This window comes from Streptomyces sp. Y309, from assembly GCF_056712025.1.
Map to the genome: position 1 here is coordinate 1,322,378 of NZ_CM160048.1, position 57,671 is coordinate 1,380,048.

Below are 57,671 nucleotides of genomic sequence, written 5' to 3' on the forward strand. Positions count from 1 at the left end.
TCCGCCTCCTCGACATCGCCATGGAACTGCTCACCACCTTGCTGGCCCATGAACTCCACACCCAGCACGCACTGCCGCCCGAGAGCCAGCAACAGGCCCTGCTCGCCCGGGTCCAGTCCTTCATCCACCAGCACCTCGGCGACCCGGGCCTCTCCCCGCAGACCGTCGCCGACGCCCACCACATCTCCCTGCGCCGTCTCCAACAGCTCCTGGCCACCGCGGACATGACCCCCGCCGCCCTGATCCGGCGCAAGCGCCTCCAACAGTGCCGGCGCGCCCTGACGGACCCCGCACAGCGCGACCGCACCATCCAAACCATCGCCGCCCGCTGGGGCTTCACCAGCCAGGCCCACTTCACCCGCCTCTTCCGCGCCTCGTACGGAATGTCGCCCGGCGAATACCGGGCTTCACACAGAAGGCTCGTGTGCGAACCGACAAGGGCATTACGCGAATAGGCAACGACAGCACGGGCGTCATCACGGAATCTTGAACCTGTACCGCAAACCCGCGGAAACAGAAATCCGTATCGAAAACCCAGTAAGGAGCTGACGGAACATGGACACGACGAGCCGCTACGAGGTGCCCGCGCTGTTCGAGCTCGGCGGATTCGCAGATAGGACACGCTGGTCGATCGGATGGATTCCGGACTTCCTCGGCCGTTTCGGCGGCTGATGCCCTGAACGTGGTTCGGTCGTCGGTGCCCCGCACGTCCGCCGACGACCGGGCCTCGGTGCGCAACGGCCACGCGGCATTGCCGCAGACCACCGAGACAGTTGGGACCACCCATGGAGTTCGTCGTTCTGCCCGATCACCCCACCACGGACGAGGTGAGCGCCCGGCTCCCCGAGAAGTACCGGAAGCACGTGCTCTGTCATCGCTCCGGCCGTCCATGGGTGGTCGGGAACTGGGCGGCGAATGCCGCGGTCTGCGTTGAGGCCGGGCCGGCAAAGGTCGCGCTGTTCGGTGCGGCGCACACCTCGGAACCAGAGCTCCTCGTCCAGCTCGAAAAGGTCCGCACGGTGCGCGATCTCGACAGGATCGTGAAACGGACAACGGGCTCTTTCCATCTGGTGGCTTCCCTCGACGGCCGCGTCCGGGCCCAGGGCGACCTCTCCGGCGCTCACGCGCTCTTCTCCACGTCGGTCGAGGGCATCACAGTGGCGGCGAACCGGATATCCATGCTGGGCGAGCTGCGGCGGCTGACCCTGGCCGAGGACCAGCTCACCATGCATTTGCTCAACTTCACACCGCCGTGGCCGCTGAGCGAACGCAGTGTGTGGCGGGAGGCCGACTGCCTTCCCTTTGCGCACTACCTGTCGCTTCATCCCGACGGAACCGCCGAATCCATCCGGTGGTGGACTCCTCCGAGGCCGGAGATCCCGGTCCGTGTGGCGGCTCCTGAGTTCCGAGACGCACTGGTGGCGGCGGTCGCGGCACGTGCGAGCACCGCACCGGCGATCGGTTCGGATCTTTCCGGCGGGATGGACTCGACGAGTCTGAGTTTTCTCGCAGCCGAGCACAGCGGAACGCTGGTGACGATACGACGCCGACTCCTGGACCCGCTGAATTGCGACGACTCCGTCGCAGACCGAGCCGCGGCGGACCTGCCTGGCGCCGAGCACATCGTTCTCGGCCAGGACACGGCATCGCCGTACTACGACGCACCGGACCGTGACGATCTCGTGATGGACGAACCGCCGCCGTTCATCTCCGGGGCCAGCCACATGGAAGACGTCGCCCGGATCATGGCTTCGCACGGAGTGACCCGGCATCTCCAAGGCCACGGAAGCGACGAGTTGGCGGCCACAGGAACGACGCACGCGCACTCCATGGCCCGGCGTAATCTGCTTGGCTCATGGGGCATGGTGCGTGCGATGCGCGCGCGTCGGCGCTGGTCGGTTGCTACAACCCTGCGCATTGTCCGGCCGTTCCCGCCCTTTGCCACGTGGCTGCACCGATCGGCCGACGAGCTGCTCTCGCCACCGGACGTGGCATCGGAAGTGGGCTGGGAGCCCACCCCGCACCTGCCTCCGTGGACCTCACGGGACGCGGCCGCACTGGTCCGGGACACAATCCGCCGCACGGCGGCGACAGGCCCTCGGCCGATGTCATCGATCGCCACGCAACACGAAATACTGCGCTGCATCCGTTTGAACGGTTGGATCGTCCGCTTCGCGAACACGCTCGGCGAACGTTTCGGAGTGAGCTTCGAAGCCCCGTTCCTCGATGACCGGGTGGTGGAGGCGGCTCTTTCGGTCAGGCTCGAGGACCGTTACGTACCCGGCCGCCACAAACCCACGCTGGCAGCGGCTCTGCGCGGAAGGGTGCCGGATTACGTCCTGGACCGCACCACCAAGAGTCACTTCAGCGCGGACGCCTATGACGGCCGGAAGCGGAATCTCGCGAAGATGCGGGAGATGTGCGAGGAATCGCGGCTTGTCGACATGGGACTGGTAAGTCGTGAAGGCTTCCGCCGCGCGCTTTCGAGCATCATGCCGGACCCCATGCACGTCGGCCCGCTCGAAATGACGATGGCCTGTGAGGCATGGCTCCGCTCTGTGCTGGAGAAGGCCGACCCGCCGTCACACCGACGCAACGAACCAGGAGGCCACACATGACAGGCATATCCCTCTCCCCCTTCGTCACCATGGTGGAGTCCGAGGACGGAATGGTGTTCCTCAACAAACGCACCGGGCGCTACTGGCAGTTGAACGGCACGGGATCGGAAGTCGTCCGGCTGCTGCTCAACGGCGAGACGGTGGATTCGGCGGCGAGCCGCCTGCGGGAGAAGTACCCCGAGGCGTCCGAACGGACGGAGTCGGACGTCCACGCGCTGGTGAGCCGGCTCCAGACCGCGAAGTTGCTCACCCGATGAGCATGTCGATGGTCAACGAGCGGGCGATCTCACCGCCACCGCTGTGGATGCGTCCGCTCGCGAGAATCACGGTCCTGCTGGCCCGGGGCATCGCGAAGCTCTCGCCCGAGCGGCAGTTCGCGCTCCTCGAAGCCTGCAGTCGCGGCGCGCGGCCGAGCCGCGCGGAGGAGGCACACCGCGCCCGCAACGCCGTCCTCTTCGTCAGCGTGATGTGCACGGGACCATGGTGTCTGCAGCGGTCGATCGCGACCGCTCTGCTGTGCCGCGCCTGCGGCACCTGGCCCGAATGGTGCGTGGGAGTGCGTACGGAGCCGTTCACCGCCCATGCCTGGGTTCAGGTGGACGGCGTACCGATCGACGAGGACGCGAAGCAACTCGACTACTTCCACAGGATGGTCGTCATTCGGCCACGCACGTGAGAGGAGATGGTCTCTCAAGCCCAGCACATGATCGCCGTACAGATCGCGAACTCGAAGCAGTGGCAGGTGGAGAAGAACGCCCGGTCGCACTGGTGGGCCACGGGGGTGACGGGCCCCCGGGCCCGCGACGGACCCCGGGGACGGCCCCCCGGCTCACCGGAAGCACCCGCACCACAACGAAGATCGCAGGTGGGGGCACGTGTGGAGGGCTGCGGCGAGTAGGGCAGGATGGGCGGCCGTGTCACCGGGCGCGGGCGTGTGCGCGCCCCCGGCACGGAAGCGAATCGGCCGACCACGGGAGCCTGTTGATGGACCGAGCCCTCACTCTGCACGACTGGACGATCGCCGGCATCGCGGTGCTCTCCGGACTCGCCGCGGCCCTGCTGCTGCGGGCCACGCTGCGCTGGCTCGGGGAGCGCGCGAGCCGCACCCGGTGGGGCGGGGACGACGTGATCGTCGACGCCGCCCGCGCCTTCGTGCCGTGCGCGGCGATCGCGGCCGGCCTCGCCGCGGCGGCCGCCGCGCTGCCACTGACCCCGCACACCGGACGCACCGTCACCCTCGTCCTGTCGGCCCTGCTCATCCTCGCGGCCACGGTCACCGCGGCCCGGATCGTCGCGGGGCTCGTGAAGTCCCTGGCACAGTCGCGCTCCGGCGTGGCGGGCTCGGCGACCATATTCGTCAACATCAGCCGCGTCGTGGTGCTCGCCATCGGCTTCCTCGTCGTGCTGCAGACCCTCGGCGTCTCCATCGCCCCGCTGCTCACCGCGCTCGGCGTGGGCGGCCTCGCGGTCGCGCTCGCCCTCCAGGACACCCTCGCGAACCTCTTCGCGGGCGTGCACATCCTCGCCGCGAAGACCGTGCAGCCCGGCGACTACATCGAGCTGACCAGCGGCGAGGAGGGCTATGTCGTCGACATCAACTGGCGCAACACGGTGGTGCGCAACCTCTCCAACAACCTCGTCATCATCCCGAACGCCAAGCTCGCGGGCACCAACATGACCAACTACACCCGTCCCGAGCAGGAGTTGTCGATCATGGTGCAGGCGGGCGTCGGCTACGACGCCGACCTCGACCACGTCGAGAAGGTCACCGTCGAGGTCGTCGACGAGGTGATGACGGAGATCACCGGCGCCGTCCCCGACCACGAGGCGGCCATCCGCTTCCACACCTTCGGCGACTCCCGGATCGGCTTCACCGTGATCCTGGGCGTCGGCGAGTTCAGCGACCAGTACCGGATCAAGCACGAGTTCATCAAGCGGCTGCACCGCCGCTACCGCGCCGAGGGCATCCCCGTCCCCGCGCCCACGCGAACGGTGACCGTACGCCAGGGGGAGCTGCCGGTGGTGATCCCGCACCAGCGGGACGCGTCGGCGAGCTGAACGGCAGGTTATGGAAAGCCCTTTACATAAGGGGGCGTTGGAGGGCCGCGAACCTCCCGTAGGGGAGCAAAACCGGTCGCATATGACGAGTGCGCATGACCGTCGCCGCGGGCGGAGGGCCGCACACCCCGCCGTACACGGGCCGGCCTCCGCTCCGTTTCTTGCAGAGTTCGGTCATTTCCGGCCGACTGCCAAAAGTAGTTGAAACGTTACACCTTGTGGTCACGGAACCGCATGAAGACGATCGGCCCTTGTCCGTCTTCTAGGAGGTTCCCGTGAACGATCGTCTGTCGCTCTCTCCGGATGCAGCACGGCAACTCGCCACCGCCACCAAGACCGCGCCGCAGATGCGCGGAATCACGCCCCGCTATCTGCTGCGCGCCCTGCCCTGGGTCGACCTCAAGTCCGGTGTGTACCGCGTGAACCGGCGCCGCACCTTCGTGCTCGGCGACGACCGCATAGCCACCCACAACGACGGCGGCTCGCCCCGCGTCGTCCCCGGCGACCTGCGCGAACTGCCCTACCTGCGGGACGCCGATGAGTCCCTCCTCAGCGAGCTCGCGAACGCGTTCACCGAGGTGCGCTTCGAGTCCGGGCAGGTCCTCTCCCAGGAGGGCGACCCCGCCGAGCGGCTGTGGATCATCGTGCAGGGCCGCGCCGAGAAGCGGGTGACCGGGCGCTACGGCGAGGAACAGCTCATCGAGGTCATAGGCGACGGCCAGTTCTTCGACCTGGGCGCCTGGTCGCGCGAGGAGCCGACGCCGTACCGCGTACGGGCCCTCACCCCCGGCACCGCCCTGTGTGCCGAGCGGAGCGCGCTGGCGGCGCTCGCCGAGCGCGACGAGGGGGTCCGGACCTCCCTGACCGCGTACGCCGCCGGCAACGGCGAGAGGCCGGGCGGCGAGGTGCCCGTGGACCTCACGGCCGGCCACATCGGCGAGCCCGACCTGCCCGCCACGTACGTCGACTACGAGGACGCCCCCCGCGAGTACCACATGACGCTCGCGCAGACCGTTCTGCGCGTGCACTCCCGCGTGCACGACGTCTACAGCGGCGACGTCGACCAGACCCGCCAGCAGGCGCTGCTCACCATCGAGGCGCTGCGCGAGCGGCAGGAGTCGGCGCTGCTCAACCACCCCGAGTTCGGCCTGTTCCACAACGTCGCGCCGGGCCAGCGGGTGCAGACGCGCACCGGCTCGCCGACCCCGGACGACCTGGACGAGCTCCTGTCGAGGGTGTGGAAGCAGCCCGGCTACTTCCTCGCCCACCCGAAGGCCATCGCCGCGTTCGGCCGCGAATGTACGCGGCGGGGCGTGCCCCCGGTGACCGACAGCAGGTTCGGCAGCCCGCTGCTGACCTGGCGCGGTGTGCCGCTGCTTCCGTCCGACAAGGTGCCGTTCAGCAACGGCGTCAGCTCCAACGGCTCGGGGGCCGCCGTCGGCACCACGGAGATCCTGCTCATGCGGATGGGCGAGGCCGACCGCGGTGTGGTCGGGCTCCGGCCCTCCGAGGTCGCCGACGAGGCCGAACCCGGCCTGTCCATGCGGAACATGGGCACGGACCAGAAGGGCATCACCTCGTACCTGATGACGGCGTACTTCAACACGGCGGTGCTCGTCGAGGACGCCATCGCGGTGCTCCGCAACGTCGAGGTGAACAACTACCATGACTACTCCTGATCTCAGGGCGCTGCTGCGGGCTCCTGAGCAGGTGCCGACCACGGCGGCCGTGCCGACCGGGGCCGCCGTGCCTCCCGCGGCCGCCGTGCCGACCGCGTCGGCGGCACCGCCGACGGCCTCGACGCCGACGGCAGCCGAGACGCCCGCAACGCCTGCGATGCCCGCGACCGGCGTACCCACGACCCCCGCCGAGGTCCCGACGACACCCCCGGCGGAGGTCCCCGGCCTCCCCGCCACCGCCCAACCCGGCGCCTTCTCCCCGGAGTCCGCCCGCAAGGACGTCCCGATCCTGCACCGCACCGTCAACGGCCAGCCGCTCGTGTGGCTCGACAACGGCGCGACCACGCAGAAGCCGCGACAGGTGATCGAGGCCCTGACCGCGTACTACAGCGCCGCCAACTCCAACATCCACCGCGGCGCGCACACCATGGCCCGCGAGGCCACGGAGCTGTACGAGGCGGGGCGCACCGCGGTCGCCCAGTTCCTGGGGGCGCCCTCGCCCGACACGGTCATGTTCGTGCGGGGCACCACCGAGGCCGTCAACCTCGTGGCGCAGAGCTGGGGCCGCGGCCATCTCGGCCCGGGCGACGACATCCTCGTCCCCGTCCTGGAGCACCACTCGAACATCGTCCCCTGGCAGTTGATCGCGGAGGAGACCCGCGCGCGGGTGGTCCCCGTACCGCTGACGCCGGACGGCGAGATCGACCAGGACGCGTACGCCGACCTGCTCTCCGCGCGCACCCAGATGGTCGTGGTCAGCCAGGCGTCGAACGTGCTCGGCACCGTGCCCCCGGTGCGCGAGATGACGGCGCTGGCGCACCGCTACGGCGCGAAGGTCCTGGTGGACGGCGCGCAGGCGGTGGCCCACATGCCCGTGGACGTAGAGGAGTTGGGCGCGGACTTCTATGCCTTCTCCGGGCACAAGCTGTTCGCGCCGACGGGCATCGGCGCCCTGTACGCGACGCCGCAGGCCATGGCGGAGATGCGGCCGTGGCAGGGCGGCGGCAACATGATCGACTCGGTGAGCTTCGAGCGGACGACGTTCGCGGCGATGCCCCACATGATGGAGGCCGGCACCGGCCACATCTCGGGCGTGGTCGGCCTGCTGGCCGCGATCGACTGGCTGCGCGGCTTCGACCAGCGGGCCGTGGCGGCGTACGAAGAGGCGCTCATGTCGTACGCGATGCAGGCGATGGCGACCGTGCCGGGCCTGGAAGTGATCGGCTCGGCGGCCCAGCGGATCGCGGTCATGACGTTCACGCTGGCGGGCCACGATCCGGCGTCGGTCGCCGACTGGCTCGACCGGGACGGCATAGCCGTCCGCGCGGGCCACCACTGCGCGCAGCCCGCGCTCGCGCACTACGGCCTGGAGTCCGCGGCCCGCGCCTCGTTCGCGCTGTACAACACGTCCGGGGAGGTGGACCAGTTGGTGGCGTCCCTGCGGCGGCTGCAGCAGGCCGGGGAGGGCGCCGAGACGTCGTAGCGGTCCGTTCCCGTTCGGGGCCCGGTGGCCGTCAGCCGGTGGGGCGGCGGCTCCGGGTCCTGAAGTGGAACACGATCAGGCCGACGACGGCGAAGGACGCCGCCCAGGCGAGGCCCATGCCCAGATAGCGCCACAGGACGGTGTCGCCGAGCGAGCCGCCCACGGAGAACTGCATCGGCCCGAACGACGGGAAGTACTGCAGGACCGGCTTGTTGGCGGCCGGGTTGCCGAGCGGGTTCTGCAGGAACGTGTCGGTGAGTCCGCCCATGATGATGAGGAAGAAGCCCTCCAGGTCGTTCTTGACCAGGACGCCGAGAAGAAGCCCGAGCGAGCCGTAGGTGAGGGTCATGGTGACGAACCCGGCGAGGATGGTCGCCCAGCCGGTGAGTCCGGGGCGCCAGTAGATCAGCAGGGCCAGGGCGGTGTAGAGCGCGATCGTGCCCGCGACGATGCCGATGGCGAGCATCTTGGCGCCGATGAGGGTGGACTGCCGGAACCCGGCGAAGGCGAGCCGCTTGTCGAAGGCCAGGGCCTTGCGGACGGCGTCGAAGACCACGAAGCCGGAGATCATCGTGAGCGAGTTGAGCCCGGCCGTGATCAGCGTGACGTGCTTGCCGTCGACGCTCAGCATCTGGCCGGTCGAATAGAGCTTGAACTCCAGGTCCTTGTCGCCCGCGATGGACGTCATCAGCAGATACCAGAGCGGCACGAACAGGACGAGGAGCAGTGCGGCGAGGCGGTTGCGGCTCTGCTCGCGCACGGAGAGTTTCAGCGCGGTCGGGAACTGGCCGAACAGCGGGGTCCCCTTCAGGGCGTCAGGCGCCGACATGGCTGTGCTCCTTCACGGTCTTGCGCGGCGTCAGGCGGCCCTCGACCAGGTCGGCGAGGACGTCGAACCGCTCCTGCTCGAAGACGAGGTGGGTGATGACGACGACGGCCTTGTGCCGCTCGTGCAGCTGGTCGACCAGGTCCCAGAAGCGCAGGTACGTCTCCCAGTCGAAGCCCTGGTACGGCTCATCGAGGAGCAGCACGTCCGGGTCGTGCAGCAGGGCGAGCGTCAGGTTGAGCTTCTGCCGGGTGCCGCCGGACAGCTCGCCGGCGGCCGTCTCGCGGTACTTCCCGTAGCCGAGGAGCTCCACCAGTTCGTCCGCGCGCTCCAGGCTGCTCAGCTTGTGGGCGGCGGCGAAGTACTGGAGGTGCTGGTCCACGGTGAGGTTGAAGTTGAGGACCGGGTCCTGCGGGCAGTACCCGAGCGCGCCGCTCAGGTGGACCTCGCCCCGGTCGACGGCGAGTGTGCCCGCGATGGCCTTGAGGAGTGTCGACTTGCCCGAGCCGTTCTCGCCGACCACGGCGACCAGCTGGCCCGGTTCGACCGTGAGGTCCGCGCCGCGCAGGACCTTGTGTTTGCCGAATGCCTTGTGGATGTCCCTGGCGGTGAGTGCGGGCTCCTGCTCTGTGGTCATGCCTGGCCTCCTTCTGCTTCTGGTGCGGTGGGATCCGCTGCCGGTCCCGGGGGAACCGCTGCTGGTCCTGCGGGGTCTTCCGCTGCTGCGGGATCCGCTTCTGGTCCTGTGGGATCCGCGTTCAGGCCGGCGGCGTAGATGGTCAGCAGCTCGGGGCCGAGGCGGGCGAGGCCGGCCGCGGACAGCGGATCCACGCCGAGGACCGCGGTGAGCTGGTCGCGCAGCAGGAACACCGAGAGGTCGTTGACCAGCAGCAGCGCGGCGCGGACCTGCGGGTCCTTGCCGCGCGACGCGACCCCGGCCTCGGCGAGGGCGTCCAGGGTCTCCCTGCTCACCGCGTAGAGCCGGCGGAACAGGCCCCGGCCCGCGTCCGTGTTGGACAGCAGCAGCATGCGCAGATAGCCGGGCAGCGGCGAGCCGACCGGCAGGTGCCGCAGGAAGATCTCGCCGAGCGTGGCCGTCGCCGCTCCCGACTCCTCGAACGCCGCCGAGCCGTCGCCGGTCAGCTCGCTCAGCAGGCCCTCGAAGACCGTGAGGACGTACTGATCGACCTCCTGTCGCAGGTTGTCCTTGGACCGGAAGTGGTGCACCACGAGCCCCGGCGAGACCCCCGCCGCGGTCGCGATCTGCCGGATGGTGACGACGTCGGGGCCGTGCTCGGCGAACAGCCGCAGGGCCTCGTCCCGGATGACGGCCCGCGTGGTGCGGTCGTCAGGCATTGAACGCATGTACAGCAGACTAAACAATCGTTCAGTGATCTGTCCAGCGACGCGGAACGCGGGGCTCCGGGGACGGCGCGGACCGGCCGCCCACGCTCCGGCGACGGTGCCGGTCGGCCATGCGTTGAGACGCGCGGCGCCCGTCTCAACGGATGATGGATGCCGTACTACGGAAATTGATCGGGACGTATGTGCGGGAAACCCGTCAGGCGGTCGATGACATCCGGACGCCGCCCCTGCGAAACTCGTGCCCAGCCGAAAAGAGGGGGCCCAAGGGGGGCCCGGCGCCCTCTTCTCTCCGAGCGACAAGTGCTGCCCTTTGCTGTCCAGTGTTGCCATTTGCTGCCACCGGGGGGAACTTCATGCACATCAATATCCTGGGACCCGTCTCAGTGGCCACGGACGGAAAGCGCAACGGAATTCAGGCGAACAAGGTACGGGCCATGCTCGCCACGCTCGCCCTCGACGCGGGCCGGGCCGTCGCGCACGCGGACCTCGCCGACGAGTTATGGGCGGGCCGGCCGCTCGGCAACACCCGCAACGCGCTGCAGGCGCACGCCACGCGGCTGCGCAAGGCGCTGGACGGCGACTTTGCGCCGCGGCGCGGCACGACGGTGCTCCGCGCGGTGCGCGGCGGCTATCTGCTGGACGTGCCGCCCGGCTGCGTGGACGGCAACCGCTTCCTGGACCTGGCCACGCGCGGCGCCGCGGCGCTGCCGGTGGCCCCGGAGCGGGCGATCGAGCTGCTCCAGGCCGCGCTGGAGCTGTGGCACGGGCCTGCGCTGCTCGACGCGGGTGACGGGCTGCGCTGCCGGGGCGCGGCCGCGCTCTTCGACGAGCGGCGGCTCACCGTCTGGGAGGACCTGGTCCGCGCCCGGCTCGCCGCCGGCGAGGCCTCGCGCGCGGTGGCCGAGCTGCGCCGCCTGGTCGCGCAGCATCCGCTGCGCGAGCGCTTCTGCGAGCTGCTGATGCTCGCCCTCTACCGGACAGGGCGGCAGGCGGAGGCCCTCGAGCTGTTCCATGTGACGCGCCGACGGCTCGACGAGGAGCTGGGGGTGCAGCCGGGAATCGTCCTGCAGCGCCGGCACACGGAAATCCTCTCGCAGGATCCGGCGCTTTCTCTCTCAACTGTCACTGCCGCCACGTGAACCGTCGCGACTGCCACGGTGACCGTGCGGCACCACGTGCCTCACTTCTCGCTGCGGGCACCTTGAGGCTTCTCGCTGTGGGCACCAGCTGGGTGGGGCGCACGATTTCCTTGCCGCATAAACAGAAATTCCTTGCCCCTTGAAACATCTGCCGCCACGGAAGTAATTGCGCACACCCCTTCCCGCCGTTCCGGCGGGCCGCCGCCGACCGCAGGAGCAGCCGCGTGATGATGTCCGAACCGCCAGCGCGCAGGGCCGGGCCCGGGTGGTCCGGGGAGTCTTCTGAGGAGCACGGGGAGTCCGGGGAGCATGGCGAGCCCCGGGAGCACGGGGAGCCCGTCGCGATCGTCGGGATCGCGGAGCTGGACCCGGACACGCTCGACGACGTCGTGGTCGACGTCGCCCGGTTCGGCATACCGCCGATGCAGGCACGGTCCATGAACCGGATGCAGCTCCTGATGCTGGAGGCGGCGCGCCGGTGTCTGGCCGACGCGGGCCATCCGGCGCGGCCGCTCCCCGCCGAGCGCACCGACGTCGTCGCCGGCCTCTGCTTCGCCCTCGACCGGCAGCACGCCAACGCGCTGCGGGTCGAACTGCCGCGGTACGCGCGCGAGGTGGAGCGCGCGGCGGCCGCCGCGGGCGCCGACCCGGAGAGCGCGGCGCGCGCCGGGGAGGAACTGCGCGGGGCGCTGGCGCGGCGGCTCGGCGGGTCGCCGCACGACCGGGTTGGCGAGATGGCGAGCACGATCCCCGCGCGGATCGCGGCCGCCTTCAAACTCCGGGGCCGCACCCTCGCCGTGGAATCGGCGGAGGCCACGTCGTTCGCCGCCCTGGCCCAGGCGGTGGGCCAACTCCGCGCGGAGGCGTCGGACGCGGTGCTGGTGCTTGCGGGGCAGCGGGGCGAGAGCGCGTATGTTGCGGCGGCGCTGGCTGCGAAGGGGCGGGGGGCGGGGGTTCGGCTGCCTGCCGGGGAGCGGAGGGCGGGGGTTCGGCTGCGCGCCGAGGAGCGGGGCGCGGGGGTCCGGCTGCCCGCCGAGGAGCGAGGGGCGACCGTCCCGCCGCCCGCCGAGGAGCGAAGGGTGTCCGACCGGCCGACCACCGAGGAGCGGGGCGCGACGGACCGGCCGCACGCCGTGGGACGAGCGGCCGCTGTCCGGTCGCCCGTCGAGGAGACGAGGGCGGCCGTCCACGCGCCCGTCGAAGAGCCGGGCACCGCCGTCGCGCCGCTCACCGCAGGAGTCGGTGCCGTACTGCTCAAACGGCTCTCGGACGCCGTACGTGACCAGGATCGTGTCTACGCCACGATCCTGGACTGCACCCTGCGCCACGACCCGCGCCCAGGGTGCTTCCGGCCCTCCCCCTCCGCCGAGTTGCGCCGCAGCACGGCGGCGGAGTCGCTGCGCGCGGCGGGAGTTGCGGCGGACACCGTGCAGTACGTGGAGGGGGTGGGATCCGCTTGCGCGGGCGGGAGCCTTGTCGGCCACGGGGGTGCCACCGGGCCCGAGGCTGCCACCAGGCGAGAGGTGATAGCCGGGTACGACATGGCCGTCGGCCCAGAGGGTGTCGGGCCCGCGGACAGCGTCAGGTACGGGGTCGCCGCGAGGCCCGAGGCTGCCGTGGGACGCGGTGCTTCGGCCCAGCCGCAGGCGGGTCGTCCGCAGGGCGCCGGGGACCCGCCGCGCACCGAGTCCGAGCCCGGTGACGTCGTTCTCGGGAGCGGTGACGGTCGTGCCTTCGCTCACGCGGGGCTCGCCTCCGTTATCAGGGTCGGCCTGGCCTTGCATGGTCGCCGCTATCCGGGACAACGCCCTTTGGGCGACGGGGCGTTGAGTGGCTCCGCCTGGCGGGCGGGGGTGCGGGACGGTGTGCCGCGGCGGGCCGTCGTGTGCGGTGAGTCCCTCACCGGGACGGTCTGCCATCTCGTGATGGAGGAGCAGCACTCCGGGACCGGCGCTGAAGCCGAGAGGCGGTCCGGTCCCGGCGTCCGGGGGCGCTCGCGTCGTACCTGGGCCGCCGCCGCACGGGCCGTGCCGATCGCCGTCGTCGGTCTCGGCGGGCGGTTCGCCGGGGCCCCGGACGCCCGCGGGTTCTGGCGCGTCGTACGCTCGGGCCGTACCCGCATCGGGCCGGTACCGGACTCGGTGCTCGACCGGGAGCTGTACCACTCCCCCGGCTCCCTCAGCCTCACCCACACGTACACCGACCAGGGCGGCCACGTGCCGGTGCCGGAGGAGCCGCCGGAGGACCTCGCGGTGCTGCCGCAGCGCTACGCCGCCCTCGACGGCGCCCAGCGCCTCGCGCTCACCGTCGCGGCGGAGTTGTTCGCGGCGCGCCGCCCGTTCGCGGAGCCGGAGCACAGGAAGGGGCGAGGGCCGGCCGGGCGGCGCGGCGTCGTCGCGATCGGCGGCACGCTGGGGCTGACGCGGGAGCGCCGCGCCCACACGAACCTCGTCCTCGGCGGCCTGGACGACACGATCACCGGACTCGCGGCGCTGGACGGGCTCTCGACCCTGCAGAAGAAGCGGCTCCTGGAACGGCTGCGGGAGCGCACCGGCCAGGGCGACGGCGGCCTGCCGCCAGCGCTCCTCGACGGCTGTCTGGCCAGCGGCGTCGCCGCCCTGCTCGCCAACGAGTACGGACTCCACGCGGTGCCCCTCGCGGTGGAGGCGGCCTGCGCGTCCTCGCTCGCCGCACTGGACATCGCCGTCGGCGCGCTGCGCTCGGGCGCCGCGGACTACGCCGTGGCGGGCGGCGTCGAACTGGCCTGCAACGTACGGGACATGGTGCTGTGCTCGGCGCTCGGCCTCCTCTCGCACAGCAGAAACGCCCCGTTCGACGCGGGCGCCGACGGATTCACGCCCGGCGACGGCTGCGGGCTCTTCCTCCTGAAGCGGTACGACGACGCGCGGCGCGACGGCGACACCATCCACGGCCTGATCCGTGGCATCGGCGCCTCCAACGACGCCAAGTCACTCATCGCCCCCGACGTCGCGGGCCAGGTGCGCGCCATGCAACGAGCCTTCGCACAGGTCGACTTCGAGCCCTGCACCGTCGACTACCTGGAGGCGCACGGCACCGGCACCAAGGTCGGCGACCGCGTCGAGATCGCCGCGGCGGCGCGCCTGTACGCGGGCGGCCCGCGGGCCGTACCGCTGCGCATCGGCTCGGCGAAGTCGTTCTTCGGGCACACCTTCGCGGCGGCGGGCAGCGCCGGGCTGCTGCGCACACTGCTCGCCCTGCGGGCCGGCACGCTCCCGCCCAACACCCTGCTGCGGGAGCTCAATCCGGCGCTGGGCCTCGCCGCCATCCCGGCCGAGATCCTCACCAGGACCGAGCCGTGGACCCGGCCGCCGGGCAGGCCGCGCCGGGCGGCCGTCAGCTCCTTCGGCACGGGCGGCATCAACTACCACGTCCTCGTGGAGGAGCACAGAGAAGAGCACTGAGACGAGGCGAGCACCGCGCAGAGCGTCGACAACAGCGCCGAGACGACCAAATAGACCGACACGAAGGGCCCTGGCCGCGATGACCTTCACTTTCGGCACCGATGACCACACCGCTGCCGACACGGGCACGGACGCCGAGACCGCCGAGACCGCCGAGATGTGCCGCACGGTCGAACGCTTCGCCCGGCGCGAACTGGGCCACGTACCCCCGTCGTTGGACCGCGCCGAGTTCCGGCGGCGCTGGCTGCTCGCGGCCCGGCAGGGCCTGGTCGGCAGCGTGGTGCCGGAGGCCTACGGCGGCAGCGGCCTGGACGCGGTCACGGCGGCGGCCGTCCTGGAGGCGCTCGGGTACGGCAGCCCGGACACCGGTTTCGCGTTCTCCGTCGCCGCGCATCTGTTCGCCGCGGTGATGCCGGTGGTGGAGTTCGGCACGGAGGAGCAGAAGCGGCGCTGGCTGCCCGGGCTCTGCTCGGGCGAGCGGATCGCCGCGCACGGCATCACGGAGCCGGAGGCCGGTTCGGACACCCTCGCCCTGCGGACCCGGGCGGTGCGCGAGGGCGATCACTACGTCCTCGACGGGGCCAAGGCGTTCACGACGAACGCGCCCGTGGCGGACGTCTTCGTGGTGCAGGCGGCGACCGCGCCCGGCGGCGGCTTCTTCGGCCTGACGGCGTTCGTCGTCGAGGCCGGCACGCCGGGGCTAACCGTCGGCCCTCCGTACGACAAGGTGGGGCTGCGCGGCTCGCCGACGGCCGATGTGCGCCTCGACGGCTGCGTGGTCCCGGCGAGCCACGTCCTCGGTGCCGAGGGCGCGGGGGCCAGTGTGTTCGCGGGGTCGATGAAGTGGGAGCGCACCTGCCTGTTCGCGGCCTATCTCGGGGCGATGCGGCGGGTCCTGGAGTCGACGGTCGCGTACGTGAAGGAGCGCGAGCAGTTCGGCGTGCCGATCGGCGGCTTCCAGGCGGTGAGCCACCGGGTCGTCGACATGACGCTGGCGCTGGAGTCGGCGCGGCTGCTGCTGTACAGGGCGGCGCGGGGTCTGGCGCGGGGCAGCGAGGACGAGGTCGCACCCGCCCTCGCGAAGCTCGCCGTGAGCGAGGCGGCCGTACGGATCGGGCTCGACGCGGTCCAACTGCGGGGCGCGCTCGGCGTCCTGGCGGGCGGCGACGCCGAGACGCTGCTGCGGGACGCGCTGCCGGCACGCATCTTCTCCGGGACGAACGAGATCCAGAAGAACAACATCGCCCGCGCACTCGGCCTGGGCGGCACCCGCCGCGCGGGCCGCCGGCGCTGACGTGCCGAACGCCCAACCACCAGTTGACGCCCTCCCAGCAGTTGACGCCCACCCACCAGTCGACGGGATGTCCTTCGCCATGTCCTTCACCGCACCCCGTGCCACCACCGTCATCGTGCACCGCATCCGCCTCCACGAGGGCGTGGACCCCGAGCGCTTCGAGTCCTGGGTCCGGGACGTCGACTACGCGACCTGCCCGCGGCTGCCCAGCGTCGTGTCGTTCGCCGTGCAGCGCGTCACGGACGCCGAAGCCGCCGCGCCCGGCGAGTACTTCGAGGTCATCGAAGTGACCAGCCGCGCGGACTTCGAACGCGATATGGAGTCCGGGCCCTTTCGGCGGCTGGTCGCCGATTTCGACGGGATGGCCACGGTGGTGGCCGAGTCGACGGGAGACCGGGTGGGCTCCGGATACCGCGCCCGGTGAGTGCCGGATACCGCGCCCGGTGATTTTGCGAACCGGAAAGAACGGGCGGCGGCCCGCGCCGCGCCGTGAAAACCGGGCGGCCCGATGAATAACTTTCAACCTTCCCGGTCCGGGTCGGTTTCCTTCACCCTGCTTCCTTCATCCTTCTTGGCCACGCAATTCGGCGGTCCGCCCAATTGCCGCCATCAAACCGGTTTCATAGGCGATGGCGACCGCCTGGGCGCGGGTGCTCACGCCCATCTTTCGCAGCACGTGGTGAACATGGGATCTGACGGTCGCGAGGGACACCGAGAGTTTCTCGGCGACTTCCGCATTGGATTTGCCCTGGGCGAGCAGCACGATCACCTCGGACTCGCGCGGGGTGAGTTCGGCGGCCATGCGCTCGGTGCGGCGCGAGCCGCCCTGCTGCGGCAGGTGCTCCAGGGTGCGCCGGGCGGCGGCCGGCATCACCATCGTGGCGCCCGCGCTGACCGTGCGCAGCACGTGGATCAGGTCGTCCGCAGACGAGTCCGGGGCGAGGACCGCTCTGACGCCGATGCACAGGGCCTCGACGGAGCGGTGCGCGGACTCGGCCTTGGCGATGAGGATGATCTTCGTCAGGGCGGCGAGCTCCGCGAGCTCGCGTTTGTCGTCCAGGCCGAGCGCGGGGGCCACCACGATCATGACGTGGGGCGCCATCTCGGCGACGGCCGCGGCGGATTCACGGCCGGTGGTGAAGCCCGTGACGTCGATGTCCGGCTGCTGATCGAGCAGCGCGCGCATCGCCGCGGACATGATCGACTCGTCGCAGCACACCAGGACGCGGATCTTCATGAGTCGCCGCCTCACCGCGTCTCGCGCGGCAGCGGGACGCCGCCGCGCCGGTCGCACCGGACCGCACCTCCGGTCACGGCATCGCGCCCGGCCGGACCGGCCTCCCGAGCCCGACGGTGATGTCCTGCACGTGCTCCTTGCAGCAGTTCCCCATCTCGCCGCCCCCCTGTAAATGACACGACCATGTGCCTTCGGATACCCCTCGTAGCCGCTGCCCTTAATCGCATCCGTCAACGGATCTGCCCATGCTTCCGTCAACGTATCCATCTGCTGTTCGAATCCGTGCTTTCCTTGCCCGCCGCCTCCTCTCCCGGTGTATCGGGGCAGGTCCGCGGGTGCGGCATATTCCGTCCGCACTGCAACAGTATGTGGGCGCAACTGGCCTGTGGGCGAGCCTTATAGGAAGAAGGATGAAAATGGCTCGAAACGGCGCGGAGGGAATCTCAGATCGTCCGCAGGGATGCGTCCGCGGGGCGCCGCGGCGAGACGGGGAACTCCGTGGCGGGCCACCCGAGACGGCTCATGAAGAAGGCACGCCCCGGGATACCGAGCCTCGACTGGAGGGCGGTGCGCAGATCGTCGTGCTGAAGCACGACACTCACGGGGTGCAGGACGAGTCCGGCACCGGTCGCGCACAGCCAGTAATCGGCCAGTCGCGCACCGCCCTTGACGGCGTCCGCGAGTGTCGGTGCCGTCCGTGCGAAGCTCATGGCGACCACGACGGGGGTGGGCCGCAGAAGGTGGGCGAGCCGGTGGGCGAGCAGGCGGTGGTAGCCGACGTGGCTCAGGATCCGCATCGTCGTGGGCGCGAGGGCAGCACGCATGGCCTGCCGGCGCGGCCACGGCAGCGGTCCGAAGAGCCGGTCGAGGGAGAACCCGTCACCGCGCGCGGCGGCCTCGGCCTCGGTGGGCCGCAGATACGCGTGGGTCTCGCGCCAGGCCGCGCGGTGCCGGAAGTCCCGGCCGCCGTGCCGGGCGACGAAGTCCGCGAACGCCGCGCGGTCGGCGCCGGAGGTCAGATGCCGTACGGTCACGTCCGCATCGCGGGCCGCCGCGGCGCCCGACGGGGTCAACAGGCCGTCCAGGAGAGCCGGTTGGACGGGCTGCGGGCGGTAGGGGGCACGGTTGGTGCGGCGGGCCCGGGCGGTGGCGCTCAGGGTGCGCAGCTCCTCGGCGTGCCCGGCTCCCACGGGCGTGCCGCGCAGCCGCGCGACGGACAGCGCCGCCCAGGACCGCGGCCAGGCGGCGCCGGGCAGTTCGGCGCCACGCACCGGCTCCTCGTCCGCCGGGCTGTCCGCGAAGTGCAGGGCGTCGACGGCCCAGCCCTGGGCGTCCAGGGCGCGCAGCAGCAGCTGCCAGTAGAGGCCGCAGCTCAGCAGCATCTCCACGGCGTGGGCGGCGGGCAGCGACCGCAGGCTCCGGTCACGGTCGAGCCCCAGGACGAGATGGCGGTACGTTTCGTCGCCGCTCCGGACGGGTTCCGTACCCACCAGCCGCTCGGCCGCCGCGCGGGACTGCGGGCTGCCGGCCCACGCCACGGCCCAGGGCTGGCAGTTGTGGGAGGAGGGGCTCAGGGCGGCGATCCGGGCGGCGGCGCGCAGGGCGGCACCGAAGTCGGCGGGGGCGGTGGGCGTTGCGGGTGCCGAGGGCTCGCCACCCAGCGGCTCAGCCCGGTCTGTGGTCATCGTCGTGTCCTCCTCAACTCCACACGAGGGCAAGGCAGTAGCCGTCGATCTCTCTGGCCCAACTGTCCAGGCGGGCCGCGTCGGCCGTGGGGGCGTGCCGGCGCAGGCCGGGACCGGGGCGCCAGCAGAAGCGGCCGTCGGGGTGCCAGGCCGTCAGCTCGACCTCCCGGGTGTCGACGCGCAGGCCGAAGCCGAAGTGTTTGAGCACGGCCTCCTTGCAGGCCCAGCGCAGCGACAGCGGCATGGTGTCGAGCACCGGGCAGCCGGGGGACGCGGGCGTCAGCAACTCGGCGAGCGGCCGGGGCACTTGGCGGGTGCGTTCGATGTCGATGCCGAGGGTGCGGGGGCCGCAGGCGGCCACCGCCAGGTCGCCCGAGTGCGCGAGGCCGACCTCCACGGGGGCGTTCACGGTGGGCTTGCCGGCGCGGATGCCCCGGGCCACCGCGTCGACGCGGACATCGCGCGTGCGCACGCACACCCCGCCGTGCCGCCGCAGATAGGCGCTCACCCCGTGCTTCACGGCGAGGCGCCCGGCCATCCACTCCACGCGGCGTTTGGGCACGGGGAGCCGGTCGGCGCGGGCGCGCTCCTCGGCGCTCAGATGGCGCAGCTGGATCGCTGCGCGGTCCGCCTCGCCGCGGGCTCGTATCCAGGCGATGGACACCACGGCGAGGGTCAGGGGCCCGCGTGCGTGGAGCACGCGCAGGGGACAGGCGGGGTCGAGGGTGACGCTGTCGTCGAGCCGGGGTGCGGCGGCGCGGGCGAGGAGGGTCATAGGGGGTTCAGCGGGCCACGGGCGGCGGCAGCAGGAAGGGGTAGGGGCGGCGCCGGACCTTGCGGTGCCAGAGGCGGTCGGCGGCGCGCAGCCGCTGGATCAGCTCCCACATCCGCGCGTCGCCGCGGTAGTACGCGGCGACCTCCTCGGCCGTGAGGGGCCGCGCGAGGCGGGCGTTGGCCTGTTCCAGGAACGCGGGGACAAGACGGTCGAGGCGTTCCTTGTGGAGGTTGCCGAGGAAGTCGAGCAGCACGCCGCGGGTGTCGTAGAACTTGTCGAAGATCGACGTGGCCATGGACAGGCGCACGGCGTCGCGCAGGACCCACGGCAGGGACGTGAAGAACAGCCGCACGTCGAGACGTTCCTTGCCGCGGGGGTCGCGCATCAGCGGGGTGGTGACGTCCAGGTACGTCAACTCGCCGTCCAGATCGATCCAGTTGGAGGCCTGCGCGTCCAGGCCGAGCCCGGGGTGCACGGTGGTCTCGACGCGGTCGAGGAAGCGCCCGAAGAAGTTCTTCGCCCAGACCTCGTCCTCGGTGTGCAGCAGCCGGGAGCACAGCCGCTCGGACGGCAGCTCGCGCTGCACGCAGTACGCGGTGACGCGACCGGAGGGCGCCCGGGTGTGCCACACCTCGGTGGGCGCGACGGTGAGCCCCCGGTCCGCGAGGCGGCGCAGGTACTCGTCGAGCGACCTGCGGTAGCTCGCGAAGCGGTCCGGGTCGGGGAACGCGGGCAGGCGCTTGCAGGCGAACGAGCCCTCGTCGGTGCGCAGCCGCAGCACGAGGGTGATCTCGCCGTAGCCGAGCACGTCGAGGGCGCTGTCGTCGGCGGTGCGCAGGGCCTGTCGGACCTGCGACTCCAGACGTTCCAGGGCGGTGTGCGGGACGGTGAAGGTCATGGGGTGCGCTCACTCTCGTGTCCGGTGGGCCGGGGGCCGGTGGACCAGGAAGTGGTGGTGGAGCAGGGGGGCGGCGCGCCCGGCGTGCGTCACGCCGCCGTCACCACCAGGACGGCGTTCTGGCCGCCGAAGCCGAAGGAGTTGCTGACCGCCACGTCCAGCTTGCGTGCGCGCGGGGCGCCGGTGACGAGGTCGAGGTCGACGTCGGGGTCCTGGTGGTGGAGGTTGGCGGTCGGCGGCACGGTGCCGTGCTGCACGGCGAGGACGGTCAGCGCGGCCTCGATCGCGCCGGCCGCGCCCAGGGTGTGGCCGAGCACGCCCTTCGTGGAGGTGACCGCGGCGCCCGCCCCGAGGAACTTGCGCAGGACGGCCGCCTCGGCCGCGTCGTTGAGCGGCGTGGACGTGCCGTGCGCGTTGACGTGGCCGACCTCGTCCGGCATGACGCCCGCCCGCGCGAGCGCCGTGCGCAGCGCGAGGAGCACGCCGGTGCCCTGCGGGTCGGGCGCGGTCATGTGGTGCGCGTCGGCCGACGCGCCGTACCCGGCGAGGCTGGCCCGGACGGTGGCGCCCCGCGCGCGGGCGTCCGCCGCGCGCTCCAGGACGAGCATGCCGCTGCCCTCGCCGATGACGAACCCGTCCCGGTCCCGGTCGAACGGCCGGGAGGCCGCGGCGGGTTCGCCGACCCGCCGGGACAGCGCGCCCATCTGCGCGAAGCCCGTCACCATCAGCGGCGTCACGCCCGCCTCGCCGCCGCCCGCGATCACCACGTCGCAGCTTCCGTCACGCAGCAGGGCGAGCGCCGTGCCGATCGCGGTGGCCCCGGACGCGCAGGCCGTCGCGGTCACGAGGTTCGGGCCGGTCGCGCCCAGGTCCATCGCGAGGTGCCCGGCGACCATGTTCGGTACGAGCATGGGGATCAGCAGCGCGGACACCGCCTGCGGTCCGTCGTCCAGGAGGCGGCGGTGCTGGGCCTCCCAGGTCGCCACGCCGCCGAGGCCGCAGCCCACGACGACGCCGACGCGGGCGCCGTCCCAGGTCCGCGGGTCGAGGCCGCTGTCCGCGACGGCCTCGCGCGCGGCGGCGATCGACAACTGACTGAACCGGTCGTGCGTCAACGAGCTGCGCCGGCCCACATGCCGGCGGGCCGAGAAGCCGGGCACGGTGCAGGAGATGTCCACGGGCAGCCCGGCGAGTCCGGGGTCGGTGGCGGCGGCGGACTCCCCCCGGCACACCCCGGCCCAGGTGGCGTCCACGCCGATGCCCGCGGCGGTGACGAGTCCGAGGCCGGTGACGGCCACGGCGTCCGTGACCTCCGCGGGGTCCCCCTCGAAACGGCCGACCGGCGGACCGGCCGGCCTGTCGTACATCGCGCTCATGGAATGCGCCCCACCTCTCGGTCGCCTGGCGTCGAGTCTGCGGGCCGCGCCTGACCGGCCACGCCACCGGACACTGACCGCTGGCTGACCGCGCGGAAACGCGGGCGCCGCGGCACGGCGTGGCGGGGCCCGATCAGTGCGCGGTCAGCGAGCCGTCAGCATGCGTGACCGTGTCCCGTCAGCCCGCCCGGCGACACTCGATGTCCTCGGCACCGCGTCACCGCGAGGCCCTCATCACGTACATACGCAGACAACGACATCACGTACGTACGCAGACGCCGACATCACGAAGCGGCACCGCGGAACCGCCGCAGAGCCGCACGCACCGCACCAACGTCCTGCTGTCCCGGAGACCGAGGAGCACGTGTGACCGCACCCCCACCGAGCCGACCGCCGCTCCACCGGGCCGCGGTGCTCATCGGGGTCGGCGGCTGTCTGCCGCCGACCGCCGTCAGCAACGACGAACTGGCCGCGCGCCTCGACAGCTCCGACGCCTGGATCCGCTCCCGCACCGGGATCCGGCAGCGGTACGTCGCCTCGCCCGGCACCGCCACCTCCGACCTGGCCGTCGGCGCGGGCGCCAAGGCCCTGAAGTCGTCCGGCACGCCCGACGTGGACGCCGTGCTGCTCGCCACCACCACGCCGGACCGGCCGTGCCCGGCGACCGCGCCCGTCGTCGCGGCCCGGCTCGGCCTGACCGGCACCGCCGCCTTCGACGTGTCCGCGGTCTGCACGGGTTTCGTGTACGCCCTGGCCACCGCGGCCGGACTGATCTCCACCGGCGCCGCCGACCGCGTCCTGGTGATCGGCGCGGAGACGTTCTCCACGCTGCTCGACGCGGACGACCGCTCCACCGCGGTGATCTTCGGCGACGGCGCGGGCGCGGTGGTGCTGCGCGCCGGCGACCCCGCCGAGCCGGGCGCGCTCGGGCCGTTCGACCTGGGCAGCGACGGCGGCCGTGAGGACCTGATCACGGTGGCGGCGGGCGGCTCGCGCCAGCGTCTGTCCGGTGTCGCGCCGCAGTCGGCCGACCGCTACTTCGCCATGGACGGCAAGGAGGTGTTCCGGCACGCGGTGCAGCGCATGTCCGCGTCGGCGCGGGCCGTCCTGGAACGCGCCGGCTGGGCGCCCCAGGACGTCGACCACCTGGTCGGCCACCAGGCCAATCTGCGCATCACCAACCACGTGGCCGACGAGGTGGGCATCCCGCGGCCGCGCTGCTTCAGCAACATCGCCGACGTCGGCAACACCGCCGCCGCCTCCATCCCGCTCGCCCTGGACCAGGCCCACGCCGACGGCGTCCTGCGGGCGGGCGGCCGGGTGCTGCTCACCGCGTTCGGCGGCGGGCTCACCTGGGGGTCGACGGTGCTGACCTGGCCGCTGCTCGACCGCCCTTGAGGAACTCCCTACCTCGCCCTACCTCGCCCGACAAGGAGAACCGCATGAGCGAGACGTACGACAGGCTGGTCGATCTGCTGGTCGACCGCTTCGAGGTGGACCGCGCGGAGATCGGCCCCGACACCCGGTTCGAGGACCTCGACATGGACTCCCTGTTCCTGGTCGAGCTGCTCCTCGTCATCCAGTCCGAGTTCAAGGTCGACGTCGGTGAGGACGCGGCGACCCCGGGCGACACGGTCACCGCCGTGGCCGAACTCATCGACGGCCGACGCGTGTTGGCCGCCCAGAGCGCCCCCGCGGCGTCGTCGACCGGAGAGCGAGCGTAGGGCGGCCATGAGCACCGAACAGTCGATCATCAACTACATCGCCGACGTCTGGCTCGACGGCGACACCGAAGGCCTGGACTCCGACCTCCCCATCGCCGAGCTCAACATCATCGACTCGGCGGGGATCTTCGACCTCGTGCACTACTTGCAGAGCGACTTCCGCGTCACCGTTCCGCTGCAGGAGATCTCCCCGGCGAACTTCCGGACCGTGGACGCGATCGCCGCACTCGTCGAACGGCTGCGGGCCGAAGCAGCCGTCGCAGAAGCCGTCGCCGAAGCTGTCGCGGAACCCGTCGAAGGGGAGAGCGTGCGATGACCGATGTCGCGGAAGGCACCGTCCACCGGCAGGTCGTGGACATCGTGGCCTCACGAACCCTCTACGACGAGTCGTATCTGCTGCCAGACACCCACTTCGAGGCCGAACTCGGCATCGACTCCGTCATCTTCGAGTCCATCCTGGCGGCCGTACGGGAGCGCTTCGCGCTCGACGCGGCGCTGCCCGCGGGCCTGTCGACGATCGGAGAACTCGCCGCCGCCGTCGAGGAGACGCTGGCGGGCGGGGACGGCACCGCCCCGGCCTCCGCCGACCCCGTGCAGGAGGCCGTCCTCCGGGCCGCCATGCGCCACACCCAGTACGCACGCGAACAGCTCCCCCTGGACGCCGACTTCGAGGGCGAGCTCGGCATCGACTCGGTGGTCCTCGTGTCCGTCGTCGCCGACTGCGCCCGCGAACTCGCCCTGCCCGACGGCCTCGCGGGCACGGTCACCGCACCGACGCTGCGCGAACTGATCGCCGAACTGCGCGACCACTGCGCCCCGGCAGCGCACGACGAACACGGCGTACGCGACGTACACGAGGTACGCGACGCAGACGGCGTACGCGACGAACACGGCGCACGCGATCCGCGCGACGAGCACCACGCGCCGCTCCCCACGCCACTCTCCGCGAACAGTGACACCCCGTGGGACAGCCGCTCCATGAAGGACTTCGTGGAGCAGCGCGACGGCGACCTGTTCGCCAAGACCCGCAGCTTCCGGGCCTATCTGCGCGGCCGCGAGGACGAGCGCCTCTACTGGTACGGGATGCCGCTGCACTCCCGCTGCGGCAATCGGGCCCTCATCCTCGACGAACTCACCGGCCGCAAGCGCGAGTTCCTGATGTTCGCCTCCAACAACTACCTGGGCGTCGCCAACCATCCGAAGGTGATCGAGGCGGTCGTCGACGCCACCCGCCGGTTCGGCGCCACGCACACCGGGTCGCGCTTCATCGGCGGCACGAACATGCTGCACAAGGAGCTGGAGCGGCGCCTCGCCGCGTTCAAGGGCCGCCCGGCGTGCATCGTCTATCCGGGCGGGTACGCGGCCAACCTGGGCACCATCTCCGCGCTGGTCAAGAACTACGACACGCTGGTCGTCGACAAGCTCAACCACATGAGCATCGCCGACGGCGCCCGGCTCTCCGGCTCCGTCCGCAAGATCTACCAGCACAACGACATGGCGGACCTGGAGCGCATCCTCAAGCGCTGCGACGACCGCACGGCGGGCAGGCTCATCGTCGCGGACGGCGTGTTCAGCATGCACGGCGACATCTGCGACCTGCCCGAGATCGTCCGGCTCGGCCGGGAGTACGGCGCCCGCGTCATGATCGACGACGCCCACGCGACGGGCGTACTCGGCGCGCGCGGCTCGGGCACCGCCGAGCACTTCGGCCTCAAGGGCGAGGTCGACCTGGAGCTGGGCACGATGAGCAAGTCCCTCGCGGGCATGGGCGGTTTCGTCGTCGGCGAGGAGGACGTCGTCGAGTACCTGCGGTTCTACGCCAACTCCTACGTGTTCGCCGCGGGCATCCCCGCCGGGGTGGCCGCCGGGCTCATCGCCGCCCTCGACGTCATCGAGGCGGAGCCGGAGCGGATCACGCGGCTCTGGTCCAACATCCGCTTCCTGCACCGCCAGCTCGCCGACGCGGGCTTCGATCTGGAGAACACGGAGAGCGCGATCCTGCCGCTCGTCATCGGGGACGAGCGGCGGGCGATGGAGATGGGCCGGGCCGTGCGGGCCCGTGGCCTGTTCTGCCAGACCGTGGTGTTCCCGGGCGTGCCGCTGGGCGACGCGCGGCTGCGGGTCAGCGTGACCTGCGAGCACACGCGTGAGGACCTGGAGGCGGCCGCCGGAATCTTCGTCGAGGCCGCCCGCGAGACCGGCGTCCTGCCGTCGGCCGGGTGAGCGCGATGACGACCACGACCGGAATGACGACGACCGGGATGACGACGACCACGACCGGGACGGCGAAGATGGCCGGGACGTCGACGCACGCGCGGCTCTCCGACGTCGCCCTGATCCGCGGCCCCTGGCCGCGGTCCGCCGAACAGGCCGCGCGGCCCGCCTTCGTCGGGCCCGGCGGACGCACGTACGGGGAACTCGCCGCGCATGTCGCCGCCGTCGCCGCCGGACTGCTCGGCCTCGGCGCCGAAGTCGGCGACCGCGTGGCGATCTGGATGGACAAGCAGCCGCGCTACGCCGAGGCCATCCTCGCCGCGCTGCACGCGGGCTGCGCGTACGTGCCGCTGGACGGCGGGCAGCCGGTGAGCCGGGTGGAGACGATCCTCGCGGACGCGGAGCCCGTCGCGCTCTTCACGGACAGCCGTCGTCTTGCCGCCCTCGCGGGGCGTCCGCTGCCCGCGTCGGTGCGGGTGATCGTGCTCGTGGACGAGGGCCCGGTGGACGCGGCAGGCAGGCGGGATCCGGAACCGGCGGCCGGTGCAGAGGCCCGTGCCGTCGGCCGACCCGTCGTCGGCTGGTCCGGCTTCACCTCCAGCGCCGCGGGGCACGTCGTCCTGCTGCCGCCCCTGGAACGCGACGACCTCGCCGCGATCCTGTACACCTCCGGCTCCACCGGCACCCCCAAGGGCGTGCGCATCACCTACCGGAATCTGGCGTGCTTCATCCGCTGGGCGCGCGACGAGCTGGACGTCGGGCCCGGCGACGTGTTCGCCAACCACGCCTCGTTCAACTTCGACCTGTCGACCTTCGACCTGTTCACCGCCCTGTCGGCGGGCGCGGCCGTGTGGATCGTGCCCGACGAGCAGACCCGCGACGTGGGGGCGCTCGCCACGGGCATCCGCGAGCACCGCGTCAGTGTCTGGTACTCGGTGCCGTCGGTCCTTCACCTGCTCACGGTGTCGGGCGCGCTCACCCCGGACACGGTGCGGGGGCTGCGGTACGTCCTGTTCGCGGGCGAGGTGTTCCCGATGCCCCAACTGCGGGGGCTGGCCGGGCTGTTGGAGCCCGGCACCGGCCTCTACAACCTGTACGGGCCGACCGAGACGAACGTCTGCACCTACCACCGGGTGCGCCCCGAGGACCTGGCCCGGCACGAACCCGTACCCATCGGCACGGCACTGCCCGGCGCCAAGGTGTCCGTCGTCGACGACGCGGGCCGCGCGCTGCCGGGCCCCGGCGCGTTCGGCGAGCTGGTCGTCGAGGGCGACTGCGTCACCCCCGGCTATTGGCGCCGGGAGTCCGAGCCCGCCGCGGCCGGGCACCGCCAGGGCCGGCACGCCACCGGCGACCTCGTCAGCCACGAGGACGGCGCCCTGGTCTACCGGGGCCGCAAGGACCGCATGGTCAAACTCGCGGGCTACCGCGTGGAGCTGGGCGAGATCGAGGCGGCCGTGCTGCGCCACCCCGGCATCGCCCAGGCCGCCGTCGTCGCCGACACCACCGGCACCGACACCGGCGTCGCCCTGTACTTCACCCTCAACGGCCGCACCCCGCGGCCCGGACTCATCGAGCTCAAGCGGCACTGCGCCCGGTACCTGCCGCGCTACATGGTGCCGCGCACGGCCATCTGCCTCGACGAACTGCCGCGCAACGCCAACGGCAAGACCGACTACCAGCGCCTCGGCGGCGCGGCGTCCGCGTCCGCCCCCGCCCCGCGGGCCGTGCCCGGCAAGTGACGGAGACGTACATGACCCAAGGCCCGACCGAGAGCCAAGGCCCGACCGAGACCCGCGGCCGCGGCGACGAGCCGCGCACCCTCGTCGCCCTGCTGCGCCACCACGCCGGCCACCGCCCGGACGCCCTCGCGTACCGCTTCCTCGGCGGCGGCACGGAGCCGCCGGGGGCCGCGCCGCCACCCGGCACCGGCGGCGGCACGAGTGCACCCGGCCCCCCGGACGCAGGCCCCGGCGGCGAGCGCTCCTGGACCTTCGCCGAACTCGACCTGCGGGCCCGGCGCGTCGCCGTCCTGCTTCAGCGGGAGGGCGCGGCGGGCGAGCCGGTGCTGTTGCTGCACCCGCCGGGACTCGACTACATCGCGGCCTTCTTCGGCTGCCTGTACGCGGGTTCCGTCGCCGTCCCCGCCTATCCCCCGGACACCCGCCGCTTCGGCCAGACCATGCCGCGGCTCGCCGCGATCGCGCGGGACTCGCGGGCCACGCACGCGCTGACGACGGGCGGGCTCTCGCGGTTCGCGGGCGACCGCAGGGACGAGCTGGCCGCGCTCGGACTCGGCGGGCTGCGGTGGCTGGTGACGGGCGGCGGCACCGATTCCGCGGACCTGGACTTCAAGGACTTGGCGAGCGCGGACACCGTGAGCGCCGCGGACTGGCTCCAACCTGACCTCACCGGCGACTCGTTGGCCTTCCTCCAGTACACGTCCGGCTCGACGTCCGCGCCCAAGGGCGTCATGGTCGGCCACGGCAACCTGCTGCACAACCTCGCCGCCATCCACCGCAGGCTGGCGCACGACGCGGACTCGGCGATGGTGTCGTGGCTGCCGCCGTACCACGACATGGGTCTTATCGGCGGCATCCTGTCGCCGCTGTACGGCGGGTTCCCCGCGCATCTGATGGCGCCCATGGCGTTCGTACGCCGACCCCTGCTGTGGCTCCAGACCTTGTCCGACACGCGGGCGTCGACCAGTGTCGCCCCCAACTTCGGCTTCGAGGCGTGTGTCCGCAGGATCACCGACGAGGAGCGCGAGCGGCTCGACCTGAGCCACTGGCGGCTCGCCCTGAACGGGGCGGAGCCGGTGCGCGCGGACACCCTGGACCGGTTCGTGGAGCGGTTCGAGCCGTGCGGGTTCCGGCGCGGCGCGCTGCTGCCCTGCTACGGCCTCGCGGAGGCCACGCTGATGGTGACCGGCGTGCGCGCCCACGAACAGCCCGCTGTCGGCAGGTTCGACGCGGCGGCGCTCGGCGCGGGCGTCGCCACCGAGGCGACCGCCGCCTCCGGGGGACGGGTCACGCGGGTCGTCGGGTGCGGCCCTGCGGTCGACGGCGTGGACGTGGCGGTCGTGGACCCGGCGACCCGGCGGCGGGTCGCGGGCGAGGGCACGATCGGCGAGGTGTGGATCACGGGCGGCAGCGTGGCGCGCGGCTACTGGCGCCGCCCCGACGCCACCGAGGACACCTTCCGCGCCCGGATCGAGGGCGAGCCCGGCACCCCGTACCTGCGCACCGGCGACCTCGGCTTCCTGCGCGGCGGGCAGCTCCACGTCGTCGGCCGCACCAAGGACGTCGTCATCGTGCAGGGCCGCAACCACTACCCCCACGACGTCGAACTCACCGTGGAGCGGACCGACTCCGCGGTCCGCGCGGGCTGCGGCGCCGCCTTCGCCGTGGAAGTGGACGGCGCCGAGCAGCTCGCGGTGGCGTACGAGATCGACGGCAGGCGGGCCGCCGACGCGCCCGAGCTCCTTGCCCGGCTGCGCTCCGCGATCGCCGACGAACACGAGGTCGCGCCGCACGCCGTCGTGCTGCTGAAGCGCTCCACGGTGCACAAGACCACCAGCGGAAAGATCCAGCGCCAGGCGTGCCGCCAGGACTTCCTGGACCTCGGCCTGAAGGTGGTGGCGGCCAGCGTCGCCCGGGACCCGCGGCGGCCGGACGGCCCGGGCGGGCTGCGGCCCGGGCAGCCGGTGGAGGCGGTGGTCGAGGAGGTGGTGCGCGCGTACGTCCCCGACGCGGCAGGCACGGCAGGCGTGTCCGGGCGCACCTTCGCGGACCTCGGCCTGGGCTATCCCCGACTCCTCGCTGTCGTGGGGGACTTGGAGCGGCGCCTCGGTGTGCCGGTGCCGGTCGGGGAGCTGCTCGTACGGCCGCGTGTCGACACGCTGACCGAGCTGCTCGCGGACCGCGTGCCCGCCGGTGGGACGTGGGCCCCGGACTCCGTCGAGTCGTGGCTGACCGCCCGCGTCGGCGAACGCCTGGGCCTGGCACCGGAGGCGATCGACCCCGAGCGCCCGCTGGCGTCCCTCGGCCTGGACTCCAAGCAGGCCGTGGCGGTCCTGGCGGAGCTCAGTGCCCGTACGGGCCGCGAGATCCCCTCGACCGCGGTGTTCGACCACCCGACGATCCGCGCGATCGCCGCGCACCTGGCCGCCACGGGCGCGGAGGCCTCCGAGCCGGTGCGGCCGGACACGGGGCCCGCGGGGTCCGTGGCGGCGGACAGCCGCGGCGGCGGGCAGGAGCCGGTCGCCGTCGTCGGCATCGGCTGCCGCTTCCCGGGCGCGCCCGACCCGGACAGCTACTGGCGGCTGCTCCGCGACGGCCGCGACGCGATCACCGAAGTGCCGCGCGGCCGCTGGGACGCCCGGCGGGTCGCCGCGCCGGACTTCGGCGGATTCCTCGACGGCATCGAGGAGTTCGACGCCCGCTTCTTCGGCCTGTCGGCGCGCGAGGCCGTCCGCATGGACCCGCAGCAGCGCCTCCTCCTGGAGACCGCCTGGCAGGCCCTGGAGGACGCGGGGCGGGATCCGGCGTCGCTCGCGGGCAGCGCCACCGGCGTGTTCGTCGGCATCAGCAGCCACGACTACACCGAGCTCCAGATGGGCCACCTGGACACGGTCGACGTGCACGGCGCGACCGGCAACGCGCACTCCATCGCCGCCAACCGGCTGTCCTACGCCCTCGACCTGCGCGGCCCGAGCCTCGCCCTGGACACGGCGTGCTCGTCGTCACTGACGGCCGTGCATCTGGCGTGCGACAGCCTGCGGCGCGGCGAGTGCGCGACGGCACTCGCGGGCGGCGTGAACCTGATGCTGACGCCCGGCCTCTCGGTGGCGTTCGCGGACGGCGGGATGCTGTCGGCGGACGGGCGCTGCCGCACGTTCGACGACGCGGCGGGCGGCTATGTGCGCGGCGAGGGCGCGGGCCTGGTGTGCCTCAAGCCCCTGTCCGCCGCGCTGGCCGACGGCGACCGCGTGCACGCCGTGATCAGGGGCTCGGCCACCGGGCACGGCGGGCGCGGCAACGGCCTCACCGCGCCGAAGGGCTCCGCGCAGCGCGCCGTCATCGAACAGGCCCTGGCGCGGGCGGAGTTGAGCGGCAAGGAGGTCGACTTCGTCGAGGCGCACGGCACCGGGACGCCGCTCGGCGACCCGGTCGAGTGGGAGGGTCTCGCGGCGGCGTACGGTATGGGCCGCCCGGACGGCGCCCGCTGCCTGGTCGGCTCGGTCAAGACCAACATCGGGCACCTGGAGGCGGCCGCGGGCATCGCGGGCCTCATCAAGGCGGCGCTCGTCGTACGCGACCGCGAGGTGCCGCCGACGCTCCACCTGACCACGCCCAACCGCCGCCTCGACTGGCACGGCGGCGGACTCGACGTACCCACGCGGCTGACGGTCCTGCCGGACGACGGGCCGGTGCGGGCGGCCGTCAGCTCCTTCGGGTTCGGCGGGGCGAACGCGCACGTCGTCCTGGAGTCCCCGCCGGAGCCCGCAGGACCGGAGCCCGCCGCGCCTCCGGCGCGCCCCGTGCACGCCCTGTGCCTCTCCGGCCACACCCCGACCGCCCTGACGACCCTGGCCCGGCGCTGGCGCACCCACCTCGCCGCCCACTCGGAGGCGCCCCTGGCCGACCTGTGCCGGGCCGCCAACACCGGCCGGGCCCGGCTCGCGCACCGCGCGGTCGTCGTCGGCGGATCGGCCGGCGCGCTCGACGCCGGTCTCGACGCGCTGGCGCGCGGCGAGGCGTCCACGGCCGTCGCGCGCGGCACGGCCGGGCACGGCCGCGAGCCGAAGGTCGCGTTCCTGTTCAGCGGCCAGGGCACGCAGTACACCGGCATGGGCAAGGGTCTGTACGACACGCATCCCCCGTTCGCGCGGACCGTCGACCGGGCGGACGCCGTGCTGCGCCCGCACCTCGAAGTCCCGCTCACCGAGCTGCTGTTCGCGACGGGCGGCACGGAGCGGCTGCGGGCCACGCGGTACTGCCAGCCCGCGCTCGTCGCCCTCGAAGTCGCGCTCGCCGAGCTGTGGCTGTCGCTCGGGGTGCGGCCCGCCGCCGTGCTCGGGCACAGCGTCGGCGCGTACGCCGCCGCGTGCGTGGCCGGGGCGATGAGCTTCGAGGACGCCCTCACGCTGGCCGCGACGCGCGGGCGGCTCATGGACGAACAGCCCGGCGACGGGGCGATGATCGCCTGCCTGGGCGACGCGGAGACGGTGCGCGGCGTCGCGTCGGGGTTCGGTTCGCTGTCGGTCGCCGCCGTCAACTCGCCCACGCACCTGGTGCTTTCCGGCGAGCGGGCGGAGGTCGAGGAGGCGCGCGCGGCGCTGGTCGAGCGGTCGGTCGTCGTCAAGCCGCTGGCCGTGTCGCATGCCTTCCACTCGGCGCTGATGGCGGGCGCCGCCGGACCGCTGCGCGCGGCCGCCCGGCCGGTGCGCTTCGCCGAACCGGTCGTCCCGTGGGTGTCGGACGCCACCGGCGAGCCGGTCGGCCGGATCGACGCCGACGCGCTGGTGGACCACCTCCTCGGCACGGTGCGCTTCGCCGACGGCTTCACAGCGCTGCGGCGGCTTGGCTGCACCGCGTTCGTGGAGGCCGGACCGCACCCGACGCTGCTCGGCCTGGGCCGGACGATGACACCGGCCGACGCGGGTCCCGCGCTGTGGCTGCCGTCGCTGCGGCGGGGCCGGGGCGGGTCCGTGCCGGGCGCGGCGGGCGACTGGGAGACGCTGCTCCAGTCCCTGGGGCGGCTGCACTGCGCGGGCGGCACGGTGGACTGGGCGGCGCTCGACGAGGGGCGGCGCGGGCCTCATGTGCCGGTGCCGCACGCGGTGTTCGAGCGGGAGGCGTACTGGTTCACGCCGCCGCCGGAGGTCGCGGCGGCGCGCGGGGGCGCGGGGGCGCCGACGGACGTACCGCTGCCGGACGTATCGCGGGAGGCTGGCCGTGCCACCCAGGCCGTCGCGCCGCCGACCGCACCAACTCCGGCCGCCGCCCCGCAGGCAGCACCGGCCCCGGCCCGCCAGGAAGTGTTCGCCCAGGTCTCGCTCGTCTGCGGCCACCCCGTCGCGCACATCCCGCGCGACGCCCGCCTCGGCGCGGACCTCGGCTTCGACTCGCTGATGCGTACGGAGCTGGAGCGCGCCCTGATGCGGCGGTTCCCCGGGCATCTGAACGGCAACCGCGAGCGGCTGCCGGAGGACCCCACGGTGGGACAGCTCGCCGATCTCCTGGAGGGCGCCGCGCCCGTGGCCCACGCCGCGCCGTCGTCCCCCGCGCCCGAGTCGGCGCCCGCCCCCGAGGACACCCCGGTCCCAGACACCCCGGTCCCGGACACCCCGGCCCCCGCCGTCCGGCAGGAGCGCGTCTTCGAGGAGTGGCCCGAGTACGCCGAGCTGCAGGGGCGGCTGCGACAGGCCACCGCCGACGGCGACAATCCGTACGGGCGCACGCACGAGGGGTTCAACGGCGGCCGGTCCACGGTCGACGGGCGGCCCGTCCTGAACTTCTCCGCCTTCAACTACCTTGCCCTGTCGCACCATCCACGCGTCCGCGAGGCCGCGCGCGCCGCCGTCGACCGGTACGGCACGTCCTGCTCGGCGACGCCGCTGCTGTTCGGCGAGACGCCGCTGCACCATCAACTCGACGCCGAGATCGCCTCGTTCCTCGGCACCGAGGCCGCGATCGTCTTCGCGGGCGGGCACGCCACGAACGTCGCGACCATCGGGCACCTCTTCGGCCCCGAGGACCTGATCCTGCACGACGAGTGGATCCACGACAGCGCGGTGCGCGGCAGCGTCCTGTCCGGCGCGCGGCGCAGGTCCTTCCCGCACAACGACTGGCGCGCCCTCGACCGCATGCTCGGCGCCGCACGGGCGCGGGCGCGCCGGGCCCTCGTACTCGTCGAAGGCGCGTACAGCCAGGACGGCGACCTGCCCGACCTGCCGAAGTTCATCGACGTCAAGAAGCGGCACGGCGCGATGCTGATGGTCGACGAGGCCCACTCGCTGGGCGTGCTCGGGCGCACCGGGCGCGGCATCGGCGAGTACTTCGGGGTCGACCGCGCCGACGTCGACCTGTGGATGGGCACGCTCAGCAAGGCCGTCGGGAGCCTCGGCGGCTACGTGGCGGCACGCCGACCGCTCGTGGAGTACCTGAAGTTCACCGCTCCGCTGCACATCTTCAGCACCGGCATATCCCCCGCCAACACCGCCGCCGCCCTGGAGGCGCTGCGGGTGCTGCGGGGCGAACCCGAGCGGGTGGCGCGGCTGCGGCACCTCGCCGAGCACTTCCGCGACTCGGCGCGGGCCCGGGGGCTCGACATCGGCGTCTCGCGCGCCTCGGCGGTGGTCCCGGTCGTCATCGGCGGCTGGGAGGAGACCATGGCGCTCTCCAACGCGCTGCTCCGCCTCGGCGTGAACGTCATGCCGATCGGCTACCCCGCCGTCCCGCGCGACGAGTGCCGCCTGCGCTTCTTCATCAACGCCGACCACACCGAACGCGAACTCGACCGCGCACTGGACCTGTTGGGGCGAGCCATGGCCGAACGACGCACGACGAACGGAGCCTCGCGCACGGGGGCACAGCCCGAGGCGGCATCGGCCGGGGGGACGGATTCGGGCGCGGGGACGGATTCGCGCGCCGCACACGCCGACCCGGCTGCCCTGCCCTCCCCCGCCCTCACCCTCGTCCCCTCCACCCCCGACGTTCTCGTCGCCGGCGCGGGCGGCTTCATCGGCGGCCACCTCACCCGCCGCCTCGCCGAACGCGGCCACCGCGTACGCGTCCTCGTCCGCGAGGGCAGCGACCGCTCCGCCTTCGCGGGCGTCGACGTCGACGTGGCCGTCGGGGACCTCGCCGATCCGGCCGGCCTGCGCCGCGCGGCCGCCGGGGTGCGGCACGTGTACAACTGCACGGGCCTGTCCGCGGACTGGGGCCCCTGGGCGGACTTCGAGCGGGTCAACGTCGACGGCAGCCGGCACCTCGTCGAGGCCGCGGCGCACGCGGGCACCGTCGAGCGGTTCGTGCACGTGAGCACCACCGACGTGTACGGCTACCCGGTCCGCCCGTGCGCCGAGAGCACACCGCCGCGCGACATCGGCCTGCCGTACAACCGCAGCAAGCTCCTCGGCGAGCAGGCCGTGCGCGAGGCGGCCGTGCGCGCGGGCCTGCCGCTCACCGTGGTGCGGCCGGTCAGCGTGTACGGGCCGCGCAGCAAGGACTTCGTCATCGAGATCGCCACGCTGCTGCTCGGTCGGCAGATGGTCTACATCCGTGGCGGCGACGTACCGGCCGGGCTGCTGTACGTGACCAACGCGGCCGACGCGATGATCGACGCCTGCGCGTCCGAGGCCGCCGCGGGCGCCACGTACAACCTGCGCGACCCCGACCCCACGACGTGGCGCGAGTACGTCGGGGCGCTGGCCCACGGCCTCGGCGTGAAGCCGCCCGCGCTGAGCCTGCCCGCGCCGGTGGCGCGCGGCGTGGCGACGGTGTCGGAGGGGCTTTACGGGGCGCTGCGGATCAAGTCGCGCCCGGTCCTGACCCGGCACGCGGTGCACCTCTTCGACCGCGATCAGTCGTACGCGATCGACCGGGCCCGCGACGACTTCGGGTTCAAGAGCGAGGTGGGCTTCGAGGAGGGCGTGCGGCTCACGCTCGCCTGGCTCGACTCGCCCGAGGGGCGTGCCCGCGTGCCGCGCTGACGCGCCACCCGCCGGACCGCGCCGGTCCGCCCCGGGCCACCCCGGTCCGCACCTGGCGCGCCCTGCCCGTCCGGCCCGCCCGAGCCCGAACCGCCCGATCCGCCCGAGCCCGAGAGGAGTCCGCCGTGCCCATCACCGAGCGGTCGCAGTCACCGGTCACCCAGCGATCGCAGGCACCGGTCACCGAGCGGCCACCGGCACCGGCCCGCGCCTGGTTCACCGGCCCCGGCTTCGGGCCTGCCCCCGTCGCCACGACCGGGCCGGGCAGCGCGACCCGGCCCGAAGCCACGCCCGCGCCAGGCCCCGCCCTCGCCTCCACCCGCCTGATCTGCTTCGGCTACGCGGGCGGCACCCCCTCCGTGTACCGCGACTGGCCGGACCGGCTCGGCCCCGGCGTCACCGTCGTGCCGGTGCTGCTTCCGGGGCGCGGACTGCGGGCCGGTGAGGCGCCGTACACCGACATGGCTCCGCTGGCCCGAGACGTATCGGAGGCGCTCGTCGCGGCCGAACACGTCGACGACTACGCCCTGTTCGGGCACAGCATGGGCGCGCTGCTCGCCTACGAGGTCGCCTGCGCGCTGCGTGAGCGCGGGCGGCCGGGGCCCCGGCACCTGTTCGTGTCCGGCAGCAAGGCCCCGCACCTGTACGGCGGCCCCGAGAGCCAAGGGCTCGGTGACGACGACCTGCGCCAAATGGTGGGCGACCTGGGCGCGTTGGCGCCGGACGATCACGTGGGCCGCTCCTACCTGGAGCGCCGGCTGCCGGTGCTGCGCGCCGACCTCACGCTGTGCGCCCGCTACCGCTGGCGGCCGCGCCGCCCGCTCGACTGCCCGATGACCGCGTTCTCCGCCGCCCGCGACCCGATCGCGCCTCCGGCCCACGTCGAGGCGTGGCGGGCGTACACCGCCGCCTCGCTGCTGCACCGCCGGGTGCCGGGCGGCCACTTCTTCCTGAACGGACCCGCACGGCTTCCGCTCCTTCGTGAGCTGCGCGCCGAACTCACCCGTACCGCACTCACCCGTACCGCCGAGGAGAGGGACCCCTCATGGATCTGCTGAGCCTGGCCAGGGCCGTCAAGGACCGGGCGCAGGAACCGTTCACGGACCTGGCCGCGATGGCGCGGATCGTCGCGGACCCGCGGCTTCCGCTGCTGCTCGTCCTGAACCGGACGCTGTTCACGCCGCTGTACCGGGCGTCGTTCCTCGCGGCCGCCGCGGGCTCCGGCGTGCTGCGCTGCATGGCGTCGCGCCCGTGCGACCTGGAGAGCCTGGCCGAGCACTTGGAGACCCGGCCCGAGGACCGGCAGCGGCTGCGCGCCTGGCTGGACGTCGGAGTCCGCCTCGGCGAACTGGACCGGCGCGAGGGCTGCTACGTGCTGAAGAGCCGTACCGCCAAGGCGCTCGCGCAGGTGGGCAACGACTCCGTGGCGGCGGCCCTCGAAGAGCTGCTGCGCTTCCACGTGCCGGCGCTGCGCGACGCCCCGCGGATGCTCAAGGACGGCAGCCGCTTCGCGCTGTCCGACCAGGACGGCCTGGTCATCGCCCGCTCCTCGCTGGTGGTGCGCGGCTTCGTCGAGGAGGCCATCGGCCGCACCCTGCCGCGCACCACCCCGGTGCGCCTCCTGGAGGTCGGCTGCGGCAGCGGCACGTACGTGCGGTACGCGGCCGGGCTCAATCCGCGCCTGACCGCCCTGGCCGTCGACCTCCAGGCCGAGGTCGCGGAGCAGGCGGCGAAGAACATGGCGCAGTGGGGGCTCGCCGACCGCGTCGAGACCCGCCAGGGCGATCTGCGCACGCTGGACCTGCAACCGCAGTTCGACGTGGTGACGCTGCACAACAACATCTACTACTTCCCGCAGGAACAGCGCGCCGAAGTCCTCGCGCGCGCCCGCTCGTTCCTCGCCCCGGGCGGCACGCTGCTGCTCACCTCCTCGTGCCGGGGCGGCGCCACGCTGGGCCTCGAAGTGCTCAACCTGTGGTTCGAGTACGCCGGGTTCGGCGGGCCGCTGCCACGCGAGGACGAGCTGCTCGGCCAGTTGCGCGAGGCGGGCTTCGACGACGTACGGGCGACGCGGATGCTGCCCGGCCAGGCGTTCCGCGCGTTCGTCGGCACCAACTCCGCGGCCGGTCCCGCCGGTTCACTTCCGGCCCGCGCCGCCACCCCCACGACCGCCGAGGAGGCCGCGTCATGACGACGAAGGCGACCACCGACACGCCCGCCGCCGACGACACCGCCACGGGCCCCGCAGCCACCGCCGATGGTCCGGCCGACGCCCCGCACGCCGATCTGGTCGCCGTGCTCGGCCGCCCCCACATCGCGGCCCCCGACGCGCTCGGCGGCAAGGCGGCCCGGCTCGACGAGCTGATCGAGGCGGGCCTCCCGGTGCCGCCCGCGTTCTGCCTCACCACCGGCCTGTTCGACCTGTTCCTGCGCGAGAGCGGCCTCAACCCCGAGATCCGCGCCGCCGAGGCCCGCGCTGAACCGGCCGCCGCCGTACGCGAGTTGATCCTCGCCCGGGACGTCCCCGAGCCGATCACCCGCACGATCCTCGCGGCCTACGAGGACCTGGGCCGCCCGCGCGTCGCGGTGCGTTCCTCGGCGCCGCGCGAGGACTCCGCGGAGCGGTCCTTCGCGGGCCAGCACGACACGGTCCTCGACGTGTCGGGGGACGCGGCGCTGCTCGACGCGGTCAAGGTCTGCTGGGCCTCGCTGTGGTCGGACCGGGCGGCCGCCTACCGCTCGGGCCAGGGCCCCCCGGGCTCCATCGCCGTCGTGGTGCAGGAGATGGTGCCCGCCGACGTCAGCGGTGTCCTGTTCACGGTCGACCCGATCGGTGGCAGGCCGAACCGGCTGGTGGTGGAGGCCTGTTGCGGGCTCGGCGAGGGCCTGGTGTCCGGCCGGGTCTCCAGCGACTTCTTCGTCGTGGACGACCGTACGCTCGACGTCGTCGAGGAACGCGTCCGCTACAAGGTCACCAAGTGCGCGCCGCTCTCTCCCGGCCGCATCGGGATGACGAAGGTCGACGCCGCCGACCGGGACGCGCCCTGCCTGACGCGCGACCAGCTCGCGGCCCTCGCCCGGCTCGCCCTTCAGGTCCGGTCCCGCTACGGCACCGAGCAGGACATCGAGTGGGCGATGCGCGACGGGGCGCTGCATCTGCTGCAGGCCCGCCCGATCACCACCCGGCCCCGCCCGGAGACCGCCGACGGCGCCCGCAGCCCCTATCTGCCCCAGTGCCTGAAGGAGCTGCCGGACGCCGCCCGGCACGGCACCCTCTGGTCGCGCATGGACATCGGCGAGATCTTCGTCGGCCTGATGTCACCGCTCGGCCTCAGCTTCGCCCGGCACTACCAGGACCATGTGCACGCCGACTGCGCGCGGGCGCTCGGCGTGCGCGACATCGGCGACGTCGGCCTGCACATGGGCTTCTTCCAGGGCCACGTCTACCTGAACATCTCGTACACCGCGTATCTGCTCGGCCAGGCCCTGCCCACCCGCGACCAGCGGCACTTCACCCGCCGCTTCGTCAGCGAGGAGGTGGACCTGGCGACGTACGAGAACCCCTTCGGCACCTTCCCCGGCGGCATCGAGGACCTGCTGTCCACGACGCACTGGCTGCGCGCCACCGCCAACGAGATGCTGGTCATGAAGGGCCGCGCCCGCGACATGGCTGAGGCCCGCCTGTACGAGTTCGACCGCGCCCGGCGCCTGGACCTGACCCGCATGGGCCGCCGCGAACTGCACGCCGAACTCGCCCGCTACCTCGACTACTTCCACGACGCGCACGTCGGCTACATGCCGTACTACATCAACGCGTTCGGCTTCTACGGCATCCTCACCGAGCTGTGCGCCAAGTGGCTCGGCTCCGCCGGCGACAACCTGCAGAACCGCATCAAGACCGACATGTCCAGCCTGCGCACGGTGGCGTCGGCGCAGGAGATCTGGAGCGTGGCGCAGGCCGCGAAGGCCAGGCCGCGGGTCATGGAGATCATCGAGGCGGCGCCGCTGGAGGAGGTCGCGGACAAGCTGCGCGCCGACCCGGACGGCGAGGCCTTCTGGCAGTCGCAGATGGAGCCGTTCCTGCGCGCCAACGGCACCCGGGGGCGCCAGGAGATGGAGCTCACCCATCAGCGCTGGATCGACGACCCCTCGTACATCTTCCAGATGATCCGCCGCTACGCCGCGGACGGCTTCACCGCCGACGACATCATGGGCCGCAGCCGCGCCCGCCAGGAGGGCGACACCCGCGCCGTCCTGAAGAAGCTGCCGCTGCCGCAGCGCAAGACCCTTGAGGGTCTCATCTCCATGTACGCCCTGTGCAGCGAGCTGCGCGAGGCCACCCGGATGTCGATGATCACGTCGATCTGGCTGGTCAGGAACGTCGTGTACGAAGTGGGGCGGCGCCTTGTCGACGAGGGCGTGCTGCACTCCCTGGACGAGGTGGCCTTCCTGGACTTCGCCGACGTACGCGGCTACTTGGCCGGTGAGCTGCCCGCGCGCGAGGCGTTCTCGCGGTCCGCGATCGAGGAGCGGCGGCGGGTGCACGAGTACCACAACCGGCTGCCGGAGCCGCCGCTCACGTTCGTCGGCGAGCACGACTGCACCCGCGCGGTGCGGCCGGTGAAGGACGGGACGCGCCTGGAGGGCCTCGGCTCGTCGCCCGGGCGGATCGTGGGCCGGGCCCGCATCGTCGAGGACCTGGTGTGGCAGGCCGACGAGTTCCAGGCGGGCGAGATTCTCGTGACCCGGCACACCGACGCGTCCTGGACACCGCTGTTCGCCATCGCCGGCGGCGTCGTCACCGACATCGGGTCGATGCTCTCGCACAGCTCCATCGTGTCGCGGGAGTTCAACGTGCCCTCGGTGGTCAACACCAAGTACGCCACGCAAGTGATCAACACCGGCGACATGGTCATGGTCGACGGCGACACCGGAGTCGTCGAGGTCGTGGAGGGCTGAGCGCGCCGGACCACTCAAGGAAGGCAGGGAAGTTCCAGATGATCCCGAATCAGTGGTATCCGATTCTGCGGACCGACGACATCAAACGCGACGCGCCGACCGGGGTGCGCCGCCTGGGCGAGGAGCTGGTGCTCTGGCGCGATCTCGACGGCAACCTGGTGTGCCAGTCGGCGCGCTGCCCGCACAAGGGCGCGAACCTCTCCGACGGCCGCCTCGTGGGCAATTCGGTGGCCTGCCCCTACCACGGCTTCCGGTTCGGCACCGACGGGACGTGCCGACTGGTGCCGGCGCTCGGCTCGGAGGGGCGTATCCCGGCCTCGCTGCGGGTCGACACCTACGAGGTGCGGGAGAAGTACGACCTGGTGTGGCTGTGGTGGGGCGACAAGCGCGCGGACCTGCCGGAGATCGAGCTGCCGCACGAACTCGCGGAGCACCCGCGGCCGTACGAGACCATCACGTTCAGCCGCCCCGTCAACTACACGCGCTACATCGAGAGCCTGCTCGAGTTCTACCACGTGACGTTCGTGCACCGCGATCACTGGGCGAACATCATCGACTACACGTTCATGTACGGCAGTTGGCGCAAGCTCTGGCTGGACGGGCGCGAGCGCTACATCGCCGCCAACAAGATCGTGAACCATCGCGTGGACGTCGAGGGCACGATCATCCGCAACACCTTCGACCAGTGTGAGGAGGGCAACCCCTCCAACACCTGGCACTTCAACCTCATCTACCAGGCCCCGTGCATGACGCACGTCAAGCAGGGCCTGCTGGAGGTCACGACCTGGCTCGTGCCCATCGACGAGCACCACACTCAGGCGATCATGCGCCTGTACGAGTACCCGGCGCTCAGGATGATGGTGCCGTTCAAGCCGCTGCGGCCCCTGATCCTGCGGCTCTCGCTGATGATGGAGCAGTACGTCCAGGATCAGCAGGACAACGACATCATGGCGCGCCAGGAGCCCAAGGTCAGCGAGCGCGGCGTGAACAAGTTCATCGCCGTCGACGAGATGAACGCCAAGTACCTGCAGATGCGGGACCGGTTGAAGGCGGAGGCCCGCGCGGAGGCCGAGGCACGGGAGCCGGAACGTCCGCCCGCGCCGGTGGCCGCCGGCGCCGACGAACCCGTGGCGGCTGCCGCGGCGGGCGCCACCAGCACGAACGGCAGCGGCAGTGGCGCCGCCACCAACGGCAGCGGCAACGGCAACGGCAACGGTGCCAAGCGGGCCAGGAAGGGCGCCCGCGCGGGCGGGCTCAGCAAGACCGCGCCCTGAGTCGCGGTGCGCGTTCCGGTGCCGGTCGCCGGAACGTGCACCCCACGGCGGACCGGGCTCCCTCGGGCTCGGGACGGGGCGGCCTGCGGGCTCGGGACGCGGCGGCCTGCCCGGGCTCGGGGCGAGGCGACCGCGCGGGCTCAGGACGAGGCGACCCGCAGCGACGCTCTGCCCTCGTGCACCCGCGCGGCGCCGTCTCTGAGGTCCGACGTCAGGTCCGCCCACCACTGCGCGCCGTCCTCGATGCGGCGCAGCAGGATGCCCTCGCGCACCGCCCAGGGGCAGACGTCCGCCGACGCGATGCCCATGAGCTTCATCGCCGTGTGCCCGACGACCGCCCCGGCCAGGCTCTGGGCCGCACGCGGCGCCGAGATCCCCGGCAGCCGCGCGCGTTCGGCCGCCGAGAGGCGGGCGAGCCGGTCCTTGGCCCAGCGCAGCCCCGAGCGTTCCAGGTGCCGGGGCACGAACGGCCCGTGCCGTCCGGGCGCCTCGCCGGTCAGCCGCGCCAGCTGCTGGAACGTACGCGAGGTGGCGACCGCCGTGCGCGGCCCCTCCCAGCGGATCCGCGCGGCCACGTCCCGCAGCTGGTGGCGCACCCGGCGGCGCAGTGCCCTGACGGCCTGCGAGGTGGGCGGGTCCTCGTCGTGGAGGTACTCGTGCGTGAGCCGGTTCGCGCCGAGCGGCAGGGACACCGCGAAGTCCGGTAACCGCCCGCGCCCGAAGGCCACTTCCAGGGACCCGCCGCCGATGTCGAGCAGCACCAGTGACCCGGCGCGCCAGCCCAGCCACCGCCGGGCGCCGAGAAAGGTCAGCTCGGCCTCCAACTCGCCGGGCAGCGTGGTCAGCCCGACGCCGGTGCTCGCCCGCACGGCGTTCAGCACGTCCCGGCGGTTCGGCGCGTCCCGCACCACCGCGGTCGCGAAGGCGAGCGGCGGCTCGGCGCCCCAGCGCGCGGCCGTCACCGCGGCCGCGTCCACGGCACGCGCGAGGTGCCGCACGGCCTCCTCGTCGAACGGCCCACCGGGCTCGACCCGTTCGCAGAGCCGCAGCTTCCACTTCTCGGTGTGCACGGGCAGCGGCGCTCCCCCAGTGGCGTCCGCCACCACGAGGCGCACCGTGCGCGATCCCACATCCAGCACGCTCACTCGCATGAGGCCCCAGTACCCAGAGCGCGTCGCGGCACGCACACGAATTGGTCACCTTGTGTTTCCCTGAATAACCAACCAGTGTCACCTTCTGGCCATTTTGCGGTCGCGGAAGCCGATTTCCGCCCCACACGCCCCGATGACTGCCTAGCGTGGGCGCGTGACCGCTAAAACCGCGCCGCCCGACGACGTGCACGATCTGGTGCTACGCGGAGGCCGGGTCCTCGATCCGGAGACCAGGCTCGACGCGCTCGCCGACGTGGCGGTGACGGCGGGCGTGATCACGGCGGTCTCTCCCGTCCCTTCCGGCTCGGCGGGCTCACCGGCCACGGCCGGATCCGCGGCGGCCCCGGCCCCGCCGTCGCCCGAGACCTGCACCGATTCCTCACGTCCGCTCACCGGCCGCCGGACGCTGGACGTCACGGGCCTGGTCGTCGCCCCGGGCTTCATCGACCTGCACAGCCACTCGCACACCGTGCCCGGCCACCGCCTGCAGGCGCTCGACGGGGTGACCACGGCCCTCGAACTGGAGCTGGGCCTCTCCCCCGTCGACGAGGCCTACCGGCAGGCCGCCGCCGAGGGCCGCCCGGTCAACTACGGCTTCTCCGCGTCCTGGGCGCAGGCCCGCATGGCCGTCGTCGGCGCGCTGCCGCACGGCGGTGGCGCCACGGCCGCCCTGGCCCACATCGGCGGTGCGGCCTGGCAGCGGGAGGCCACCCGGCCCCAGGAGCAGGCGCTCCTCGGGCTGCTGCGGCGCGACCTCGCCGACGGCGCGCTCGGCATCGGCCTGATCGTCGGCTACGCCCCGCGGATCAGGCCCGCGGAGTACCTGTCCGTGGCCCGCCTCGCCGCGCTGGCCGGTCTGCCTACGTTCACGCACGCCCGGAGCCTCGTCGAACAGGTCCCCGACATCCCCGTCGACGGCGCGGAGGAGATCGCGCGGGCGGCGGGCGAGACCGGCGTGCACGCCCACTACTGCCATGTCACGTCGACCTCGCGGCGGCACACCGACCGGGTCCTCGCCGTCCTCGACCGGGCCAGGGCGGAGGGCGGCCGCATCTCGACGGAGGCCTATCCCTACGGCGCCGGCATGACCGTAGTGGGCGCCGCGTTCCTCGCGCCGGACATGCTGGCCGCGTCCGGACTCGACGTCGGCGACATCGTGCTCGCGGCCACCGGCGAGCGGGTCCGCGACACCGCGCGGCTGCGCGAGCTGCGCGCCGCCGACCCGGGCGCGCTCGCCGTACTGCACTTCCTCGACGAGAACGCCACCGCCGACCGGGCGTTCATCGACCGGGCGCTGCTGCACCCGTCGACGGTGGTCGGCTCCGACGCGATGCCGCTGACCTGGACAGGACCGGCGCCGGACCCCCTCGCGTGGCCGCTGCCGCCGGGCGCCGCGGTCACGCACCCGCGCACCGCGGGCACGTTCTCCAGGATGCTGCGCCGGTACGTACGCGAACTCGGCGCCCTCAGCCTGCTCGACGCCGTCGGCCGGGCCACCCATCTGCCCGCGCGCGTACTGGAGTCCGGCGTGCCCGCACTGCGCCGCAAGGGGCGCGTGCAGACCGGCTGCGACGCCGACCTCGTCGTCTTCGACCCCGACACGGTCGGCGACCGGGCGACGTACGCAGACAGCACCCGGCCGTCCGTGGGATTCGCCCACGTGCTCGTCGGCGGGACACCGGTCGTGGCACACGGGGAGCTGGTACCGGACGCGTTGCCGGGGCGGGCGGTGCGACGCTGAACCGGTCGTCGGGGGGACACCCGTTCGGCTGTCCTGTCTCCGCACTGTCCCCGCACAAGGGTGAGGGCCTCGGAGTCCGCCGACTCCGAGGCCCTCACGCTACGATGGCACCATGGTGACGCCATTGCAATCCAACGATGGCACACTCTCGGCACCATGTCCTCGCCGCCCCGCATCACCCAAGCCTCCGGCGGCGGAAGCAGGGGCGCCCGAGGGCGCAATGGGATGCCCGTTCAGCCGCGCCCGGCGCCAAGCAGAGGCACCGCAAGCCCCGGCCCGGCGCCCCGGAAGCGGCACTTCGCCAGGCGTCACCGCCTTCCGTATCACCCTCACATCCGGTTCCGAACAGATTGCAGTCGCTGATCACGGTGTGAGATTCAGCCAACGCCCGGCGCGGGCCTTCACTTCCGGGCACCCATTCCGTTCGCACTGGCGAATGAGCCTCACGTGGGCCCCCGTCCGCAACAACGTTGCCGGGCACGCGAGCGAACAGGCTTCGAGGGAGTCAGGATTCGGTCAGCCGACGGCCGGAACCTCGTGGCACTTGAATGGCGCCATTTCTGTGCCATCATGGCGTCATGGACCTCACGCCATACGTCGACGAATTCCGGCACGAACTCGCAGTCGCCGCAGACGCGGGCGGAGACGAAGCTCGAGCCCTGGCCCAAAGACTCACCGCCCCCCTCGAAAGCGCCGCCCGGCTCACCCTGCTCAACGCGCTGTCCGCCGCCATGGGCGAGGTCACCCGCGACCTGGCGCCGGGCTGCTCGGTCGCCGTACAACTGCGGGGCGTCGACCCCGAGTTCGTGGTGACGTCGGCGCCGGACGCGCGGTCGCGCATGCGGGCCGAGCAGCACGCGGGAGCGGCACGGCGCGGGCAGACCGCCCTGGCTCCGGTGACCCCGCTGCTCAACGCCGGCCTGCCCGAGGGCTACATCCGTCTCGAGTTCGCCAGCGTGAGCGGCCTCGAGTCGGCCACCGCGCTCTTCAATTGCGCGACACCGGACCACGAGGCCCTCGCCCTGCACCTGCCGAGCGACGGCAGCGTGCCCGCGCTGCGCGCCGTGCTCGACGCCCTCGACGCCGCGGCCATCGAGGCCACCGCGCTCACCGTGCACACCGGCGGCCTCGACGACGTCTTCCACTCCCTGCTCGGCCTGCCGGAACCGGGCGACGGCCTCAGAAGCCGCAAGGCGCCGAAGCCGCGGGGGCCCCGCAAGTCCTCCAAGGGCGACGCCGGGTGAGTTCCGGGCCGTGCGACCGGACGGTCACACGGCCCGCGCCCACCGGACGCCTCCCACCGGATCCCGCCCTAGCGTGCCGACCGCCCCGCGGTGAGCAGCGGCAGCGTACGCGGACCGGTCAGGTCGGGATTCGCCATGAGGACGGGCGGGTTGTCCGGGTCGGTGCGCAGGTCCGGGTGGCGCTCCAGGAGGATGCCGAGCGCGATGCGCCCTTCAAGACGCGCGAGCTGCGCCCCCAGGCAGAAGTGGATGCCCCGGCCGAAGCCGAGATGAGGGTTGGGGTCGCGCCCCGGACGGAAGTCGTGCGGGTCGGCGAAGACCCGCTCGTCCCGGTTGGCCGCGCCGGCCCACAGCGCGAGCACCCGTCCCGCCGGGATGTGCTGCCCGCCCAGCTCGACGTCCCTGGTCGTGCCCCGGTAGATGACCTCGAAGGGCGTCAGCAGGCGCAGCGACTCCTCGATCGCCGCCGGGAGCGCCGCCGGGTCCCGCCGCAGCTGCGCCCGCTGCTCCGGGTGGGCGTCCAGGCACAGCACCGTGTTGCCGAGCAGCATCGTCGTCGTGATGTGCCCGGCGACGAGCAGCAGCAGGGCGAAGTTGCCGAGCACCGACTCGCTCAGCCGCTCGCCGTCCACCTCGGCCTGGGCGAGCCGGGTGAGCAGGTCCTCCCGCGGATGCCGCCGACGGTCGTCGGCGTGCACGGCGAAGTACTCGCGCATGCGGCGCGCCACGTCGAACGATTCGGCGTATTTGTCCTCGGTGCCGTCCGCCACGGTCACCGGTTCGTACGCGATGAGCGCCTCGCTCCACTGCCGGAACAACGGGCGGTCGCCGCTGGGGACGCCGAGGAGTTCGGCGATGACGGTCACCGGCAGCGGATGAGCGAGGTCGTCGACGAGCTCCAGCGTGTCGCGCCCCGCCACCTTGTCGAGCAGTTCATGGGTGAGGGCGCTGATCCGCGGCGCGAGGTCCGCCACGAGGCGGGGCGAGAAGACCCGCCCGACGAGCTGCCGCAGCTTCCGGTGGTCGGGCGGATCCATCTGCGTGAGCAGGCCGCCCCTGTCGTACTCGGGGACATCGGGGGCGAGGTGGCGCCCGAAGTCCGACGAATAGGTGGCGGGGTCGGAGAAGACCTCGACGGCCTCCGGGTGGCCGTGGACGTTCCAGAGCCCGGTCCGGTCGTCGAACGACACCGGCCGCTCCGGAGCGACGCCGCGGAGCCAGAAGTGGGCCTCGGGTGCGCCCCACCGGTCGACGAGGGTGGAGAGGGACGCAGGACGCAGTGACTGGTAAGTCATGATATTTCACCTGTCTCAGGGCGTGCGAGGGCACGCGCCGCGGGTCGACGACCGCACGGCACAAGGGAGTTCGCGGAAACGCGTGAAAACGCGAGGGAGTCGGGGCGGGGGATCAGCCCCCGCGAGGAGGCGTCAGGGCGTCGCGATACGACGCGGGGGCGTCGGGCCCACCGAAGCGGCAGGCCGACGCGGTCGGCACACAGGGGCGTACGGCCGCCTGATCACGCACCGGCGCAGGAGGAACACCGGCCGCCGGGGGCGCCGTCGGCAGCACCGCCGACGCGGCGAGGTCGCGGTGTCGGACACCGCGCGCTCGTGCTGCCGTCAGGCGCCGTGATCAGGCGTGGCGTATGACGATGTCCGTGCGACGCCCTGCGGCGGACCGGCCGTCCGGGCCCAGCCCGTTGCCCGGGGTCACGTCGACCGCGGTCTCGGCGCTCGCGCCCGCGGTCAGGCACGGAACACCGGTGGCGAGCCACGGGGAGACCGCGAGAGGCGCGGTGGTGTCGGAGGCAGGCACGGCTACCCCTTGCTCGCAGGTCCGTTGGGTGTCCCCATCGGCGGGACGGCATGCTCCCCGGGCTCGAAGACGGCCGATATCGCCCGCACGAGCCAGGCGTTGAGCGAGAGCCCCTCCTGTGCCGCCGCCTGTTCGGCCTGCGCCTTGAGGCCGGAGGGCAGGCGGAGGTTGGCCCTGACGGTGGTGCGGTGGTCCTCGCCGGCCGGCGGGGCCGGTGTCGGGATCCGGACCGCGGGCGGCCCCGGCGGATACCGCCGGGAGTCGAAGCGGTCGGACCAGTCGTCGGCCGGGGTCGGCGTCACCACGAACTCGGGGTCGCCGCCGCGCAGTCGTACGTCGACGGAGCCCGGCGCCAGTTCGCCGGTGATCTCGCCCGCCGCGTCCGACAGCGCCCGCAGCAGCGTGAGCCGGGTCGCCGATTCGAGCTGCGCGGTGAGACGTTCGGCCGTCTCCCGGGCCTCCTCGCCGTCCGCCTGGGCTGCCACGGACAGCTCCTGGCGGAGGTGGTCGACGTACGGCGTGAGATCCATGACGCCATTGTGGCATCACGATGACGCCACGACAAGCCGACATGGCTCAGGATGGCACTGTCCGGCGGCCCGGACGACGCCAACGGATCTCGCCCGGAGGGCGCTGAGCTGGCCATTCGGCGCCGAGGATCGGGCAGGAGCCGGTGTCGACCGCCCCGGCGTGTCGCGGCACACTCCGGCGTGTCTCCGCGCGTCCCGGTACGAACCGGACACGCGCCAACTCGGCCCTTCCGCGGGAGAGTTCACCAGAGGGCCGCCCACCCGGTGGATGGACGGCCCGTTCGGTCATCGTGCGGCTGGGGGTCAGGCGCCGCCCTCCCGCCGCACCCGGTCGAGGACACCGGGCAGCGCGCGCAGGAACGCCGTCACCTCGTCCTCGCCGACGATCAGCGGCGGCGCGAGCCGGATCGTGTCCGGCAGGGCCGCGTTCACCAGGAGTCCCGCGTCCTGGGCGGCCTGCTGCACGCGCGGGGCGCACGGCTCGGTGAGGACGATGCCGAGGAGCAGCCCGGCGCCGCGGACCCGGTCGACCAGCGGGTGCCCGAGGGCCTCGATGCCCTGCCGCAGCGTCTCGCCCTGCCGCTTGACCTGGTCGAGGAGCCCGTCGCCGTGGATCGTGTCGAGCACGGCGAGCGCGGCGGCGCAGGAGACCGGGTTGCCGCCGAAGGTGGTGCCATGCGCGCCGGGCACCATCAGGTCGGCGGCCGGGCCGAAGGCCAGGGTCGCGCCGATGGGCAGGCCGCCGCCGAGGCCCTTGGCGAGCGTGAGGACGTCCGGCTCGACGCCGTGCGCCTGGTGCTCGAACCAGTGGCCGGTGCGCCCGATGCCGGTCTGCACCTCGTCGAGGACGAGCAGCGCGCCGGCGGCGCTGGTGATCTCGCGGGCCGCGGCCAGATAGCCGGGGGGCGGTACGACGACGCCGTTCTCGCCCTGGATCGGCTCGATGACGACGAGCGCGGTGTCGGCGTCGACGGCCGCGCGCAGCGCCGCCGCGTCACCGAAGGGGACATGCGTGATGTCACCGGGCAGCGGCTCGAACGCCGCGCGCTTGGCGGGCTGGCCGGTGAGCGCGAGGGAGCCCATGGTGCGGCCGTGGAAACCGCCCTCGGTGGCGACCATGCGGCGGCGGCCGGTGAGCCGGCCGATCTTGAAGGCCGCCTCGTTCGCCTCCGCGCCGGAGTTGGAGAAGAAGACCCGCCCCGCGCGCCCGGTCAGCCGCAGCAGACGCTCGGCGAGCCGCACCGGCGGCTCGGCGATGAACAGGTTCGACACATGGCCGAGCCGGCCGACCTGCTCGCTGACGGCGCGTACGACGGCGGGGTGCGCGGTGCCCAGGGAATTGACGGCGATGCCCCCGAGGAAGTCGAGGTACTTCTTGCCGTCCGCGTCCCAGAAGGCGGCGCCCTCGCCGCGCACCAGCGGCACCCGCGGCGTGCCGTAGTTGTCCATCAAGGACGCCTGCCAGCGCTCGGTGAGCTTCGTGTTGCCGCGCTCCCCCACGGCGCCCGTGACGTCTGTTGCGTCTGTGGCGCCCGTGGCGTCTCTATGCTCGCTCATCGCATCCCCTCCCTGGCGGCCGCGCTCGTCGCAACCCCTCTTCGGCCCCGCTCACCGTAGATCCTCTTCGATGTCCGGCATGACCAGGGTGCCGATCTCCTCGCGCGTGAACATCTCGAGCAGCACCGAGTGCTGGACCCGTCCGTCGATGACGCGCGCGCTGCCCACGCCGTTGCGGACCGCGTACAGGCACCCCGCCATCTTGGGGACCATTCCGTCGGCGAGGCCCGGAAGGATCTTCTCCAGTTCGCTGGCGCTGAGCCTGCTGATGACCTCGTCGCTGTTTGGCCAGTCCGCGTAAAGACCCTCGACGTCGGTGAGGAAGACCAGCGTGTGGGCGTTCAGGGCGCCGGCGATGGCGGCGGCCGCGGTGTCGGCGTTCACGTTGTAGACGTGCTCGTCGTCGAGGCTGCGGGCCACCGGCGAGATCACCGGGATGCGGCCGTCCTCGAGCAGGGCCTCGACGGCACCGGGATTCACCTCGACGATCTCGCCGACCCGGCCGATGTCGACCTTCTCGCCCTCCTCGCCCTGCGGCCAGTGCTTGGTCGCGGTGATGGTGTCCGCGTCCTCGCCGGTGAGGCCGACGGCGAGCGGGCCGTGCTGGTTGATGAGGCCGACGAGTTCGCGCTGCACCTGGCCCGCGAGCACCATCCGGACCACGTTCATGGCCTCGGGCGAGGTGACCCTGAGGCCCGACCTGAACTCGCTTTCGATGTTGTGCAGTTTCAGGGCGGCGCTGATCTGCGGGCCGCCGCCGTGTACGACGACGGGCTTGAGGCCGGCGTGCCGGAGGAAGACGACATCGTGGGCGAACGCGGCCTTCAGCTCGTCGTCGATCATGGCGTTGCCGCCGAACTTGATGACGCAGATCATGCCTTGGTGGCGGTTGAGCCACGGCAGCGCGTCCATCACGGACTGCGCCTTGACCAGTGCGGGGTGCTCGTGCGTGCTGATCCTCATGACGAGTACGCGCTGTTCTCGTGGACGTACGCGGCGGTGAGGTCGTTGGCCCACAGGCTGGCCGACTGTCCGCCGGCCGCCAGGTCCACGGTGATGACGACCTCGCGGCCGCCCATGCCGACCGACTCCCGGTCCGCGCCGATCCCGCCGTCCTTGCAGACCCAGACGCCGTTGATCGCGACGTTCACGCGGTCCGGCTCGAAGGCGGCGGAGGTGGTGCCGATGGCGGAGAGCACCCGGCCCCAGTTGGGGTCCTCGCCGTGGATGGCGCACTTCAGGAGATTGTTGCGGGCGACGGAGCGCCCGGCCTCCACCGCGTCGTCCTCGGAGGCCGCGTTGACGACGTCGATGCGGATGTCCTTGGAGGCACCCTCGGCGTCACCGATGAGCTGCCGGGCCAGGTCGTCGCACACCTGCCGGACGGCGTCGGCGAACTCCGCGTACTCCGGCGTCACTTCGGCGGCGCCGGACGCGAGCAGCAGCACCATGTCGTTGGTGGACATGCAGCCGTCGGAGTCGATGCGGTCGAAGGTGACGCGGGTCGCCGCGCGCAGCGCCTTGTCCAGGACGTCCTTGCCCAGGTCGGCGTCCGTGGTGAGCACGACCAGCATGGTGGCGAGGCCGGGGGCGAGCATGCCCGCGCCCTTGGCCATGCCGCCGACCGTCCAGCCGTCGCCCTCGACGACCGCCGTCTTGTGCACGCTGTCGGTCGTCTTGATGGCGATGGCCGCCTTCTCGCCGCCGTCCGTGGAGAGTTCGGCCACTGCGGCCTCGACTCCCGGCAGCAGCTTGTCCATCGGAAGGCGCACCCCGATCAGGCCGGTGGACGCCACGGCGACCTCGCCGGAGCGATGCTGCCCCTCAAGGCTCGCGGCCACCTTCTCGGCCGTGGCCCGGGTGTCCTGGAAGCCCGCAGGGCCCGTACAGGCGTTGGCGCCACCGGAGTTGAGGACCACGGCGCTCACCGCGCCCACTCTCAGGACCTGTTCGCTCCAGACCACAGGCGCCGCCTTCACCCGGTTCGAGGTGAAGACACCCGCCGCGGACCGGCGCGGGCCGTTGTTCACGACCAGTGCCAGATCCGGATTTCCGTTGCTCTTAATTCCGGCTGCGACGCCTGCGGCCGAAAAGCCTTGTGCTGCCGTGACGCTCATGGCTCTACCACTCCTGTAGTGGAAGTTCCCGGTTGCCCGGGGAAGGCCGAGGGGGACCACCGACAATGACATGGTCCGCGCCGCACCATTCCTCGATTCTGACGACAGAGGCGGTAGCTCGAAGGCTCTCCGTCTGCCCTTTCCCATTGAACGGCCACATCGCCGGTTCGGCAGCTCACCGAAGTGTCACCGGGCACTGTCCTGTGTGACGTGCCGACAACCCAGAACAAACTACAGGCAATTCGGGATTCCGGCACCGGGCTGTCCTGTCCACGGGACAGCCCGAGGCAGTCGGCCACCGTGGGTCTGGACGCCGGGACCGAATCGGCCGACAATGACGATGCTGGTGCACCTGTGCCACGCACGACCGGGCCGTCGGCCGGGTTCTCTTTGTCGGACCGGCGCATTCCCGTTACGGTCCCTGTGTCTCAGTACCTGAAATCGATTTGCTTCCGCCGGGAAGCCATCGTGAGCGGCTTGAAATGGAGTGGACATGAGCAGCAACCCGTTCGACGACGCGGATGGCCGGTTCTACGTCGTGGTGAACGACGAGGAGCAGCACTCCCTGTGGCCTTCGTTCACCGAGGTCCCCGCCGGCTGGCGGGTGGTGTTCGGCGAGGCCGGCCGCCAGGAGTGCCTGGACTACGTGGAGCAGAACTGGACCGACCTGCGGCCCAAGAGCTTGCGCGACGCGATGGCCGCGGACCAGGCCGCGTGACGCGGGCGCGCTTCTGAGCGACGCCGAGAGGGTGGGCCCCGGTGCTGGGAGGCACCGGGGCCCACCCTTGTTTCTCGCCCCTTGTCTCTCGCAGGTCCTCGCGGTCACTCACGGTCTCCCGCGGTTTCCGGCGCAAGCGAACGGCCCGTCAGTGAAGGGCCTGACGGGCCATCGGGAGAGGAACGGATCAGGCGGATCAGACCTTGGCGCCGCGCCGTTCGACGATCGAGTCGGCGATCTCACCGCTGCGTACGGCGATGTTCGACAGCAGGGACGAGGTCAGACCGTGCGTGTGCTCGGTGCCGCCCTGCAGGTAGATGCCGCAGGACAGCTCGCCGGAGGTGACGACGCGGTAGTCGCGCTCCACGCGGTGGCGGCCCTCCTCGTCGCGCTCGCAGAACCGGTCCAGGTCGCCGAGGAGGCGGGTGGCGTCCATGGTGCTGTAGCCGGTCGCGAAGACGAGCGCGTCGACGTCCATCTCCTGCTCGCCCTCGCCCTCCAGGAGCGAGTGCAGCACGACACGCGTGTCGTTGCCGGACCGCTTCACCTCCTTGACCCGGGTGAGGTTCAGGAAGTGCAGCCGCTTCTCGCCCGCGACCTCCTCCTCGTACGAGCGGCGGAACAGCTCCCTGATCACGTCGTCGTCCACGACGGAGTAGTTCGTGTTCTTGTGGTAGCGCCAGAACGCGTCCCGCGTCTTGTCCGTGCCGAAGTAGTAGTGGTCGACCGCGGCCGGGTCGAAGACCTGGTTGGCGAAGGGGGTGTCGTCCGCGACGGAGTAGCCGTACGACGGCAGGATCGCGGAGACCTGGGCGTGCGGGAGCATGTCGTGCAGGAACTTGGTGATCTCGGCGGCGCTCTGGCCGGCGCCGACGACCGCCACGTTCTTCAGGTCCGCGGGCTTCATCCGGCCGTACTTCGCCAGGAACTCCGAGCTGTGCCAGACCCGTTCGTCGCGCTCCATGCCGTCGGGCATGCGCGGCACGAGACCCGTGGAGACGGTGACGTTCCGCGCCCGCACCACGCGCGTGCCGCCGCCGACGGTGTCGCGGACCACGATCTCCAGGAGCTGCTCGCCGCCGGCCGCCTCGTCGGCCACGCGGACCTCGGTGACCTCGGAGTTGTACGAGACGCGGTCCCGGAAGCCCGACTCGGCCCACTCCAGGTACTGGTGGAATTCCTGGCGCGTCGGGAAGAAGTCCTGGTTGTTCACGAACTGGACCAGCCGGTCCGACGCGTGCAGATACGAGACGAAGCTGTACCGGGACAGCGGATTCCGGAAAGTGGCGAGGTCCTTCAGGAACGAGATCTGCATCGTCGCCTGCGGCAACAGCATGTTGCGGTGCCATCCGAACGACGGCTGCCGCTCGAAGAACGCGGCCCGGACGGGCTGTTCCGGAGAATTGTCCTGGTGCTCCTCCAGGGCGATGGCGAGGGACAGGTTGGACGGGCCGAACCCGATGCCAACGATGTCGTATATCTCCCGTTCACGCGTACCCATAGATAATCTCCCGCTGGTGTAGCTTCGGCAGGGATTTCCGCGTCCTCGGCGAGGCAATTACGGTTGCCCGACGAGGATCTTGATCGGAAATACTGCGGTCGGAAATGCTGCCAACTCTCGTCTGACGTGCGGCTGATGGCCTCGAACATCTCGACCGGTGGTCCGGGAGACACCCATTGAGTATTGCGCTGGAGAACACCGCCACGCCAACTTAGAGGGGCCGGACGGACCTTTCAAGAGGTCCCGGACGCTCCAGCTGCCGGGCACCGTTGTCCTGGCGACAGGACAGTCGTGTCGCTCGTCCGCGTTCGGGGTTGTGCCTTCCAAAGCGCTGCTAGCGTCGGCGACTTGGCGCGCGCCATACCGTGAGTGAGAGAAACGAAGGGGTGAACTCCGGATGTTCGTTCCGAGCCAGTACCGCCAGCCGGACAGTTCGTGGATGCTGGACCTCATCCACGGCAATCCGTTGGCGTTGTTTGTGAGCAACGGCAGCCCCGAGGCGGGGCCGTTCGCCACGCATCTGCCGGTGATTCAGGATCCGGAGTGGACGGGCGAATGGTCGGACGACCTCTCCGGCGGCCGGCTGCTCGGTCATATGAACCGGGCCAACCCGCATTGGAAGGCCCTCGAATCAGGCACCGTGAATCTGCTGACGTTCACGGGGCCGCACGGCTATGTGTCACCGACCGTGTACGAGACGACGCCGGCCGCGCCGACGTGGAACTTCACTTCGGTGCATGTGCACGGCGTCGTGGAGAAGATCGAGGGCATAGAGAACACGCTGGAGGTCGTGAAGGCCACCGTGCGCGCCTACGAGGGTGCCTTCGGCGCGGGCTGGGACATGTCGGAGTCGCTCGACTACTTCCGGAAGATCGTGCCCGCCGTCGGCGCCTTCCAGTTCCGGGTGACCGGCGCCGAGGGCATGTTCAAGCTCAGCCAGGAGCAGCCGGACGAGGTCCGGGAGCGCGTGCAGCAGTCGTTCGGCGGCCGCGAGTGCACGCGGTACCGGGCCGCGGCCCAGCTGATGAGCAAGCTGCCCTGACCCTGCTTCGGCAGTCGACGGGCACGACCGGCTTCGCGTGGAGAAACACGTCTACACCGCACGTCCACACCGCACGTGCACACCGCACGGCGGGACCGCGGCCGCCGACCGTCTGCCGGGCCCTCAGCATCCTTCTCACGCACGAGACTTCGGGGAACCTGCGGCCGGTCGGCGGCCGCGGCCCGGTGTGCGTCGGCACGAGCCCACGTGCCGACGCGCCGGGCCCGCACTCCTTGACCGGAGTACGGGCCCAGCGCGTCGTATGGCCGTCCGCCGAGGTCAACTGCCCTGACCTCGGCGGACGTTGTGCGGGGGTGCGACCGCCGGGACTTCTGCTTCTGTCCCGCCGGCGGGACCAGGCGAATCAGGCGCTGATGCCTGCCTGTTCGCGCTTCTCTTCCTCTTCCTCGTCGTCGAGCACTCGCTCGGCGGCGTTGTCGAGGGTCGCGAGCACCCACTGCTCGAAGTCGATGCCGGACTGCTCCGCGGCCTTGTGCCACCACTGGAGCCGGCTGCCGGGAACGGCGAGCCGCCGCATCGTCTCGGGCGTCTGCGTCACGTCGCGGGCCTCGTCCTCGCGGGCGAGCCGGATGGCACTGCGCAGCTGCTTGGTGGTCCACTGCATCTGCTCGGCCCGGTCGAGCCAGAGCTCCTGCTCGTCGACCGGCAGCGACGCCAGCTCGGCGTGGTGCTGGAAGCTCAGCGCCGAGCGTCGTCGGCTGAAGTCGAAGCGCCGCGAGACCCAGGCGTAGTTCCGCAGGGTCTGGTACTGCAGCCCGGCCGCGCGAATTCCGCGCTGGTAGCGGTCGACGTAGTGGTCCTTTCCGTATACCAGCCAGTCCCCGAGCCACCAGGAAGAGGAGTTAACGATTCCGGAGAGCTGGCGTCCAGCCCGCTCCCAGTCCTCGAAGGTGAGACCGGCCGGCATCTGCAGGCCCACCTTCGTCGTCAGTACCTGGCCACGACGCTCGTCGACTCCGGTCCTGCGCTGCCGCGGAACCGCGCTCGCATTTCTACGGAAGAGCACAACCTTCGAGTCCTCGAGGTCGCTGACCTGGTTCGTCATCATGCCTCCATGTGAATGAACATCGAACGGACGTGGACGCAACGGTCCGCATCCGAACGGGAAGATGCCATGCGGGTGGGTCAGCCGTGTCCTGATCCGGCACGGATCGGTCGCCCTCGCTCAGCGCGAGGCACAGGCTGGCCCATCAGTCACACCCGATCGGCCGGATAAGGGCTCTCTCGAGCCACTCGCCGAATCGGGTCGTCAGAGTTCCGTCAGCTCATTGCTGGATCCGTCGGCGTGCCCCCATGCGGGTACGCCGACGGGCCGCCCTCACCGCTCGAGGAGGCCGCCGGCACAGTGCACAGGCAGGTCCGGCCGTCCCTCGCGGTCCTCAGGACCGCGCGGAAGGCATTCAGTCGGCATGTGTGTGGATACGTACATCAACTACTCGCCCCGTTCAACTACTCGCCCCGTTGCCTTGACCATAGACCCCCGCGTCGTCGGAACGGTCGACGTGTCCCCCGTCGTTACCGATGACCCGGTTTCGCAGTGGTCTGTTCCAAAGGCCTACCCGAGTAGAACCCGCCGCCTGTTGGAGATTCAAGGACGAGGCTGCCGCTCGTCGCGACTTTTCGAAGTTCGAACAAGATAGCCCAGCTTCGCTATCCCTGTCCTGCTGTGACGCGGCTCTCTCCAGGGGCCGTCCCACGGAGGCTTTACCGATCAACTTCCGCCAGTGAAGGCAAGAATCGAGCCAACTGCAACATGAAGCGAAACAGTTGCAGACGAGAAGGGGACGTACAGAAGTCGGGGAGCCTGCGTCGAGTTCACGGGGCGGGGCCCGGGCGTTTGGTGATGGTCCGTCACCAATGGTACCCGTTAGCCGAATCCGCGGCGCCGTTAAGCAACACTAGCATTTTCCATACGGACTCTTAACGCCAGTACGAGACATCATTCTCACGGCTCGGCCGAAGAGCACCCTCCGGCAAGTCGTGGGCGCGCCCGCGGGGTTCGGCCCGGCCCGAGGCGCGGGAGGTGTGCGGGCATGGGTCAGGGGCTGGAGCGGAGGGACGCGGGGGGGGGACCCGTGGCGCCGAGGAGGAACCTGGCGGGCGGAGGGGCGGAGAGGCTCCGGACGGGTCCATTCCACAAGCGCCGGCTCGGAATCCGAGATTCCTGATCCTCCATGCGGAAGTCCGCGGAAGTCGGCGGAAGTCATGCGGCGGTTCGCCGCCTCGCGGACACAGGCTCCGGGCCCGCGCCCGGACGCGGTGCGCAATCCCGGTTTGCTGCCGTGGTTGCCACATCAGTCACGCCCGCAGCAAGATGGTGCGACGCGCTCTCGGATCCTAGACTCGACGCTCGGCAACCGCCGCTCAGGGACGTCCGGGAGGGATTGCAACATGGTTGTGCCCTGCGCATTGCCAACATCGACTCCGGTCAGCGAGGTGCCCGAAACCCATCTCGCGTCGCCTTTCAGT

General features: G+C 72.1%; 44 protein-coding genes (2 of these 44 running past the window's edge). 27 read left to right on the top strand and 17 right to left on the bottom strand.

Annotated features, from left to right (window positions below; translation table 11 throughout):
• From AC0KTA_RS04585 to AC0KTA_RS04620, 8 genes are all read left to right on the top strand, one after another.
• Positions 1-455, top strand: partial view of a helix-turn-helix domain-containing protein gene (locus tag AC0KTA_RS04585; protein ID WP_481053795.1) — the final stretch only. 535 nt of this gene lie to the left of the window's left edge; 455 of the gene's 990 nt are visible here — the last part of the coding sequence; the start codon falls outside the window, past its left edge; its stop codon occupies positions 453-455.
• Positions 456-555: 100 nt separating this feature from the next.
• Entirely contained in the window at positions 556-672 is a 117-nt protein-coding gene (locus tag AC0KTA_RS04590; RefSeq protein ID WP_481053796.1) for a lasso RiPP family leader peptide-containing protein, read from the top strand.
• A gap of 113 nt (positions 673-785) precedes the next feature.
• Positions 786-2,618 (top strand): asparagine synthase-related protein, encoded by a 1,833-nt coding sequence (locus AC0KTA_RS04595; protein WP_481053797.1) that lies wholly within the window; start codon positions 786-788, stop codon positions 2,616-2,618.
• A complete protein-coding gene (locus AC0KTA_RS04600) occupies positions 2,615-2,875 on the top strand; it encodes a lasso peptide biosynthesis PqqD family chaperone (RefSeq protein WP_481053798.1) in 261 nt (86 codons plus the stop codon). The genes AC0KTA_RS04595 and AC0KTA_RS04600 overlap by 4 nt, the downstream gene beginning before the upstream one ends.
• Positions 2,872-3,294 carry a lasso peptide biosynthesis B2 protein gene (locus AC0KTA_RS04605; RefSeq protein WP_481053799.1) on the top strand — a complete coding sequence of 141 codons (423 nt, stop codon included), beginning with the start codon at positions 2,872-2,874 and terminating at the stop codon, positions 3,292-3,294. Before AC0KTA_RS04600 ends, AC0KTA_RS04605 begins: the two co-directional genes overlap by 4 nt.
• Positions 3,295-3,602: 308 nt before the next feature.
• Positions 3,603-4,676: a mechanosensitive ion channel family protein gene (locus tag AC0KTA_RS04610; RefSeq protein WP_481053800.1), complete on the top strand. Its 1,074-nt coding sequence runs from the start codon at positions 3,603-3,605 to the stop codon at positions 4,674-4,676.
• Between the two features lie 275 nt (positions 4,677-4,951).
• Entirely contained in the window at positions 4,952-6,355 is a 1,404-nt protein-coding gene (locus tag AC0KTA_RS04615) for a family 2B encapsulin nanocompartment shell protein (protein ID WP_481053801.1), read from the top strand.
• Positions 6,342-7,838 (top strand): SufS family cysteine desulfurase, encoded by a 1,497-nt coding sequence (locus tag AC0KTA_RS04620; protein WP_481053802.1) that lies wholly within the window; start codon positions 6,342-6,344, stop codon positions 7,836-7,838. The genes AC0KTA_RS04615 and AC0KTA_RS04620 overlap by 14 nt, the downstream gene beginning before the upstream one ends.
• Positions 7,839-7,869: 31 nt before the next feature.
• Here the strand turns inward: AC0KTA_RS04620 and AC0KTA_RS04625 are convergent, their stop codons facing one another.
• The 3 genes from AC0KTA_RS04625 to AC0KTA_RS04635 are packed head-to-tail and all read right to left on the bottom strand — an operon-like array spanning position 7,870 to position 10,029.
• Positions 7,870-8,667 (bottom strand): hypothetical protein, encoded by a 798-nt coding sequence (locus AC0KTA_RS04625; RefSeq protein WP_481053803.1) that lies wholly within the window; start codon positions 8,665-8,667, stop codon positions 7,870-7,872.
• A complete protein-coding gene (locus AC0KTA_RS04630; RefSeq protein ID WP_481053804.1) occupies positions 8,654-9,301 on the bottom strand; it encodes an ABC transporter ATP-binding protein in 648 nt (215 codons plus the stop codon). The genes AC0KTA_RS04625 and AC0KTA_RS04630 overlap by 14 nt, the downstream gene beginning before the upstream one ends.
• Positions 9,298-10,029, bottom strand: coding sequence for a TetR/AcrR family transcriptional regulator (locus AC0KTA_RS04635; RefSeq protein ID WP_481053805.1), 732 nt, complete (start codon positions 10,027-10,029; stop codon positions 9,298-9,300). Before AC0KTA_RS04635 ends, AC0KTA_RS04630 begins: the two co-directional genes overlap by 4 nt.
• Positions 10,030-10,412: 383 nt before the next feature.
• Here AC0KTA_RS04635 and AC0KTA_RS04640 point away from each other — a divergent pair, with 383 nt between their 5' ends.
• The 4 genes from AC0KTA_RS04640 (at position 10,413) to AC0KTA_RS04655 (ending at position 16,329) form a co-directional block, all read left to right on the top strand.
• On the top strand, positions 10,413-11,168 hold the full coding sequence (locus AC0KTA_RS04640; protein WP_481053806.1) for an AfsR/SARP family transcriptional regulator: 756 nt from the start codon (positions 10,413-10,415) through the stop codon (positions 11,166-11,168).
• 230 nt (positions 11,169-11,398) lie between these two features.
• On the top strand, positions 11,399-14,611 hold the full coding sequence (locus tag AC0KTA_RS04645) for a polyketide synthase (protein WP_481053807.1): 3,213 nt from the start codon (positions 11,399-11,401) through the stop codon (positions 14,609-14,611).
• 79 nt (positions 14,612-14,690) lie between these two features.
• Positions 14,691-15,905 (top strand): L-prolyl-[peptidyl-carrier protein] dehydrogenase, encoded by a 1,215-nt coding sequence (gene redW / locus AC0KTA_RS04650; RefSeq protein WP_481053808.1) that lies wholly within the window; start codon positions 14,691-14,693, stop codon positions 15,903-15,905.
• Positions 15,906-15,984: 79 nt separating this feature from the next.
• Positions 15,985-16,329: a RedY protein gene (locus AC0KTA_RS04655; RefSeq protein WP_481053809.1), complete on the top strand. Its 345-nt coding sequence runs from the start codon at positions 15,985-15,987 to the stop codon at positions 16,327-16,329.
• Between the two features lie 138 nt (positions 16,330-16,467).
• Here the strand turns inward: AC0KTA_RS04655 and AC0KTA_RS04660 are convergent, their stop codons facing one another.
• The 5 genes from AC0KTA_RS04660 to AC0KTA_RS04680 form a co-directional block, all read right to left on the bottom strand.
• A complete protein-coding gene (locus tag AC0KTA_RS04660; protein ID WP_481053810.1) occupies positions 16,468-17,142 on the bottom strand; it encodes a response regulator transcription factor in 675 nt (224 codons plus the stop codon).
• 443 nt (positions 17,143-17,585) lie between these two features.
• On the bottom strand, positions 17,586-18,827 hold the full coding sequence (locus tag AC0KTA_RS04665; protein ID WP_481053811.1) for a RedV protein: 1,242 nt from the start codon (positions 18,825-18,827) through the stop codon (positions 17,586-17,588).
• Positions 18,828-18,840: 13 nt separating this feature from the next.
• Entirely contained in the window at positions 18,841-19,602 is a 762-nt protein-coding gene (locus AC0KTA_RS04670) for a 4'-phosphopantetheinyl transferase family protein (RefSeq protein WP_481053812.1), read from the bottom strand.
• Between the two features lie 7 nt (positions 19,603-19,609).
• Positions 19,610-20,500: a DUF6206 family protein gene (locus AC0KTA_RS04675; RefSeq protein WP_481053813.1), complete on the bottom strand. Its 891-nt coding sequence runs from the start codon at positions 20,498-20,500 to the stop codon at positions 19,610-19,612.
• A gap of 89 nt (positions 20,501-20,589) precedes the next feature.
• A complete protein-coding gene (locus tag AC0KTA_RS04680) occupies positions 20,590-21,876 on the bottom strand; it encodes a beta-ketoacyl-[acyl-carrier-protein] synthase family protein (protein ID WP_481053814.1) in 1,287 nt (428 codons plus the stop codon).
• 366 nt (positions 21,877-22,242) lie between these two features.
• On the opposite strand from AC0KTA_RS04680, the gene AC0KTA_RS04685 reads away from it, so the two are divergent.
• The 10 genes from AC0KTA_RS04685 (at position 22,243) to AC0KTA_RS04730 (ending at position 41,765) form a co-directional block, all read left to right on the top strand.
• On the top strand, positions 22,243-23,274 hold the full coding sequence (locus AC0KTA_RS04685) for a beta-ketoacyl-ACP synthase III (protein WP_481053815.1): 1,032 nt from the start codon (positions 22,243-22,245) through the stop codon (positions 23,272-23,274).
• A gap of 44 nt (positions 23,275-23,318) precedes the next feature.
• Positions 23,319-23,600 (top strand): acyl carrier protein, encoded by a 282-nt coding sequence (locus AC0KTA_RS04690; RefSeq protein WP_481053816.1) that lies wholly within the window; start codon positions 23,319-23,321, stop codon positions 23,598-23,600.
• Between the two features lie 7 nt (positions 23,601-23,607).
• The gene (locus AC0KTA_RS04695; RefSeq protein ID WP_481053817.1) at positions 23,608-23,916 is read left to right on the top strand and encodes an acyl carrier protein; all 309 of its coding nucleotides are present in this window, start codon (positions 23,608-23,610) and stop codon (positions 23,914-23,916) included.
• On the top strand, positions 23,913-25,823 hold the full coding sequence (locus AC0KTA_RS04700; RefSeq protein WP_481053818.1) for an aminotransferase class I/II-fold pyridoxal phosphate-dependent enzyme: 1,911 nt from the start codon (positions 23,913-23,915) through the stop codon (positions 25,821-25,823). The genes AC0KTA_RS04695 and AC0KTA_RS04700 overlap by 4 nt, the downstream gene beginning before the upstream one ends.
• Before the next feature lie 5 nt (positions 25,824-25,828).
• Positions 25,829-27,556, top strand: a complete 1,728-nt coding sequence (locus AC0KTA_RS04705; protein ID WP_481053819.1) for a D-alanine--poly(phosphoribitol) ligase — start codon at positions 25,829-25,831, stop codon at positions 27,554-27,556.
• A gap of 11 nt (positions 27,557-27,567) precedes the next feature.
• A complete protein-coding gene (locus AC0KTA_RS04710; protein WP_481053820.1) occupies positions 27,568-35,532 on the top strand; it encodes an aminotransferase class I/II-fold pyridoxal phosphate-dependent enzyme in 7,965 nt (2,654 codons plus the stop codon).
• Between the two features lie 125 nt (positions 35,533-35,657).
• The gene (locus tag AC0KTA_RS04715; protein ID WP_481053821.1) at positions 35,658-36,590 is read left to right on the top strand and encodes a thioesterase II family protein; all 933 of its coding nucleotides are present in this window, start codon (positions 35,658-35,660) and stop codon (positions 36,588-36,590) included.
• Positions 36,578-37,723: an SAM-dependent methyltransferase gene (locus AC0KTA_RS04720; RefSeq protein WP_481053822.1), complete on the top strand. Its 1,146-nt coding sequence runs from the start codon at positions 36,578-36,580 to the stop codon at positions 37,721-37,723. Before AC0KTA_RS04715 ends, AC0KTA_RS04720 begins: the two co-directional genes overlap by 13 nt.
• Positions 37,720-40,491 (top strand): undecylprodigiosin ligase RedH, encoded by a 2,772-nt coding sequence (redH, locus tag AC0KTA_RS04725; protein ID WP_481053823.1) that lies wholly within the window; start codon positions 37,720-37,722, stop codon positions 40,489-40,491. The genes AC0KTA_RS04720 and redH overlap by 4 nt, the downstream gene beginning before the upstream one ends.
• Before the next feature lie 38 nt (positions 40,492-40,529).
• Entirely contained in the window at positions 40,530-41,765 is a 1,236-nt protein-coding gene (locus tag AC0KTA_RS04730) for a Rieske 2Fe-2S domain-containing protein (protein WP_481053824.1), read from the top strand.
• 140 nt (positions 41,766-41,905) lie between these two features.
• Here AC0KTA_RS04730 and AC0KTA_RS04735 read toward each other — a convergent pair whose 3' ends face one another.
• A complete protein-coding gene (locus AC0KTA_RS04735; RefSeq protein WP_481053825.1) occupies positions 41,906-42,916 on the bottom strand; it encodes a Ppx/GppA family phosphatase in 1,011 nt (336 codons plus the stop codon).
• Between the two features lie 154 nt (positions 42,917-43,070).
• Here AC0KTA_RS04735 and AC0KTA_RS04740 point away from each other — a divergent pair, with 154 nt between their 5' ends.
• Together AC0KTA_RS04740 and AC0KTA_RS04745 are read left to right on the top strand one after the other, a co-directional pair.
• Complete coding sequence (locus AC0KTA_RS04740; protein ID WP_481053826.1) at positions 43,071-44,657, top strand: amidohydrolase family protein; 1,587 nt, start codon at positions 43,071-43,073, stop codon at positions 44,655-44,657.
• 578 nt (positions 44,658-45,235) lie between these two features.
• A complete protein-coding gene (locus AC0KTA_RS04745) occupies positions 45,236-45,901 on the top strand; it encodes a hypothetical protein (RefSeq protein ID WP_481053827.1) in 666 nt (221 codons plus the stop codon).
• A gap of 68 nt (positions 45,902-45,969) precedes the next feature.
• Here AC0KTA_RS04745 and AC0KTA_RS04750 read toward each other — a convergent pair whose 3' ends face one another.
• The 6 genes from AC0KTA_RS04750 to argJ all read right to left on the bottom strand — a co-directional run bounded on the left by AC0KTA_RS04750 (position 45,970) and on the right by argJ (position 51,920).
• On the bottom strand, positions 45,970-47,196 hold the full coding sequence (locus tag AC0KTA_RS04750; protein WP_481053828.1) for a cytochrome P450: 1,227 nt from the start codon (positions 47,194-47,196) through the stop codon (positions 45,970-45,972).
• A 337-nt stretch (positions 47,197-47,533) separates the two neighbouring features.
• On the bottom strand, positions 47,534-47,716 hold the full coding sequence (locus AC0KTA_RS04755; RefSeq protein ID WP_481053829.1) for a hypothetical protein: 183 nt from the start codon (positions 47,714-47,716) through the stop codon (positions 47,534-47,536).
• A gap of 2 nt (positions 47,717-47,718) precedes the next feature.
• Positions 47,719-48,246 carry a toxin-antitoxin system HicB family antitoxin gene (locus AC0KTA_RS04760; protein WP_481053830.1) on the bottom strand — a complete coding sequence of 176 codons (528 nt, stop codon included), beginning with the start codon at positions 48,244-48,246 and terminating at the stop codon, positions 47,719-47,721.
• Positions 48,247-48,549: 303 nt separating this feature from the next.
• Positions 48,550-49,803 (bottom strand): acetylornithine transaminase, encoded by a 1,254-nt coding sequence (locus AC0KTA_RS04765; protein WP_481053831.1) that lies wholly within the window; start codon positions 49,801-49,803, stop codon positions 48,550-48,552.
• A gap of 51 nt (positions 49,804-49,854) precedes the next feature.
• On the bottom strand, positions 49,855-50,766 hold the full coding sequence (gene argB, locus AC0KTA_RS04770; protein WP_481053832.1) for an acetylglutamate kinase: 912 nt from the start codon (positions 50,764-50,766) through the stop codon (positions 49,855-49,857).
• A complete protein-coding gene (argJ, locus tag AC0KTA_RS04775; protein WP_481053833.1) occupies positions 50,763-51,920 on the bottom strand; it encodes a bifunctional glutamate N-acetyltransferase/amino-acid acetyltransferase ArgJ in 1,158 nt (385 codons plus the stop codon). Before argJ ends, argB begins: the two co-directional genes overlap by 4 nt.
• 493 nt (positions 51,921-52,413) lie before the next feature.
• Here argJ and AC0KTA_RS04780 point away from each other — a divergent pair, with 493 nt between their 5' ends.
• Positions 52,414-52,638, top strand: a complete 225-nt coding sequence (locus AC0KTA_RS04780; protein ID WP_481053834.1) for an MbtH family protein — start codon at positions 52,414-52,416, stop codon at positions 52,636-52,638.
• 196 nt (positions 52,639-52,834) lie between these two features.
• Here the strand turns inward: AC0KTA_RS04780 and AC0KTA_RS04785 are convergent, their stop codons facing one another.
• Positions 52,835-54,139: a lysine N(6)-hydroxylase/L-ornithine N(5)-oxygenase family protein gene (locus tag AC0KTA_RS04785; RefSeq protein ID WP_481053835.1), complete on the bottom strand. Its 1,305-nt coding sequence runs from the start codon at positions 54,137-54,139 to the stop codon at positions 52,835-52,837.
• A 397-nt stretch (positions 54,140-54,536) separates the two neighbouring features.
• Here AC0KTA_RS04785 and AC0KTA_RS04790 point away from each other — a divergent pair, with 397 nt between their 5' ends.
• On the top strand, positions 54,537-55,181 hold the full coding sequence (locus AC0KTA_RS04790) for an FMN-binding negative transcriptional regulator (RefSeq protein ID WP_481053836.1): 645 nt from the start codon (positions 54,537-54,539) through the stop codon (positions 55,179-55,181).
• A gap of 364 nt (positions 55,182-55,545) precedes the next feature.
• On the opposite strand, the gene AC0KTA_RS04795 is transcribed toward AC0KTA_RS04790, so the two are convergent.
• Positions 55,546-56,250 carry an LmbU family transcriptional regulator gene (locus tag AC0KTA_RS04795; RefSeq protein ID WP_481053837.1) on the bottom strand — a complete coding sequence of 235 codons (705 nt, stop codon included), beginning with the start codon at positions 56,248-56,250 and terminating at the stop codon, positions 55,546-55,548.
• Positions 56,251-57,638: 1,388 nt separating this feature from the next.
• Between AC0KTA_RS04795 and AC0KTA_RS04800 the strand changes: the two genes are divergently transcribed.
• On the top strand, positions 57,639-57,671 hold the start of the coding sequence (locus AC0KTA_RS04800; protein ID WP_481053838.1) for an IS701 family transposase. The gene runs 1,158 nt beyond the window's last position; only the first 33 of its 1,191 coding nucleotides appear in the window; the start codon lies at positions 57,639-57,641; its stop codon lies off the right edge, out of view.

Coding starts and splice junctions, on each gene's coding strand:
- AC0KTA_RS04765 (WP_481053831.1), bottom strand. CDS start 49,803: ATGAGCGAGCATAGAGACGCCACGGGCGCCACAGACGCAACAGACGTC.
- AC0KTA_RS04680 (WP_481053814.1), bottom strand. CDS start 21,876: ATGAGCGCGATGTACGACAGGCCGGCCGGTCCGCCGGTCGGCCGTTTC.
- AC0KTA_RS04785 (WP_481053835.1), bottom strand. CDS start 54,139: ATGGGTACGCGTGAACGGGAGATATACGACATCGTTGGCATCGGGTTC.
- AC0KTA_RS04735 (WP_481053825.1), bottom strand. CDS start 42,916: ATGCGAGTGAGCGTGCTGGATGTGGGATCGCGCACGGTGCGCCTCGTG.
- argB (WP_481053832.1), bottom strand. CDS start 50,766: ATGAGGATCAGCACGCACGAGCACCCCGCACTGGTCAAGGCGCAGTCC.
- AC0KTA_RS04665 (WP_481053811.1), bottom strand. CDS start 18,827: ATGACCACAGACCGGGCTGAGCCGCTGGGTGGCGAGCCCTCGGCACCC.
- AC0KTA_RS04655 (WP_481053809.1), top strand. CDS start 15,985: ATGTCCTTCACCGCACCCCGTGCCACCACCGTCATCGTGCACCGCATC.
- AC0KTA_RS04795 (WP_481053837.1), bottom strand. CDS start 56,250: ATGATGACGAACCAGGTCAGCGACCTCGAGGACTCGAAGGTTGTGCTC.
- AC0KTA_RS04695 (WP_481053817.1), top strand. CDS start 23,608: ATGAGCACCGAACAGTCGATCATCAACTACATCGCCGACGTCTGGCTC.
- argJ (WP_481053833.1), bottom strand. CDS start 51,920: ATGAGCGTCACGGCAGCACAAGGCTTTTCGGCCGCAGGCGTCGCAGCC.
- AC0KTA_RS04750 (WP_481053828.1), bottom strand. CDS start 47,196: ATGACTTACCAGTCACTGCGTCCTGCGTCCCTCTCCACCCTCGTCGAC.
- AC0KTA_RS04620 (WP_481053802.1), top strand. CDS start 6,342: ATGACTACTCCTGATCTCAGGGCGCTGCTGCGGGCTCCTGAGCAGGTG.
- AC0KTA_RS04790 (WP_481053836.1), top strand. CDS start 54,537: ATGTTCGTTCCGAGCCAGTACCGCCAGCCGGACAGTTCGTGGATGCTG.
- redH (WP_481053823.1), top strand. CDS start 37,720: ATGACGACGAAGGCGACCACCGACACGCCCGCCGCCGACGACACCGCC.
- AC0KTA_RS04595 (WP_481053797.1), top strand. CDS start 786: ATGGAGTTCGTCGTTCTGCCCGATCACCCCACCACGGACGAGGTGAGC.
- AC0KTA_RS04675 (WP_481053813.1), bottom strand. CDS start 20,500: ATGACCTTCACCGTCCCGCACACCGCCCTGGAACGTCTGGAGTCGCAG.
- AC0KTA_RS04760 (WP_481053830.1), bottom strand. CDS start 48,246: ATGGATCTCACGCCGTACGTCGACCACCTCCGCCAGGAGCTGTCCGTG.
- AC0KTA_RS04705 (WP_481053819.1), top strand. CDS start 25,829: ATGACGACCACGACCGGAATGACGACGACCGGGATGACGACGACCACG.
- AC0KTA_RS04690 (WP_481053816.1), top strand. CDS start 23,319: ATGAGCGAGACGTACGACAGGCTGGTCGATCTGCTGGTCGACCGCTTC.
- redW (WP_481053808.1), top strand. CDS start 14,691: ATGACCTTCACTTTCGGCACCGATGACCACACCGCTGCCGACACGGGC.
- AC0KTA_RS04730 (WP_481053824.1), top strand. CDS start 40,530: ATGATCCCGAATCAGTGGTATCCGATTCTGCGGACCGACGACATCAAA.
- AC0KTA_RS04610 (WP_481053800.1), top strand. CDS start 3,603: ATGGACCGAGCCCTCACTCTGCACGACTGGACGATCGCCGGCATCGCG.
- AC0KTA_RS04710 (WP_481053820.1), top strand. CDS start 27,568: ATGACCCAAGGCCCGACCGAGAGCCAAGGCCCGACCGAGACCCGCGGC.
- AC0KTA_RS04600 (WP_481053798.1), top strand. CDS start 2,615: ATGACAGGCATATCCCTCTCCCCCTTCGTCACCATGGTGGAGTCCGAG.
- AC0KTA_RS04625 (WP_481053803.1), bottom strand. CDS start 8,667: ATGTCGGCGCCTGACGCCCTGAAGGGGACCCCGCTGTTCGGCCAGTTC.
- AC0KTA_RS04660 (WP_481053810.1), bottom strand. CDS start 17,142: ATGAAGATCCGCGTCCTGGTGTGCTGCGACGAGTCGATCATGTCCGCG.
- AC0KTA_RS04720 (WP_481053822.1), top strand. CDS start 36,578: ATGGATCTGCTGAGCCTGGCCAGGGCCGTCAAGGACCGGGCGCAGGAA.
- AC0KTA_RS04670 (WP_481053812.1), bottom strand. CDS start 19,602: ATGACCCTCCTCGCCCGCGCCGCCGCACCCCGGCTCGACGACAGCGTC.
- AC0KTA_RS04630 (WP_481053804.1), bottom strand. CDS start 9,301: ATGACCACAGAGCAGGAGCCCGCACTCACCGCCAGGGACATCCACAAG.
- AC0KTA_RS04645 (WP_481053807.1), top strand. CDS start 11,399: ATGTCCGAACCGCCAGCGCGCAGGGCCGGGCCCGGGTGGTCCGGGGAG.
- AC0KTA_RS04605 (WP_481053799.1), top strand. CDS start 2,872: ATGAGCATGTCGATGGTCAACGAGCGGGCGATCTCACCGCCACCGCTG.
- AC0KTA_RS04590 (WP_481053796.1), top strand. CDS start 556: ATGGACACGACGAGCCGCTACGAGGTGCCCGCGCTGTTCGAGCTCGGC.
- AC0KTA_RS04700 (WP_481053818.1), top strand. CDS start 23,913: ATGACCGATGTCGCGGAAGGCACCGTCCACCGGCAGGTCGTGGACATC.
- AC0KTA_RS04745 (WP_481053827.1), top strand. CDS start 45,236: ATGGACCTCACGCCATACGTCGACGAATTCCGGCACGAACTCGCAGTC.
- AC0KTA_RS04635 (WP_481053805.1), bottom strand. CDS start 10,029: ATGCGTTCAATGCCTGACGACCGCACCACGCGGGCCGTCATCCGGGAC.
- AC0KTA_RS04780 (WP_481053834.1), top strand. CDS start 52,414: ATGAGCAGCAACCCGTTCGACGACGCGGATGGCCGGTTCTACGTCGTG.